Source organism: Streptomyces sp. NPDC048257, assembly GCF_043201855.1.
Classification (GTDB): Bacteria; Actinomycetota; Actinomycetes; order Streptomycetales; family Streptomycetaceae; genus Streptomyces.
Genome location: NZ_JBICZI010000017.1, coordinates 1 through 57,671, shown reverse-complemented (window position 1 = coordinate 57,671; position 57,671 = coordinate 1). Strand labels below are relative to the sequence as shown.

The following is a 57,671-nucleotide window of genomic DNA, read 5'->3' as shown; positions in this document are numbered from 1 at the left end:
GTCCGGCAGCACGTCGCCGCTGTTGTACGGGACCGGCCGCATCGACCAGCCGTCCCGCTCGGGCTCCGCCATGCTCGGCGGCGCGATGTCGATCGTCGGCACCCGGTCGGGCACCTGGTCCACGCCGTGCCGCGCCATCGTCTCGGTGAGCATCGCCACCGTCAGCTCGCGCAGCTGCGTACCCCGCGCGAAACCGAAGTTGTGCTGCACGGCCGGCACACCCAGCCGCGCCGCTGCGATCAGACCGGCCACGAAGATCTGCTCGAAGACGATCAGATCGGGCCCAAAGGCGTCGGCAGTCCGCACGATGCCGTCCGCCAGGTGGTTGTTGAGGTGGGCGAAGAGCGTCAGCCCGTCCTTGGTGTCGACACCGCCCGGACCGCGCAGGCGGGCCATCAGCTCACCGGCCGTCGACTGGAGGAAGCTCTCCAGCTGGAAACCGGGGGAGACATCCGCCACATGCAGACCGGCGTTGGCGACCTCCAGCGCGTCGCCCGCGCTGGCGAACAGCACCTCGTGCCCGGCCGAGCGCAACGCCCAGGCCAGCGGAACAGTGGGAAAAACATGGCCAATGGCCGGATACGAGACGAACAGTACGCGCATGGAAACGCGCCCTCCTTGGGTAGCTTTGTGTTTTCCAGGCCGGAGGGTCGACGATGGAATAGCATGGCTATTCTTGCAATTACCAGCCTTGTCAGCGCATCCTGATGCAGTCGCGCATACGGAGTCAAGGCGCTGTCCGCAGGCCGGGTTAGGGGTCCGTAGGGGCTTGTTAGGGGTTTCTCCCAGTTCTCCCGCATGCAAGAGTGACCCCTGGTCTTGGATTCTTTATTCGGGGGTAGTGGAGCGCGCGATGTTGAACGAGTCCGAGGATTTCACGCCCGAAATCAATGTCGCCTCCGAAGCCGGTGGAACGCAGGGCGAAAGTCCTGAAGGCACGACGTCGTGGCAGCAACGCCTGACCGGCCTCACCGAGACCGAGCAGCACGCCGCACTGCTGGAGTGGGTGTCCACGCTGGCATCCGCCGCACTGCGGAACACGGCCCCCGACAGCCTCGACCCCCACCGCCCCTTCCTGGACCTGGGCTTCGACTCGCTCGCCGCCGTCGACCTGCACGCCAGGCTCGTCGCTGGAACCGGTCTTCGACTGCCCGTCACCCTGGCCTTCGACCACCCCACCCCCGCGCACCTCGCCCGCCATCTGCACGCCGCGATCCTCGGACTGACCGGGCCCGCCGAGACGGCCGTCACGGCCGCGGTCGGCAGCGACGAACCCATCGCCATCGTCGGTATCGGCTGCCATTTCCCCGGCGACGTGCAGTCCCCCGAGGCGCTGTGGGACCTCGTCGAGACCGGAACCGACGCCATTTCTGCATTTCCCACCGGGCGCGGCTGGGATATCGACGCGCTGTACGACCCGGACCCCGACCGGGCCGGCACCAGCTACGCCCGCGAGGGCGGATTCCTGCACGACGCCGACGCATTCGACGCAGCATTCTTCGGGATATCTCCGCGCGAAGCGCTCGCCATGGACCCGCAGCAGCGACTCCTTCTCGAAACGTCCTGGGAGGCATTCGACCGCGCCGGAGTCGACCCCGCCGAACTGCGCGGCGGTCAAGTCGGCGTATTCGTCGGCGCCGAAACCCAGGAATACGGCCCCCGGCTCCAGGACGCCGCCGACGGATTCGAGGGCTACCTCGTCACCGGAAACGCGGCCAGCGTCGCCTCCGGCCGTATCGCCTACACCTTCGGATTCGAAGGCCCGACGGTCACCGTCGACACGGCCTGCTCCTCCTCGCTCGCCGCCCTCCACCTCGCCGTCCAGGCGCTGCGCACCGGCGAATGCTCCCTCGCGCTCGCCGGCGGCGTCGCGGTCATGGCGAGCCCCGGCTCGTTCCTCGCCTTCAGCCGCCAGCGCGGCCTGGCTCCCGACGGCCGCTGCAAGCCGTTCGCGGCCGCCGCCGACGGTACGGCGTGGGGCGAGGGCGCCGGCATGCTGCTGGTCGAACGGCTCTCCGACGCGCGCGCGAAGGGCCACCGGATTCTCGCGGTCGTCCGCGGCTCCGCCATCAACCAGGACGGCGCCAGCAACGGCCTCACCGCACCCAGCGGTCCGTCCCAGCAGCGCGTCATCCGCCAGGCCCTCGCCAACGCCGGCCTGTCCGCCGCCGAGGTCGACGTCGTCGAGGCGCACGGCACCGGCACCCGGCTCGGCGACCCGATCGAGGCCCAAGCGCTCCTTGCCACGTACGGCCAGGAGCACACCGATGACCGGCCGCTGTGGCTCGGCTCTCTGAAGTCGAACATCGGCCACACCCAAGCCGCCGCCGGTGTCGCCGGCATCATCAAGATGATCATGGCGATGCAGCACGGCGTACTGCCCCGGACGCTGCACGTCGACGAGCCGACCCCGCACGTCGACTGGGAGGCCGGAGCGGTCACCCTGCTGACGGAAGCGGTGGAGTGGCCGGAGTCGGACCGCCCGCGCCGTGCGGGCGTGTCCTCCTTCGGGATGAGCGGCACCAACGTCCACGCCATCATCGAAGAGCCGGCGGCCCAGGACCGCGACGGCACGCGCACGGCCGGTGCCCAGGTACCCGACTCCAGCCGCAGCCAGGCGCCGGACATGTCCGCCCAGGCGCAGGACACCTCCACAACGCCGGGTCCCCTGCCGTGGGCGCTCTCCGCCAAGACCCCCGAGGCCCTCCGCGCCCAGGCGCGCCGGCTGAGCACCATGATCGCGGCGCAGCCGCACGTCACCCCGCTCGACATCGGCCACTCCCTCGCGACCACCCGAGGCCGTTTCGATCAGCGCGCCGTAGTGCTCGGTGACGACCGCGAAACGTTCCTGAACGCACTGCACGCCCTCGCCGCGGGCACCGACACACCCTCCGTCGTCCAGGGCGCCCCCGCACCGGGCAAGCTCGCCTTCCTCTTCACCGGCCAGGGGAGCCAGCGGCTGGACATGGGCCGCGAACTGTACGAGACCTACCCGGTGTTCGCCGACGCCCTCGACGACGCCTGCTGGTACCTGGACGACCAGCTCGAAATCCCGCTCCTCGACGTGCTGTTCGCCGATGCGGGCAGCCCCGAGGCCGCACTTCTGCACCAGACCGCCTACACGCAGCCGGCGCTGTTCGCCGTCGAGGTGGCGCTGTTCCGACTGGTCGACAGCTGGGGTCTCAAGCCCGACTTCGTGGCGGGTCACTCGATCGGTGAAATCGCGGCCGCGCACGTGGCGGGGGTGTTCTCACTGGAGGACGCCTGCATGCTCGTCGCCGCACGCGGCCGCCTGATGCAGGCGCTGCCGACCGGTGGCGTGATGATCGCGCTGCAGGCCTCGGAGGACGAGGTCCTGCCCCTGCTGGGCAACCGGGTGAACATCGCCGCGATCAACGGTCCGCAAGCCGTGGTCGTCGCGGGCGACGAGGACGCGGCGGTCGCGATCGCGGAGAGCTTCGAGGCCCGGGGCCGCAAGACGAAGCGGTTGACGGTCAGCCACGCGTTCCACTCGCCCCACATGGACGGCATGCTGGAGGAGTTCCTCCGCGTCGCCCAGGTACTGGACTACGGCAGGCCCACCCTCCCCGTCGTCTCTCTCCTCACCGGCACCACCGCGACCGCCGCCGAACTGGCCACCCCCGAGTACTGGGTGCGCCACGTCCGGGACACCGTACGGTTCCTCGACGGCGTACGGACCCTCGAGCAGCGAGGCGCCCGGACCTTCCTGGAGCTCGGGCCGGACGCGGTGCTCACCGCCATGGCACAGGACTGCGTCGACCCGCAGGGCACCGCCTTCGCCTCCGCACTGCGTTCCGGCCGCCCGGAGGCGACCACTCTGCTCAACGCCGTCGCGCGCGCCCACGTCCGGGGTGCGGAGGCGGACTGGGCCGCGTTCTTCGCCGGCACCGGTGCGCGACGGGTCGAGCTTCCGACGTACGCCTTCCAGCGTCAGCGCTACTGGATGGACTCCCGCACCGTGCCCGCGGAGTCCGCCGCGCAGACGGCGCGCGGTGCCGATCAGGCCGACAGCGTGTTCTGGGACGCTGTCGAGCACGAGGACGTGGCCGTACTCGCCGCTGCCCTCGAACTGGACCTCGACAGCGAACAGCCGCTCAGCGAGGTCGTTCCTGCGCTGTCCGCTTGGCGCCGCCGACGTCGTACGGAGTCGGAGGTGGACGGTTGGCGTTATCGGGTGTCGTGGAAGCCGCTGGCTGATGTCTCGGTGGCGGGGTTGTCCGGTGTTTGGGTGGTGGTTTCGCCGGCTGGGGGTGTGGATGACTCGGCTGTGGTGGGTGCTCTTGTCGGGCGTGGTGTTGAGGTCCGTCGGGTTGTGGTGGAGGCGGGTGCGGATCGGGTTGCGCTGGCTGGGTTGCTGGCCGGCGAGGGGTCTGTCGCGGGTGTGGTTTCCCTTCTGGGGTTGGATGAGTCGCAGGGGTTGTCGGCGACTGTTGGTTTGGTGCAGGCGCTGGGCGATGCCGGGGTGGGGGCGCCTTTGTGGTGTCTGACGCGTGGTGCGGTGTCGGTGGGTCGTTCGGATCGGTTGGTGTCGCCGGTTCAGGCGCAGGTGTGGGGTCTTGGCAGGGTTGCTGCTCTGGAGGTTCCGGAGCGTTGGGGCGGGCTCGTCGATCTGCCGGAGGTGCTGGACGAGCGGGCTGTGTCTCGTCTGGTGGGTGTGCTTGCGGGTTCTGGTGAGGATCAGGTCGCGGTTCGTTCTTCTGGTGTGTTCGGTCGTCGTCTGGTGCGTGCACCACGCGGCGAAGGTGCTTCGACGTGGGCGCCGAGCGGCACGGTCCTCGTAACGGGGGGCACTGGTGCTCTGGGTGGCCGGGTGGCGCGTTGGCTGGCGGGGGCGGGGGCATCGCGTCTGGTTCTGACCAGTCGTCGTGGCCTGGATGCTCCGGGTGCGGCGGAACTCGTCCAGGAGCTCACCGGCCTGGGCGTCGAGGCTTCGGTCGTGGCGTGTGATGCGGCCGACCGCGACGCTCTGCGCAACTTGCTGACGGCTGAGGCCGGGTCTTTGACGGCTGTGGTGCACACGGCTGGTGTGCTGGACGACGGTGTGCTGGATGCGTTGACCCCGGACCGGATCGACAGCGTGCTGCGGGCCAAGGCCGTCTCCGCACTCAACCTCCACGAGCTCACGGCCGAGCTCGGTATTGAGCTTTCCGCCCTCGTCCTCTTCTCCTCTGTCACAGGGACGGTCGGTGCGGCCGGTCAGGCCAACTATGCGGCCGCCAATGCCTTCCTGGACGCTCTGGCCGAGCAGCGGCGCGCCGACGGTCTCGCGGCGACGTCCCTCGCCTGGGGTCCGTGGGCCGAGGGCGGCATGGCCGCCGACGACGCGATGGACGCACGGATGCGGCGCGAGGGCATGCCCCCCATGGCGCCCCCCTCCGCGATGGGCGCACTGGAGCGGGCCGTTGGCGCGGGCGAGGCAACACTGACCGTTGCCGACATCGACTGGGAGCGTTTCTCCTCCGTCATCGCCGCCGTCCGCCCCAACCCGCTGATCGGCGACCTCGTCGCCGGCGCGGAGGGCGCAGCAGCCGCTACCGGCCACGGAGCCGTGGTCACGGGCGCCGACGTCGCCGCCACCGTCTCGGGCCGGTTGGCGGGCCTGACCGAGGCCGAGCAGGAGCGGGAGCTGCTCAGCCTGGTCCGTATGCACGTAGCCGCGGTACTCGGGCACGACGGCTCGGACGCGGTCGGTGCCGAACGGGCGTTCAAGGAACTCGGCTTCGACTCCCTCACGGCCGTCGAGCTGCGCAACCGCCTCGGTGCCGCCACCGATCTCCGGCTCCCCACGACGCTCGTGTACGACTACCCCACGTCGGCCGCACTCGCCGAGTACCTGCGGGGCGAACTGGTCGGCAGCGCGCAGGACGCCGGCCCGCTCCTGCCCGCCGTGGTCGCCACCGATGACGATCCGATCGCGATCGTCGCGATGAGCTGCCGCTTCCCGGGTGGCGTACGGACTCCGGAGGAGCTCTGGCAGCTCCTCGCGGACGGCTCGGACGCGGTCGCCGCGTTCCCGGCCGATCGTGGCTGGGACCTGGACGGCCTCCACAGCACTGATCCGGAGCGGTCGGGGACCTCGTACGCGCGTGAGGGCGGGTTCCTCTACGACGTCGCGGACTTCGACGCGGACTTCTTCGGGATCTCGCCGCGCGAGGCGCTGGCCATGGACCCGCAGCAGCGCCTGCTGCTCGAAACCTCCTGGGAGGCCTTCGAGCGCGCCGGGATCGACCCGTCGTCGCTGCGAGGCAGCCAGGCCGGTGTCTTCGTCGGTACCAACGGCCAGGACTACCTCTCGCTGGTCGCGCGCGAAGGCGACGGACTCGAAGGACACGTCGGTACGGGCAACGCGGCCAGCGTCGTCTCCGGCCGGCTCTCGTACGTCTTCGGTCTCGAAGGCCCGGCGATCACGGTCGACACGGCCTGCTCGTCGTCGCTGGTCGCTCTGCACCTGGCTGTGCAGGCGCTGCGCCAGGGCGAGTGCACCTTGGCGCTCGCCGGTGGTGTCACGGTGATGTCCACTCCCGACGCCTTCGTGGACTTCAGCCGTCAGCGGGGGCTCGCGGAGGACGGCCGTATCAAGGCGTTCGCGGCGGCTGCGGACGGTACGGGCTGGGGCGAGGGCGTCGGCATGCTCCTGGTGGAGCGGCTGTCCGACGCACGTGCCAAGGGGCACCCGGTCCTGGCGGTCGTGCGGGGCTCGGCGATCAACCAGGACGGTGCGAGCAACGGTCTGACCGCGCCGAACGGTCCTTCCCAGCAGCGCGTCATCCGCCAGGCACTGGCCGGTGCAGGGCTGTCGGCCGCCGACGTGGACGCGGTGGAGGCGCACGGCACGGGAACGAAGCTCGGCGACCCGATCGAGGCACAAGCCCTCCTCGCCACGTACGGCCAGGGCCGCCCGGAGGACCGGCCGCTGTGGCTGGGCTCCGTGAAGTCGAACATCGGCCACACGCAGGCCGCCGCGGGTGTCGCGGGCGTGATGAAGATGGTCATGGCGATGCGGCACGGTGTGCTCCCGCGCACGCTGCACGTGGACGAGCCGACCCCGCACGTCGACTGGTCGGCGGGCGACATCGCCCTGCTCACCGAGCAGCGGGAGTGGCCGGAGACCGGCCACCCGCGGCGGGCAGGTGTGTCGTCGTTCGGCCTGAGCGGTACGAACGCCCACACCATCATCGAAGAAGCCCCTGCCGACGACGCCGAGCCGACGACCGGCGCGGGGACGGTCCCGTCCGTTCTGCCGCTGGTCATCTCTGCCAAGAACGACGTCGGCCTGCGCGCACAGGCGGAGCAACTGGCGACCCACCTGGTCGGGAACCCGGCCGTCCCCGTCGGTGACATCGCCTACTCCCTCACGACCGGCCGCTCCGGGCTGGAGACGCGTGCGATCCTGGTCGGCGACGCGGACAACCGCACAGGGCTCGCGGCCGCACTGCGAAGCCTCGCTGCCGACGAGCCGGCTCCGGGTCTGGTCCAGGGCACGGTGGCCGACGGCGGGCTCGCGTTCCTGTTCACGGGGCAGGGGAGTCAGCGGCTGGGGATGGGCCGTGAGATGTACGAGGCGTATCCGGTCTTCGCGGACGCGCTCGACGCGGTGTGCGCGCGAATGGACCTCGAAGTCCCGCTGAAGGACGTGCTGTTCGCGGGACGCGCGAGTGACCTCATCGACCGGACCGCGTACACGCAGCCGGCTCTCTTTGCCGTTGAAGTGGCGCTGTTCCGTCTGCTGGAGTCGTGGGGTCTGCGGCCGGACTTCGTGGCGGGTCATTCGATCGGTGAGATCGCGGCGGCGCATGTGGCGGGGGTGTTCTCGCTGGAGGATGCGTGCGCGCTGGTTGAGGCGCGTGGGCGGTTGATGGGTGCGCTGCCTGGTGGTGGCGTGATGATCGCGGTGCAGGCGTCGGAGGACGAGGTCCTGCCGCTGCTGACCGACCGGGTGAGCATTGCTGCGATCAATGGTCCGCAGTCGGTCGTGGTCGCTGGTGACGAGGTCGACGCTGTCGCGATCGCGGACGCCTTCCGGGCTCAGGGCCGTAAGACGCATCAGCTCGTCGTCAGTCATGCCTTCCATTCGCCGCACATGGACGGCATGTTGGAGGACTTCCGGGCTGTGGCGGAGGGCCTGTCGTACGAGACTCCGCGCATTGCGGTGGTGTCGAATCTGACGGGTGCGCTGGTCTCGGAGGAGATGGGCTCGGCCGACTTCTGGGTGCGTCATGTCCGCGAGGCGGTGCGTTTCCTCGATGGGATGCGCGCCTTGGAGGCTGCTGGGGTTACGACGTACGTCGAGCTCGGCCCGGACGGTGTGCTGTCCGCACTGGCGCAGGAGTGCGTCAGCGAGAGCGGTGCTGCCTTCGTTCCGGTCCTGCGCTCCGGCCGTCCCGAGGCCGAGACCGCGGTCACCGCGCTGGCTCGGGCGCATGTGCGGGGTGTGGACGTCGACTGGGCCGCGTTCTTCGCCGGGACCGGCGTCCAACGGGTCGACCTGCCCACCTACGCCTTCCAACGACAGCGGTTCTGGCCCGCGACGACGGCGGAGAATGCGCCGGTCGGCGGGATGGCCGACGCGGTGGACGCTCGCTTCTGGGATGTCGTCGAGCAGGAAGACGTCGAGTCTCTTGCTGCGCTGCTCGGCCTCGACGACGCGAGCGCGTGGGGGAGCGTAGTCCCCGCGCTCTCGGCCTGGCGTCGGCAGGGCCGACAGCAGGCCCAGGTCGACGGATGGCGCTATCGGACGAGCTGGAAGCCGGTGACGGCTGCGGTGTCCTCCGGCGTGGTGAGCGGGACATGGCTCGTCGCTGTACCCGCCGGACGTGAGGGGGACGACGCGCGGGTCGAGGCCGTGACCAGCGGGCTGGCCGGGCGTGGTGTTGAGGTCCGTCGGGTTGTGGTGGAGGCGGGTGCGGATCGGGTTGCACTGGCTGGGTTGCTGGCCGGCGAGGGGTCTGTCGCGGGTGTGGTTTCCCTTCTGGGGTTGGATGAGTCGCAGGGGTTGTCGGCGACTGTTGGTTTGGTGCAGGCGCTGGGCGATGCCGGGGTGGGGGCGCCTTTGTGGTGTCTGACGCGTGGTGCGGTGTCGGTGGGTCGTTCGGATCGGTTGGTGTCGCCGGTTCAGGCGCAGGTGTGGGGTCTTGGCAGGGTTGCGGCCCTCGAGGTTCCCGAGCGTTGGGGCGGGCTCGTCGATCTGCCGGAGGTGCTGGACGAGCGGGCTGTGTCCCGTCTTGTCGGTGTGCTTGCGGGTTCTGGTGAGGATCAGGTCGCGGTTCGTTCTTCTGGTGTGTTCGGTCGTCGTCTGGTGCGTGCACCACGGGCCGGGGGATCTCAGTCCTGGACGCCGAGCGGCACGGTCCTCGTAACGGGGGGCACTGGTGCTCTGGGTGGCCGGGTGGCGCGTTGGCTGGCGGGGGCGGGCGTTGAGCGTCTGGTTCTGACCAGTCGTCGTGGCCTGGATGCTCCGGGTGCGGCGGAGCTCGTCCAGGAGCTCACGAGCCTGGGCGTTGAGGCTTCGGTCGTGGCGTGTGATGCGGCCGACCGTGACGCTCTGCGTGCTCTGCTCTCTGCTGAGGCGGGGTCTTTGACGGCTGTGGTGCACACGGCCGGTGTGCTGGACGATGGTGTGCTGGATGCGTTGACTCCGGACCGGATCGACAGCGTGCTGCGGGCCAAGGCCGTCTCCGCACTCAACCTCCACGAGCTCACGGCCGAGCTCGGTATCGAGCTTTCCGCCTTCGTTCTGTTCTCGTCCATGAGCGGCACGGTGGGTTCGGCCGGTCAGGCCAACTACGCGGCCGCCAATGCCTACCTGGACGCTCTGGCCGAGCAGCGGCGCGCCGACGGTCTCGCGGCGACGTCCCTCGCGTGGGGTCCGTGGGCCGAGGGCGGCATGGCCGCCGATGAGACACTCGAAGCCCGCATGCGCCGAGACGGTGTGCCTCCGATGCCCGCGGATCAGGCGATCCGCGCCCTCCGCCAGGCCGTCGCAAGCGAGGACGCCGTTCTCACCGTTGCCGATGTCGAATGGGACCGATTCCTCCCGGGCTTCGTCGCCGCACGGAACAGCGAACTGTTCAGTGAGCTGCGTGACGTCCGTGACGCCCGCGCGACACAGGATCGCGCGCAGGCCGCCGTCGGCGCCGACCGTCCGAGCTCCCTCTCCGGGCGGCTGTCCGCCCTCGCGCCCGCCGAGCAGGAGCGAGAGCTGCTGGAGCTGGTCCGTACGCAGGTCGCCGCCGTGCTCGGCCACGCCGGTGTGGAAAACGTAGGCGCGGGACGGGCGTTCAAGGAGCTTGGCTTCGACTCCCTCACGGCCGTCGAGCTGCGCAACCGCATCGGCTCGGCCACCGAGCTTCGGCTCCCGGCCACGCTGATCTACGACCACCCCACGTCTGCCGCTCTCGCGGAGTACCTGCGGGGCGAGCTGGTCGGCAGCGTGCGCGTCGCCGACACGCTGCTGCCCGCGGTGGTCGCCACCGACGACGATCCGATCGTGATCGTGGCGATGAGCTGCCGTTTCCCCGGCGGCGTACGGACCCCGGAAGACCTGTGGCAGCTCCTCGTGGACGGCACGGATGCCGTCGGCGCGTTCCCGGCCGACCGCGGCTGGGACCTGGACAGGCTCTACAGTCCCGACCCGGATCGGCCGGGCACCTCGTACACCCGCGAAGGCGGATTCTTCGACGGGGCCGCGGACTTCGATCCTGCCTTCTTCGGGATCTCGCCGCGCGAGGCGCTCGCCATGGACCCGCAGCAGCGGCTGCTCCTGGAGACGTCCTGGGAAGCCTTCGAGCGGGCCGGGATCGACCCGTCCTCGCTGCGAGGCAGCCAGACCGGTGTCTTCGTCGGAACCAACGGCCAGGACTACCTGTCCCTCATCACCCGTGAACCGGAGGGCCTGGAAGGCCACTTGGGCACGGGCAATGCGGGCAGTGTCATGTCCGGTCGTGTCTCCTACGTGCTGGGCCTGGAAGGGCCGGCGGTCACGGTCGACACGGCGTGCTCGTCGTCGCTGGTCGCCCTGCACTGGGCGATCCAGGCCCTGCGCAACGGCGAATGCAGCATGGCGCTGGCCGGCGGCGTGACCGTCATGTCCACGCCCGAGAACTTCGTCGACTTCAGCCGTCAGCGTGGGCTCGCGGAAGACGGACGTATCAAGGCGTTCGCGTCGGCTGCGGACGGTACGGGCTGGGGTGAGGGCGTCGGCATGCTCCTGGTGGAGCGGCTGTCCGATGCCGAGCGGAACGGTCACCCGGTCCTGGCCGTGGTGCGTGGCTCGGCCGTCAACCAGGACGGTGCGAGCAACGGTCTGACCGCTCCGAACGGTCCCTCCCAGCAGCGGGTGATCCGCGCGGCGCTGGCGAGCGCGGGCCTGTCGGCGGGCGACATCGATGCGGTGGAGGCGCACGGTACGGGTACGAAGCTCGGTGATCCGATCGAGGCGCAGGCTCTCCTTGCCACGTACGGGCAGGAGCGCTCCGAGGGCCGCCCGCTGTGGCTGGGCTCGATCAAGTCGAACATCGGTCACACGCAGGCCGCGGCGGGCGCGGCGGGCATCATCAAGATGGTCCTCGCCCTGCAGCACGGCGTGCTGCCGCAGACGCTTCACGTCGACGAGCCGACCCCGCACGTCGACTGGACCGCAGGCGACGTCACTCTGCTGACCGAGCAGACGGCCTGGCCGACGGTGGACCGGCCGCGACGAGCCGCAGTGTCGTCCTTCGGGATCAGCGGCACCAACGCCCACACCATCATCGAACAGGCGCCGGCGGTCGAGCACGTGGTGGACGGTGAGGCGACGCCCACCGCTCCGGCCCTCGCGCTCCCACTGCCGTACGTCCTCTCCGCGAAGAGCCCCGAGGCCCTGCGCGCCCAGGCGGCCGTACTGCGCACGCACCTGGAGGCCACGGACAACAACGGGCTCGGCTCCGACGAGCTGGCCTTCTCGCTCGCCACGGCACGTGCACACCTCGAACACCGCGCAGTCCTGACCACTGACGACCCACAGGAATTCCGGGACGCACTGGCAGGCCTCGCGGACGGCGATCCCTCGCCCAGGATCACCACCGGGGCCGTGAGTGACGGCCGTACGGCGTTTCTGTTCACGGGGCAGGGGAGTCAGCGGCTGGGGATGGGCCGTGAGCTGTACGAGGCGTATCCCGTCTTCGCGGACGCGCTGGATGCGGTGTGTGCCCGCATGGACCTCGAAGTGCCGCTGAAGGATGTGCTGTTCGGGGCGGATGGTGCTGCGCTGGACGAGACCGTGTATACGCAGCCTGCGTTGTTCGCGGTCGAGGTGGCGTTGTTCCGGCTGGTGGAGTCGTGGGGTCTGAAGCCCGACTTCCTGGCGGGTCATTCGATCGGTGAGATCGCGGCCGCGCATGTGGCGGGGGTGCTGTCCCTCGACGATGCGTGCACGCTGGTCTCCGCCCGCGGCCGGCTCATGCAGGCGCTGCCGGCCGGCGGTGTGATGATCGCCGTTCAGGCGTCGGAGGACGAGGTCCTGCCGCTGCTCACCGACCGCGTGAGCATCGCCGCGATCAACGGTCCGCAGTCGGTCGTGATCGCGGGCGACGAGGCCGACGCCGTAGCCATCGCCGAGTCCTTCACGGGTCGCAAGTCCAAGCGACTGACCGTCAGCCACGCCTTCCATTCGCCGCACATGGACGGCATGCTCGACGCCTTCCGTGAGATCGCCGAGAGCCTCACCTACGAGACTCCGAGCATCCCCGTGGTCTCGAACCTCACCGGCACCCTGGTCTCCGACGAGATGGGCTCGGCCGAGTTCTGGGTCCGGCACGTCCGCGAGGCCGTCCGTTTCCTGGACGGCATCCGCGTCCTGGAGGCTGCGGGTGTCACCAAGTACGTCGAGCTGGGTCCCGACGGTGTTCTGTCCGCCCTGGCCCAGGAGTGCGTGAGCGGCGAGGACTCCGTCTTCATCCCCGTACTCCGCAAGGCACGCCCCGAAGCCGAGACGGTCACCACCGCCCTCGCCACGGCCCACGCCCACGGCATTCCCGTCGACTGGCAGACGTACTTCTCCGGGACCGGCGCCCAGCGCGTCGACCTCCCCACCTACCCCTTCCAGCGCCAGCGCTACTGGCCCAGCGCTGCCGCGTTCGCCACCGGCGACCCGACGGCGATCGGGCTCGGGGATGCCGGGCACCCGCTGCTGGGTGCGGCGGTGGCGCTCGCCGACTCCGAGGGCGTGCTCTTCACCGGCCGCCTGTCGCTCGACACCCACCCCTGGCTCGCCGACCACACCATCCTCGGCAGCGTCCTGCTGCCGGGCACGGCCTTCGTCGACCTGGCGATCCGGGCCGGTGACCAGGTCGGATGCGATGTGGTGGAGGAGCTGACCCTCGAAGCGCCCCTCGTCGTCCCCGAGCGGGGCGGTGTGCAGCTCCAGCTCGTCGTCGAGGCGCCGAGCGGGCCCGGGCAGCGACCGTTCAGTGTGCACTCCCGCCGGCAGGACGCCTTCGCGGAGGAGCCGTGGACGCGTCACGCCTCCGGCGTGCTGACCGCCGGTTCCTCCCGCCGGGAACTGCCGGAAGGAACCGGGGAGTTCGCGGAGCTGGCCACGTGGCCTCCGGTCGGAGCCGTACCCGTGGACGTGCGCGGTCTGTACGCGGAGCTCGCCGAGGTCGGTGTGGCCTACGGCCCGCTGTTCCAGGGGCTCAAGGCGGCCTGGCGGCGGGACGGCGAACTGTTCACCGAAGTGGCGCTCCCGGGCGAAGCCCGCCGTGAGGCGGCACGGTTCGGGCTGCACCCGGCCCTGCTGGACGCCGGTCTGCACGCCATCGGCCACGACGATCGCCCCGAACCGGCGACGACCGGCGCGCTGTTGCCCTTCTCCTGGTCCGGAGTCTCGCTGTACGCGGTGGGCGCCTCCTCCCTCAGGATGCGGTTGACTCCGCACACGCCCGACGACGCCCACACCGTGGCGTTGCTCGTGGCGGACGAGACCGGGCGTCCGGTGGCGGCCGTGGAGTCGCTGACCCTGCGTACCGCGTCGGCCGAACAGGTACGCGCGGCCGACGGCGGTCACTTCGACTCACTCTTCAAGGTGGAGTGGCTGCCCGCGGCCGGAGTTGCCGCGCCGCACGGCGACTCCACCGGACGGCGATGGGCTGTCCTGGGCCGCGACGGACTCGATCTGGCGGCCACCGGCGCGCAGGTGACCGAGTACGACGATGCCCCCGCCCTCGGTGCGGCGCTCGCGGCCGGCGAGCCGGTGCCGGACGCCGTGTTCGTACCCCCGACGGCCCGTCCGGCGCAGGACGCCACGGCGGCCTCCGTGCACGCGGCCGTGACGGACACGCTGTCCTTCGTGCAGGACTGGCTGGCGGACGAGCGGTTCGCCGCCACGCGCCTGGTGTGGTTGACCTCCGGCGCGGTGGCGGCCGAGCCCGGCGCGGGCGTTCAGGACCTGGCGGGCAGCGCCGTACGCGGCCTGCTGCGCTCGGCGCAGTCCGAGAACCCCGGCCAGCTGCTGATGCTCGACCTCGACCAGGACGCGGCCTCGGTCGCGGCGGTACCCGCCGCGCTGGCCGCGGGTGAGCCGGAACTGGCGATACGGCGCGGAGAACTCCGCACGCCGCGCCTGGCGCGCGTCCCGTCGGCGGACGCCGCGGCAGAGCCGCTCAGCACCCTCGGCGCCCCATCCGGCACGGTGCTTGTGACCGGGGCCACCGGCACCCTGGGCGGACTCTTCGCCCGCCATCTGGTGACGGCGTACGGGGCGGAGCGACTGCTGCTCACCAGCCGCCGCGGGCCCGAGGCCGAGGGTGCGGCCGAACTGGTCGCCGAACTTGCACGGTTGGGGGCGCACGCCGAGCTCGTCGCCTGCGACGCCGCCGACCGTGACGCGCTCGCCGCGCTCATCGAGTCCGTACCGTCCGAGCACCCGCTGACCGCGGTGGTGCACACGGCAGGCGTACTGGACGACGGCATCCTCTCCTCGCTCACCCCCGAGCGCGTGGCCGCCGTCCTGCGTCCGAAGGTGGACGCTGCCTGGAACCTGCACGAGCTGACACGGGACCTCGACCTCTCGGCGTTCGTTCTCTTCTCGGGCGCGGCCGCCGCATTCGGCGCGGCCGGGCAGGCGAACTACGCGGCCGCCAACGCCTTCCTGGAAGCCCTGGCGGAGCAGCGCCGAGCCGAAGGTCTGTCCGCCACCTCGCTCGCGTGGGGCCTGTGGGCTCCGCATGCGGGCGGCATGGCCCAGCAGCTGGACGAGGTCGACCTGCGGCGCATCGCCAGGGACGGCGTCGGCGGGCTCTCCGGCGACGAGGGCCTTGCCCTCTTCGACACCGCGATGACGGTCGATGCGGCGGTCCTGCTGCCCATGCGGCTCGACCTCGCGGTGGCGCGGGCGCAGGCCGTCTCCACGGGCGAGACACCGGCGCTGCTGCGCGCCCTCGTACGGGTGCCCTCGCGGCGAGCGGTCGAGCAGCGCGCGGCGGCGGACGGGGCATCGCCCCTGACGGCCCGGCTGTTCGCCCTGCCGGACGCGGACCGCGAGGACATGCTGCTGGACCTGGTGTGCGGGCGGGTGGCCGAAGTCCTCGGCCACACCGACGCCCGCGCGGTCGACGCGGACCGCGCCTTCAAGGAGCTCGGATTCGACTCCCTCACGGCCGTGGAGCTGCGCAATGTCCTGAAGGCCGAGACCGGCCTCAGGCTCTCGCCGACCCTCGTCTTCGACTACCCGACTCCGGTGGCGCTGGCCCGGCACCTGCTCGCCGAGCTGGCGGGAACTGCCGATCACCAGGACGCCGTAAGCGGTCGGAAGGCACCCGCACGGCCCGCCACGGTCACGGCCGCGACCGGCGAGGACCCGATCGTCATCGTCGGCATGGGCTGCCGCTTCCCCGGCGGCGTACGGTCGCCGGAGGACCTGTGGCAGCTCGTCGCCACCGGCGGCGACGGCATCAGCGCCTTCCCGTCCGACCGTGGCTGGAACGTCGAGGCCCTCTACCACCCCGACCCCGACCACGCGGGCACCTCGTACACCCGCGAAGGCGGCTTCCTGCACGACGCGGCCGACTTTGATCCCGGGTTCTTCGGGATCTCGCCGCGCGAGGCCCTCGCCATGGACCCGCAGCAGCGCCTGCTGCTGGAAACCTCGTGGGAGGCGTTCGAGCGGGCCGGAATCGACCCGGCGACGCTGCGCGGAAGCCGTACGGGCGTATTCGCCGGTGTGATGTACCACGACTACGTGACCGGCATCGGCGACGGCGGCAGCGGCGTCGAACTGCCCGAGGGGGTCGAGGGCTACCTCGGCACCGGCAACGCCGGCAGCATCGCCTCCGGCCGGATCGCCTACACCTTCGGCCTCGAAGGCCCGGCGGTCACCGTCGACACGGCCTGCTCGTCGTCTCTCGTCGCCCTGCACTGGGCGATCCAGGCGCTGCGCACCGGCGAGTGCACGATGGCACTGGCCGGCGGTGTCGCCGTCATGGCCACCCCCGAGACCTTCGTCGACTTCAGCCGGCAGCGCGGCCTCTCGGTCGACGGCCGGTGCAAGTCCTTCGCCGCGGCAGCGGACGGTACGGGTTGGGCCGAAGGCGCGGGGATGCTCCTGGTGGAGCGCCTCTCCGACGCCGAGCGCAACGGGCACCCGGTCCTGGCCGTGGTCCGGGGCTCGGCGATCAACCAGGACGGTGCGAGCAACGGTCTGACCGCTCCGAACGGGCCGTCCCAGCAGCGGGTCATCCGCGAGGCGCTGGCCGGCGCCGGTCTGTCGGCCGCCGACGTCGATGCGGTGGAGGCCCACGGTACGGGCACCCGGCTCGGCGACCCGATCGAGGCGCAGGCACTCCTGGCCACGTACGGCCGTGAGCGTGAGGCGGGCCGCCCGCTGTGGCTCGGCTCGATCAAGTCGAACATCGGTCACACGCAGGCGGCTGCCGGTGTCGCGGGCATCATCAAGATGGTCATGGCGATGCGGCACGGCGTGCTGCCGCAGACGCTGCACGTCGACGAGCCGACCCCGCAGGTCGACTGGGAGGCCGGTGAGGTCTCCCTGCTGACCGGGGCGATGCCATGGCCGCAGACGGGCCGTCCGCGCCGTGCGGGCGTGTCCTCGTTCGGCATCAGCGGCACCAACGCCCACACGATCATCGAGCAGCCGCCGGCCCGTGAAGCGACCCCGGTGTCAGGGGTTGTTGAGGCGCCGAGCGCGCCGACGGTTCCGGTGGTGCCGTGGGTGCTCTCGGGCAAGGGCCGGGACGCGCTGCGAGCGCAGGCACGTCAGCTCCGGTCGTACGTGCTCCGCACACCGGAACTGCGTCCGGTCGACATCGCCCGGTCGCTGGCGGTAGGACGGGCGTCCTTCGAGGACCGTGCGGCCGTGGTCGCCGCCGACCGTGAGGGGCTGATGGCCGGCCTTGAGGCGCTGGCGGACGGCGGTTCGGCGGCGGGGGTTGTGGAGGGTTCGTCGGTGGGCGGGAAGCTGGCGTTCCTGTTCACGGGGCAGGGGAGTCAGCGGCTGGGGATGGGCCGTGAGCTGTACGAGGCGTATCCGGTGTTCGCGGACGCGCTGGACGCGGTCTGCGCCCGAATGGAGCTCGAAGTCCCGCTGAAGGACGTGCTGTTCGCGGGGGCCGAAAGTGGCCTCATCGACCAGACCGCGTATACGCAGCCTGCGTTGTTCGCGGTTGAGGTGGGCCTGTTCCGGCTCGTGGAGAGCTGGGGTCTGAAGCCCGACTTCCTGGCGGGTCATTCGATCGGTGAGATCGCGGCTGCGCATGTGGCGGGGGTGTTCTCGCTGGAGGACGCCTGTGCTCTGGTGTCTGCGCGTGGGCGGTTGATGCAGGCGCTGGCGACCGGCGGTGTGATGATCGCCGTTCAGGCGTCGGAGGACGAGGTGCTGCCGCTGCTGACCGACCGGGTGAGTATTGCCGCGATCAATGGTCCGCGGTCGGTTGTGATCGCGGGCGACGAAGCCGACGCGGTGGCGGTCGCCGAGTCTTTCGCCGGCCGCAAGTCCAAGCGGCTCACGGTCAGTCATGCCTTCCATTCGCCGCACATGGACGGCATGTTGGAGGACTTCCGGGCTGTGGCGGAGGGGCTGTCGTACGAGACTCCGCGCATTGCGGTGGTGTCGAATCTGACGGGTGCGCTGGCCTCGGAGGAGATGGGCTCGGCCGAGTTCTGGGTGCGTCATGTCCGCGAGGCGGTGCGTTTCCTGGACGGCATCCGCGCTCTGGAGGCTGCTGGGGTTACGACGTACGTCGAGCTCGGTCCCGACGGCGTCCTGTCGGCCATGGCCCAGGACTGCCTCAGCAAGGACGGCGCCACCTTCGCGCCCGCCCTCCGCAAGGGCCGTCCCGAGGCCGAGACCGCGGTCGCCGCCGTGGCTCGGGCGCATGTGCGGGGTGTGGACGTCGACTGGGCCGCGTTCTTCGCCGGGACCGGCGCTGAGCGGATTGATCTGCCGACGTACGCCTTCCAACGGCAGCGCTACTGGCTGCAGATCCCCGGCGCCGCGCAGAGCGGCGTCGCCGACGCGGTGGACGCTCGCTTCTGGGATGCCGTGGAGCGCGAGGATCTGGAGTCGCTGGCCGCCACCCTTGAGGTCGACGACGAGAGCGCGTGGAACAGCGTCCTCCCCGCCCTGTCCGCTTGGCGCCGCCGACGTCGTACGGAGTCGGAGGTGGACGGTTGGCGTTATCGGGTGTCGTGGAAGCCGCTGGCTGATGTCTCGGTGGCGGGGTTGTCCGGTTCCTGGGTGGTGGTTTCGCCGGCTGGGGGTGTGGATGACTCGGCTGTGGTGGGTGCGCTCGTCGGGCGTGGTGTTGAGGTCCGTCGGGTTGTGGTGGAGGCGGGTGCGGATCGGGTTGCACTGGCTGGGTTGCTGGCCGGCGAGGGGTCTGTCGCGGGTGTGGTTTCCCTTCTGGGGTTGGATGAGTCGCAGGGGTTGTCGGCGACTGTTGGTTTGGTGCAGGCGCTGGGTGATGCCGGGGTGGGGGCGCCGTTGTGGTGTCTGACGCGTGGTGCGGTGTCGGTGGGTCGTTCGGATCGGTTGGTGTCGCCGGTTCAGGCGCAGGTGTGGGGTCTTGGCAGGGTTGCTGCTCTGGAGGTTCCCGAGCGTTGGGGTGGACTCGTCGATCTGCCGGAGGTGCTGGACGAGCGGGCTGTGTCTCGTCTGGTGGGTGTGCTGGCGGGTTCTGGTGAGGATCAGGTCGCGGTTCGTTCTTCTGGTGTGTTCGGTCGTCGTCTGGTGCGTGCACCACGCGGCGAAGGTGCTGCGGCGTGGGCCCCGACTGGCACGGTTGTGGTGACGGGGGGTACGGGTGTTCTGGGTGGTCGGGTGGCGCGTTGGCTGGCGGGGGCGGGCGTTGAGCGTCTGGTTCTGACCAGTCGTCGTGGCCTGGATGCTCCGGGTGCGGCGGAGCTCGTCCAGGAGCTCATGAGCCTGGGCGTTGAGGCTTCGGTCGTGGCGTGTGATGCGGCCGACCGCGACGCTCTGCGGAACTTGCTGACGGCTGAGGCGGGGTCTTTGACGGCTGTGGTGCACACGGCTGGTGTGCTGGACGATGGTGTGCTGGATGCGTTGACTCCGGACCGGATCGACAGCGTGCTGCGGGCCAAGGCCGTCTCCGCACTCAACCTCCACGAGCTGACGGCCGAGCTGGGTATCGAGCTCTCTGCCTTCGTTCTGTTCTCGTCCATGAGTGGCACGGTGGGTGCTGCGGGCCAGGCCAACTACGCGGCTGCCAATGCCTTCCTGGATGCTCTGGCCGAGCAGCGGCGTGCGGATGGTCTCGCGGCGACGTCCCTCGCGTGGGGTCCGTGGGCCGAGGGCGGCATGGCCGCCGACGACGCGATGGACGCACGGATGCGCCGCGAGGGACTGCCCCCGATGGCGCCGGACGCGGCACTGACCGTTCTGCGTCAGAGCGTCGGGTCCGCCGATGCGGCGCTGACGGTGGTCGACGTGGACTGGCAGCGGTTCGCCCCTGCCCTGACCGTCGTGCGCCCCAGCAACCTCCTTGCCGAGTTGCCCGAGGCTCGCCCCGCCGGAACGGATTCCCGTACAGGCGGCGCAACGCCCTCCGAGGGCGCCGGCTCGTTCGTCGAGCGGCTGGCCGCGCTCGGTGGGGCCGAGCAGGAGCGGGAGCTTCTGAACCTGGTCCGTACACATGTCGCCGCCGTACTCGGACATGGCGGCGCGGACGCCGTGGGTGCCGAACGGGCCTTCAAGGAACTCGGTTTCGACTCCCTGACCGCCGTCGAGCTGCGCAACAGGCTCGGGGCCGCGACCGGCGTACGCCTGCCGGCCACACTGATCTTCGACTACCCGACCGCCACGGCTCTCGCTGCGTACCTGCGCGGCGAGTTGCTCGGCACTCAGGTCGTGGTGTCCGGTCCGGTGTCCAACGTCGTCGTCGACGACGATCCGATCGCGATCGTCGCGATGAGCTGCCGCTTCCCCGGTGGTGTACGGACCCCGGAAGACCTGTGGCGGCTGCTGTCGACCGGTGGTGACGCGATCGGTGAGTTCCCCGCCGATCGCGGCTGGGATCTGAGCCGGCTCTACAGCCCCGACCCCGACAAGCAGGGCACCTTCTATGCCCGTGAAGGCGGGTTCCTCTACGACGTTGCCGACTTCGACGCGGACTTCTTCGGGATCTCGCCGCGCGAGGCGCTCGCCATGGACCCCCAGCAGCGACTGCTCCTGGAGACGACCTGGGAGGCCTTCGAGCGGGCCGGGATCGACCCGTCGTCGCTGCGGGGCAGCCAGGCCGGTGTCTTCGTCGGCACCAACGGCCAGGACTACGGAGCAATGCTCCAGAACGTCCCGGACGGCATCGAAGGTTTCCTCGGTACCGGCAATGCGGCGAGCGTCGTCTCCGGCCGACTGTCCTACGCCTTCGGGTTGGAGGGCCCGGCCGTCACGGTGGACACCGCGTGCTCAGCCTCGCTGGTCGCCCTTCACTGGGCGGTCCAGGCGCTGCGCAGCGGCGAGTGCTCGCTCGCACTGGCCGGTGGCGTGACCGTCATGTCGTCGCCGGGTGCCTATATCGACTTCAGCCGTCAGCGTGGCCTGGCGGAGGACGGCCGTATCAAGGCGTTCGCGGCGGCCGCGGACGGTACGGGCTGGGGCGAAGGCGTCGGCATGCTCCTGGTGGAGCGGCTCTCGGACGCCCGCAGGAACGGTCACCCGGTCCTGGCCCTGGTCCGTGGCTCGGCCATCAACCAGGACGGTGCGAGCAACGGCCTGACCGCGCCGAACGGTCCCTCGCAGCAGCGCGTCATCCGCCAGGCCCTTGCCAACGCGGGCTTGTCCGCCGCAGAAGTGGACGCGGTCGAGGCGCACGGGACCGGCACGAGGCTCGGCGACCCGATCGAGGTGCAGGCACTCCTCGCCACGTACGGCCGCGAGCGCGAGGCCGACCAGCCGCTGTGGCTCGGCTCGATCAAGTCGAACATCGGCCACACGCAGGCAGCCGCCGGTGTCGCGGGCGTCATCAAGATGGTCCTCGCCATGCAGCACGGGGTGCTCCCACAGACCCTGCACGTGGACGAGCCGACCCCGCACGTCGACTGGTCGGCCGGCGACATCGCCCTGCTGACCGACGCCGTCGAGTGGCCCGAGACCGGTCGCCCGCGTCGCGCAGGTGTGTCGTCGTTCGGCTTCAGCGGCACCAACGCTCACACGGTTCTGGAACAGGCACCGAAGCCTGAGGAGGCGAACCCGCCCGCCCGACCGCATCAGCCCGGTGTCATGTCGTGGGCGCTCTCGGCGAAGAGCGAGGCGGCGCTGCGCGTCCAGGCCGAGCGGCTGCGGACGCGCATCGCCTCCGACCCGCTCCTCCAGCCCGCCGACGTGGCCTATTCCCTCGCGACATCGAGGGCGGCCCTTGAGCGGCGCGCCGTGGTCGTCGCGACGGAGCGTGACGAGTTCCTGGCCGCTCTCAAGGCGCTGGCCTCCGGACAGGCTGCTCCGGGCCTGGTGCAGGGCAGGGTGACCGAGGGCGGGCTGGCGTTCCTGTTCACGGGGCAGGGAAGTCAGCGGCTGGGGATGGGCCGGGAGCTGTACGAGGCGTATCCCGTCTTCGCGGATGCGTTGGATGCGGTGTGTGCTCGTCTGGAACTGCGCTTGAAGGACGTTCTGTTCGGAACCGAGCACGACTTGCTGGACCAGACCGCGTACACGCAGCCGGCTCTCTTCGCCGTTGAGGTGGCGTTGTTCCGTCTGGTGGAGAGCTGGGGCGTGAAGCCCGACTTCCTGGCCGGGCACTCGATCGGTGAGATTGCGGCCGCGCATGTGGCGGGGGTGTTCTCGCTGGAGGACGCCTGTGCTCTGGTTGAGGCTCGTGGTCGCCTGATGCAGGCACTGCCCACTGGCGGCGTGATGGTCGCCGTCCAGGCGTCGGAGGACGAGGTGCTGCCGCTGCTGACCGATCGGGTGAGCATTGCCGCGATCAACGGCCCCCAGGCCGTGGTCATTGCGGGTGACGAGGCCGAGGCGGTGGCGATCGCCGAGTCCTTCACCGGCCGCAAGACGAAGCGGCTCACGGTCAGCCATGCGTTCCATTCGCCGCACATGGACGGCATGCTCGCCGACTTCCGCAAGGTGGCGGAGGGGCTGTCGTACGGGGCTCCGCGGATCCCGGTCGTCTCGAACCTCACCGGGGCGCTGGTCACCGATGAGATGGGCTCGGCGGACTTCTGGGTCCGGCACGTCCGTGAGGCCGTCCGTTTCCTGGACGGCATCCGCACGCTGGAGGCCGCGGGCGTCACGACGTACATCGAACTCGGCCCCGACGGCATCCTCTCGGCCATGGCCCAGGACTGCCTGACGGGCGACGAAGCGCTGTTCGCGCCCGCTCTTCGCAAGAGCCGCCCCGAGGCGGAGACCGTCACCACGGCCCTCGCCCACGCGCACACCCACGGCATCGCCGTCGACTGGCACGCGTACTACTCCGGCTCCGGCACCGGGATCGGCGTCCAGCGCGTCGACCTCCCCACCTACGCCTTCCAGCGCCAGCGCTACTGGCTGGAGGAGGCGCCCGCCGCGGCGGCCGTCGAGCCCCTGCCCGGCTCGCTCGGGGCCGTGGACGCGCAGTTCTGGGCGGCCGTGGACAACGCGGATCTCCCCGCGCTCACCGCCACCCTGGACATCGACGCCGACCAGCCGCTGAGCGCCCTGCTGCCCGCACTGTCCGCCTGGCGGCGGAAGCGCAAGGAGCAGTCGGTCGTCGACGGCTGGCGCTACTCGGTCACCTGGAAGCCGATGGCCGATCCGGCCATCGCCCGGCCGGCCGGGACCTGGCTCGTCGTGACCCCCGCCACCGGCCCCGTCGACCTGCCCGCGGTCTCCGCCGCGCTGGCAGCACAGGGAGTGGACGTACGGGAAGTAGCCCTGGAGACATCCGAGTTGGATCGCGAAGGCCTGGCAGGCCGGATGCGTGAGGTGCTCGCGGGCGATCGGGCCGATGGCGTGCTGTCCCTGCTGGCGCTCGCCGAACACCCCCACCCGGCCCACCCGGCGGTGCCCACCGGGCTGCTCCTGACCGGGACGCTCGTACAGGCACTCGGCGACGCCGGAGTCGACGCCCCGCTGTGGTGCCTCACCACCGGCGCCGTGGCGACCGCACCCTCCGACCGGATCAGGAGCGCGGCACAGGCACAGGTCTGGGGCCTCGGCCGGGTCGTCGCCCTGGAACACCCCGAGCGCTGGGGCGGACTCGTCGACCTGCCCGTACCGGCGGACGGGCGGGCACTCGACCGGCTGCTCGCCGTCCTCGCGGGTGCCGGGGACGAGGACCAGATCGCTGTACGGTCCGCGGGCCTGCTCGCCCGCCGTATCGGGCACGCCGTGCCTCCCGCCGCCGGGCAGCCCGCCGACAGCGGGACACCGGGCGACGGCGCGTCGGCCGGCTCCGCCTGGCGGCCGCGCGGCACTGTCCTGGTCACCGGAGGCACGGGCGCGCTCGGCGGGCACGTCGCCCGCTGGCTCGCGGCACACGGCGCGGAGCACCTGGTCCTGCTCAGCAGGAGGGGCCCGCAGGCGCCCGGCGCCGAGGCCCTGGTCGCCGAGATCGCCGCTCTGGGGGCAGGGGCCACGGCCGTCGCCTGCGACGTGACCGACCGGGCCGCCGTGTCGGAGCTGCTCGCCAGGCTCGCCGACGGCATGTACGGTCCCGGCCTCACCGCCGTCTTCCACACGGCGGGTGCCGGGCAGTTCGCGCCGCTCGCCGAGACCGGCCCCGGCGAGGTCGCGGACGTCGTCGCCGCCAAGGTCGCGGGCGCCGCACACCTCGACGAACTGCTCGGCGACACGGAGCTGGACGCCTTCGTCCTCTTCTCCTCCATCGCCGGCGTCTGGGGCAGCGGAGGCCAGAGCGCCTACGCCGCGGCCAACGCCCACCTCGACGCCCTGGCTCAGCAGCGCCGGGCCCGCGGGCTGACAGCCACGTCCGTGGCCTGGGGTCCGTGGGGCGAGGGTGGGCTGGTCGCCGACGAGGAGGCGGCCGAGCAACTGCGCCGCCGCGGCCTGTCCGTCATGGCGCCGGAGTTGTCGATCGCCGCCCTTCAGCAGGCACTGGACGGGGACGAGACGGCAGTGACGGTGGCCGATGTCGACTGGGACCTGTTCGTGCCGGCGTTCACCGCCGCCCGGCCGCGTCCGCTGATCACCGACCTCCCCGAGGTGCGCCGCGCTCTGGCGGCAGAGCAGGACGGAGCCGCCACCGCGGCCGAGGAAGCGGCGGGCCTCGAAGCCGAGCTGCGTGGGATGAGCGGAACCGAGGCCGAGGGTGTCGTCCTGAACCTGGTCCGTGCGCAGGTCGCCGTCGTCCTCGGACACGAGGGAGCGACGACGGTCGAGGCGGCCCGTGCCTTCAAGGAGTTGGGCTTCGACTCGCTCACCGCGGTCGAGCTGCGCAACCGCCTCACCACCGCCACCGGACTGCGGCTGCCCGCAAGCCTGGTCTTCGACTACCCGACCCCGGCCGCACTGGCCGCGCACATCAGGGCGGAACTCCTCGGCGAGGACACCACGCCCGAACTCCCCGCACTCGCGGAGATCGACAAGCTGGAATTCCTCCTCTCGTCGGTTCCCGAGGACACCACCGAACGCGCTCGCGTCACCGCACGGCTCGAATCGCTCCTGTCGAACTGGAACAGGGCAGAACGAGCGGTCATCGGAGAGGACGAAGAAATAGCCATCGAATCGGCATCCGCCGACGACCTCTTCGACATCATCAACAACGAATTCGGAAAATCCTGATCTGATGACCGATCCGATGTCCGTATGCATTCTGCAATTCCCCAGGGGGTGACGTTCCAGTGGCCAGCGCGAACGAAGAAAAGCTTCTCGAAAACCTGAAGTGGATGACCACTGAGCTGCGTCGGGCCCGCCGCCGCCTCCAGGAGGTCGAGGCGGACGCCCAGGAACCGATTGCCATTGTCGCGATGAGCTGCCGGTTCCCCAACGGGGTAAGGTCCCCGGAGGATCTGTGGCGCCTGGTCGACGAGGGCGGCGACGCCATCACCGGATTCCCCGCCGACCGTGGCTGGGACATCGAGTCGCTCGCCGACCCGGACCCCGACCGCAAGGGCACCTTCTACAACACCGGCGGCGGATTCCTCGACGAGGCCACCGCATTCGATCCGGGATTCTTCGGCATATCGCCGCGCGAGGCGCTCGCCATGGACCCGCAGCAGCGCCAGCTCCTGGAGACCTCGTGGGAGGTCTTCGAGCGCGCGGGCATCGACCCCTCGGCGGTACGCGGCAGCCGCACCGGCGTGTACGTCGGCGCGGGCGCCATGGGGTACGGAGCCGACCTCAAGGAAGCACCGGAAGGGCTGGAGGGACTGCTGCTGACCGGCGCCGCCACCAGCGTCCTGTCGGGACGGGTCAGCTACGTGTTCGGGCTGGAAGGCCCTGCGGCCACCGTCGACACGGCCTGCTCCTCCTCGCTCGTCGCCCTGCACCTCGCCACCCAGGCCCTGCGCCAGCGCGAGTGCTCGCTCGCGCTGGTCGGCGGCGTGTGCGTGATGCCCAGCCCCGACGTGTTCGTCGAGTTCAGCCGCCAGCGCGGCCTGGCCGCCGACGGCCGCTGCAAGTCCTTCGCCGCGGCCGCCGACGGCACCGGGTGGTCCGAAGGCGTCGGCGTCCTCCTGGTGGAGCGCCTCTCCGACGCCCGCCGCAACGGCCATCCCGTCCTCGCCGTGGTCCGTGGCTCCGCTGTCAATCAGGACGGTGCGAGCAACGGCCTGACCGCCCCCAACGGGCCCGCCCAGCAGCGAGTCATCCGCCAGGCCCTGGAGAACGCCCGACTGTCGGCGGCCGAGGTCGACGCCGTCGAGGCCCACGGCACGGGGACCACGCTCGGCGACCCCATCGAGGCACAGGCCCTCCTTGCGACCTACGGGCAGGACCGCCCCGATGGCCGCCCCCTGCGCCTGGGCTCCCTCAAGTCCAACATCGGTCACACGCAGGCCGCCGCCGGTGTCGCGGGCATCATCAAGATGGTCATGGCGATGCGGCACGGTGTGCTGCCGAAGACCCTGCACGTGGACGAGCCGACCCCGAACGTCGACTGGACCGAAGGCGCCGTCTCGCTGCTCACCGAGCCGATGCCCTGGCCCGAGACCGGCGCGCCCCGGCGCGCGGCCGTTTCCGCGTTCGGCGTGAGCGGCACCAATGCGCACACCATCATCGAACAGGCCCCCGAGACGGACGCCGAGTCCGAGGCCGAGCCCGACGCCGGCTCCGGGCCCGCGGCGGGTCCCGCCGTCCCGGCCACGGTCCCGGCGGTGCTGCCCTGGACACTCTCCGGCAGGGGCGCCGCAGCGCTGCGCGCCCAGGCCGCCAGGCTTCTCACGACCTATGGCCAGGACGGTTCGGCCGAACGTTCCCTCGACATCGGCTACTCGCTGGCCACCACCCGCGCAGCCCTGGAGCACCGCGCCGTGCTTCTCGGGCGTACGGAGGAGGACTTCGGAACCGCACTCTCCGCGCTCGCCGAGGGTGCGGAGTCCGCAGGCCTGGTGCAGGGCAGGGTGACCGAGGGCAAGGTCGCGTTCCTGTTCACGGGGCAGGGGAGTCAGCGGCTGGGGATGGGGCGTGAGCTCTATGAGACGTATCCCGTCTTCGCGGACGCGCTTGACGCGGTCTGTGAGCGGCTGGATCTTGAAGTGCCGCTGAAGGACGTCCTGTTCGGGACGGAGGCGGATCTGCTGGACGAGACCGCGTATACGCAGCCTGCGTTGTTCGCGGTCGAGGTGGCGTTGTTCCGGCTGGTGGAGTCGTGGGGCCTGAAGCCGGACTTCCTGGCGGGTCATTCGATCGGTGAGATTACGGCCGCGCATGTGGCGGGGGTGTTCTCGCTGGAGGACGCCTGTGCTCTGGTGTCTGCGCGTGGGCGGTTGATGCAGGCGCTGCCGGGCGGTGGCGTGATGATCGCGCTGCAGGCGTCGGAGGACGAGGTCCTGCCGCTGCTCACCGACCGGGTGAGCATCGCCGCGATCAACGGTCCGCAGTCGGTCGTGATCGCGGGTGACGAGGCCGATGCGGTGGCGATCGCCGAATCCTTCACCGACCGTAAATTCAAGCGACTGACCGTCAGCCACGCCTTCCATTCGCCGCACATGGACGGCATGCTCGACGCCTTCCGCAAGGTGGCGAAGGGGCTCTCGTACGAGGCTCCGCGCATCCCCGTGGTCTCGAACCTCACCGGCACCCTGATCTCCGACGAGATGGGCTCGGCCGAGTTCTGGGTCCGGCACGTCCGTGAGGCCGTCCGTTTCCTCGATGGCATCCGCGCGCTGGAGGCTGCGGGTGTCACCAAGTACGTCGAGCTGGGTCCCGACGGTGTTCTGTCCGCCCTGGCCCAGGAGTGCGTGAGCGGCGAGGACTCCGTCTTCATCCCCGTACTCCGCAAGGCACGTCCCGAAGCCGAGACGGTCACCACTGCCCTCGCCACGGCTCACGCCCATGGCATTCCCGTCGACTGGCAGACGTATTTCTCCGGGACCGGCGCCCAGCGCGTCGACCTCCCCACCTACCCCTTCCAGCACGAGCGCTACTGGCTGGAGCCCGCCACCGCCGGAGCCGGTGATGTGAGCGGAGCGGGGCTCGACCCGGCCGCGCACCCCCTGCTCGGCGCGGCCGTCACCCTGGCCGGCTCGGACAGTGTGCTGTTCACCGGTCGGCTCTCGCTCCGCACGCAGCCCTGGCTCGCCGACCACACCGTGTCCGGCACCATCGTGCTGCCGGGTGCCGCGTTCGTCGAACTCGCCGTGCGTGCCGGCGATCAGGCCGGTTGCGAGCGTGTCGAGGCGCTGATGCTCGATGTGCCGCTCGCCCTGCCCGCGGAGGGCGCTGTACGCATCCAGGTGCTCGTCGAGACGCCCGACGAGCAGGGGCGCCGTCCCTTCACCGTTTCCTCCCGGCCGGAGACCGCTTCGGCCGATACCCCCTGGGAGCGCCACGCCCGGGGCGTGCTCGCGCCCACCGGCCCTGCCCCGTCGTTCGATCTGGCACAGTGGCCCCCCGCCGGGGCCGAGGCCGTGGACATCACGGACCTCTACGCGTCCCACGACCCCGCGTCCCACGATTCCGAGTCGGACGCCATCGTGTCCAACGACGCCCAGGGCGCGCACGGGCCCGAGCGCGGTGGGCTGTTCCGTGCCGTGGAGGCCGTCTGGCGCCGCGACCGTGACCTCTTCGCCGAGGTGCGTCTGCCCGAAGGCGGCCCGGACGCACAGGCCTTCGGCCTGCACCCGGTGCTGCTCGACGCCGCCGCGCACGCGGCCTTCGCACTGGACGAGCAGCGCGGAACGGGAGCCGGGCTGGGCACATGGTCCGACGTGACCCTGCACGCCGTGGGCGCCGGTGCCCTGCGCGTACGGATACGGCGGGCTGACGACGGCGCTGTCGGCCTGGACCTCGCGGACGACCTGGGCGCACCAGTGGCGACCGTGGGCGGTTTGACTCCGCGACCCTTCGCGGCGGGTGAGTCCGGTGCTCTGCAAGCGGGTTCAGGCGGACAGGTTGTCCGGCATGACGCGCTGTTCCAGCTCGACTGGGTGCGGCTGCCCCTCGCCGACCGCACGTCCGCTCCCGCCGAGGAGTGCGCCGTACTCGGCTCTGCCGACGGGTTCGTGGGCGCGGCCACCGGTTACGCAGATCTGGCGGCGCTGGGCGCAGCGGTCGACGCGGGCGCTCCCGTACCGCCGTACGTCGTCGTCCCCCTTGAGCGGCAGGCGACCGGCAACGGGTCGGATGCCCTGCACGAGGCCATGCACCACGCGCTCGCCCTGGTGCAGTCCTGGCTGGATGACCAGCGCTTCGCGACCTCGCGCCTCGTCGTCCTGACCCGAGGCGCGGTCGCGGGGCCCGGCGAAGGCGTCGACGACCTGCCGCACGCCGCGGTGTGGGGTCTGGTGCGTTCGGCGGAGACGGAGAACCCCGGCCGTTTCGTTCTCGCCGACCTCGACGCGGAGGTGGATGCCGGCCCCGCCGGCCAGGACCGGGTGCCTGCTGCCGACCGAGCCTCCCTGCTCTCCGCGACCCTGCTCTCCGCCGTGCTCGCCTTCGGTGAGCCGGAGTTGCTGCTGCGGGACGGAGTCGTACACGTCCCCCGCCTGAACCGGAGCCGTACCGCCTTCCGCTCCGATGTCACCGGCATCGATCCGACCGGAACCGTCCTGATCACCGGCGGTTCCGGCACGCTCGCCGGTATCGTCGCGCGGCACCTGGCCACCGCCCACGGTGTGCGGCGTCTGCTGCTGCTGAGCCGCCGGGGTGCCGATGCGCCGGGCGCCGGTGAACTCACCGCTGAGCTGGCCGGCTTGGGTGCGCAGGTGTCGTGGGCGGCGTGTGACGCGGGGGACCGGGACGCGCTCGCGGCCGTCCTGTCCGCTGTTCCTGCCGCGCACCCGCTCACCGCGGTCGTCCACACGGCCGGTGTTCTCGACGACGGTGTGATCGGCTCGCTCACCCCGCAGCGCCTCGACACGGTCCTCCGTCCGAAGGCCGATGCCGCCCTCCACCTCCACGAACTGACCCGCGACCTGCCCCTGTCCGCCTTCGTTCTCTTCTCCGCGATCGCCGGCACCCTCGGCAGCGCGGGACAGGCCAACTACGCGGCCGCCAACGTCTTCCTGGACGCTCTGGCCCAGCACCGCCACGACCAGGGCCTGCCGGCCACCTCGCTCGCCTGGGGCCTGTGGGCCGACGCCAGCGGGATGACCGGCGGACTCGGCGAGGCCCACCTGCGGCGCATGGAACAGCAGGGCATGGGCGCGCTCTCCGCCACCGAAGGCATGGCTCTGCTCGACGCGGCCCTCGCCGCCGGCCGGCCGGCCCTGGTCCCGGCCCGTCTGAACATCCCTGGCCTGCGCAATGCCGCCGGCCCCGGCCCGGTCGCTCCGGTGTTCCGGTCGCTCCTCGGCACGTCGGGCCGGCGGACCGCGCAGACCCGCACCGACGGCGGCACCCCGCTTGCCGAGCGGCTGACCCGCCTCACCGGTCCCGAACAGGACCGGGCGCTGCTCGATCTCGTACGGGCACAGGTCGCCTCCACACTCGGCCACGCCTCGGCCGAACAGGTCGACCCCGCACGCGCGTTCAAGGACCTGGGCTTCGACTCCCTGACCGCCGTCGAGCTGCGCAACCGCCTCGGCGCCGCCACCGGCCTACGTCTGCCGACCACGCTCGTCTTCGACCATCCGACGCCCACCGCGCTCGTCCGGCAGCTGCGGACCGACCTTCTCGGCGCCCCGCAGGAGCCTGGAACCGACGCGCCGGGCCTCCCCCCGCGTGTCGGCCTCGCCGACGACCCCATCGCCATCGTGGCCATGAGCTGCCGCTACCCCGGCGGTGTCCGCACCCCCGAGGAGCTGTGGCGGCTCGTCGAGACCGGTGGCGACGCGATCGCCGGACTCCCGGGCAACCGGGGGTGGGACACCGACGAGTTGTACGCCGACGAGGACGGCCGGACCTTCGCGGGCGGCTTCCTGTACGACGCCGACGCGTTCGACGCCGACTTCTTCGGCATCTCGCCGCGCGAGGCGCTCGCCATGGACCCGCAGCAGCGTCTGCTGCTCGAAACCTCCTGGGAGGCGATCGAGCGAGCGGGCATCGACCCGTCGTCGCTGCGCGGCAGCCGGGCCGGCGTCTTCGTCGGCGCCGCCTACAGTGGCTACGACGCACAACTGGAGCAGTCCGGCGCGGACGGCGTCCTCGGCCATGTGATGACGGGCAATGCGGGCAGTGTCATGTCCGGTCGTGTCTCCTACGCGCTGGGCCTGGAGGGGCCGGCGGTCACGGTCGACACGGCGTGCTCGTCGTCGCTGGTCGCTCTGCACTGGGCGATCCAGGCCCTGCGCAACGGCGAATGCTCGCTGGCGCTCGCCGGTGGCGTGACGGTGATGTCGACCCCCGGCACCTTCAGCGAGTTCAGCCGGCAGGGCGGCCTGTCGCCAGACGGCCGGTGCAGGGCGTTCGCGTCGGCTGCGGACGGTACGGGCTGGGGTGAGGGCGTCGGCATGCTCCTGGTGGAGCGGCTGTCCGATGCCGAGCGGAACGGTCACCCGGTCCTGGCCGTGGTGCGTGGCTCGGCCGTCAACCAGGACGGTGCGAGCAACGGTCTGACCGCTCCGAACGGTCCCTCCCAGCAGCGGGTGATCCGCGCGGCGCTGGCGAGCGCGGGCCTGTCGGCCGGCGACATCGATGCGGTGGAGGCGCACGGTACGGGTACGAAGCTCGGTGATCCGATCGAGGCGCAGGCTCTCCTTGCCACGTACGGGCAGGAGCGCTCCGAGGGCCGCCCGCTGTGGCTGGGCTCCATCAAGTCGAACATCGGCCATACGCAGGCCGCCGCCGGTGTCGCGGGCATCATCAAGATGGTCCTCGCCCTGCAGCACGGCGTGCTGCCGCAGACGCTTCACGTCGACGAGCCGACCCCGCACGTCGACTGGACCGCAGGCGACGTCACTCTGCTGACCGAGCAGACGGCCTGGCCGACGGTGGACCGGCCGCGACGAGCCGCAGTGTCGTCCTTCGGGATCAGCGGCACCAACGCCCACACCATCATCGAACAGGCTCCGGAGACCGGGACCGCGACCGAGTCGAAGCCGTCGGCGGGGACCGTCACGCGCGGGGCCCTGCCGTACGTCCTCTCGGCCAGGAGCTCGGACGCTCTCCGCGCCCAAGCGCGGCAATTGCTGTCCGTGGTGGAGGCCGCCGACCGTCCCCGAGTCACCGATCTGGCCTACTCCTTGGCCACCGGCCGGGCCGACCTCGATCACCGCGCGGCGCTCGTCGCCGACCACCGGGAGGACCTGACGCGGGCGCTCGCGGCCCTGGCGGCGGGCGAGCAGGTGCCTGGTCTGGTGCAGGGCACGGCTTCCGGGGGCAGGCTCGCCTTCCTGTTCACGGGGCAGGGGAGCCAGCGGCTGGGGATGGGGCGAGGGCTGTACGAGGCGTACCCCGTCTTCGCGCGGGCCCTGGACGCGGTGTGTGAGCGGATGGAACTGCCGCTCAAGGACGTGCTGTTCGGGACCGACGGCGCCGCGCTGGACGAGACCGCGTACACGCAGCCGGCTCTCTTCGCGGTTGAGGTGGCGTTGTTCCGGCTGGTGGAGAGCTGGGGTCTGAAGCCGGACTTCCTGGCGGGCCATTCGATCGGTGAGATTACGGCCGCGCACGTGGCCGGAGTGCTCTCGCTGGAGGACGCCTGCACCCTGGTCGAGGCTCGTGGGCGGCTGATGCAGGCACTGCCGACCGGCGGCGTGATGATCGCCGTCCAGGCATCGGAGGACGAGGTCCTGCCGCTGCTCACCGACCGCGTGAGCATTGCTGCCATCAACGGTCCGCAGTCGGTCGTGATCGCGGGTGACGAGGCCGACGCGGTGGCGGTCGTGGAGTCCTTTGCCGGCCGCAAGTCCAAGCGGCTCACGGTCAGCCACGCCTTCCACTCGCCCCACATGGACGGCATGCTCGCCGACTTCCGGAAGGTCGCCGAGGGTCTGACGTACGAGACGCCTCGCATCCCCATCGTCTCCAACCTCACCGGCGCTCTCGTCACCGACGAGATGGCTTCGGCCGACTTCTGGGTCCGCCACGTCCGCGAGGCCGTCCGTTTCCTCGACGGCATCCGCACCCTGGAGAGCCGCGGGGTCACCACCTACATCGAACTCGGCCCCGACGGCGTCCTTTCCGCCCTCGCCCAGGACTGCGTCACCGACGGGGCCGCGGTCCTCGCTCCCGTACTCCGCGCGGCGCGTCCCGAGCCCGAGACCGTCACCACCACCCTCGCCACGGCCCATGCCCACGGCATCGCCGTCGACTGGCAGGCGTACTTCTCCGGCACCGGCGCCCGGCGCGTCGACCTCCCCACCTACCCCTTCCAGCGCCAGCGCTACTGGCCCGAAGCCGCCGCCCCGAGCGGTTCGGCGGCCGGACTCGCGGACAAGGACGTCGACGCACGCTTCTGGGACGCGGTCGAGCGGGCGGACCTGGGCTCCCTCGTCGGTGGGCCGGAGATCGACGGGGACCAGCCGCTCAGCGTCGTACTGCCCGCCCTCTCCGACTGGCGGCGCAACCAGCAGGCGCAGTCGCAGGCGGACGCCCGGCTCTATCGCATCGCGTGGCAGCCGTGGTCCGGGGCCGACCGGGGCACACCCGCAGGCACCTGGCTGGTGGCCGTGCCGGCGCCGTACGCGGACGATCCGTGGGTCCGCGCGCTGACCGACCGTATGGCCGACGGTGGCGCGGGGGTCGTACCGTTCACGCTCGACGTCGCCGACAGTGACCCGGCGTCGCTTCGCGCCCGGCTGGACGAGCGGCTGCGCGAGGCGGTCGCCGGCGGCCCGGTGGCCGGTGTCCTGTCCCTTCTTGCGCTGGACGAGCGGCCCCACCCCGAACACCCCGGCGTGCCTGTCGGACTGGCCCTCACCTCCGCCCTCACCTCGGTGCTCACCGAACCGGCCCGGGAAGGCGACGCGACCGGAGGCGTCGAAGCACCCCTGTGGTGTGTCACGCGTGACGCCGTCGCGGCCGCCGGGACCGACGAACTCGGTGGTGCCGCCCAGGCGCAGGTCTGGGGCCTCGGCCGAGTCGTCGCCCTGGAGCACCCCGAACGCTGGGGCGGTCTCGTCGACCTCCCGGCGGCATGCGACGACCACGTCCTGTCGCGGCTGATGGCGGTGCTCGCAGGACCGGGCGACGAGGACCAGGTGGCGGTCCGTACCTCCGGCACCCTCGTACGACGGCTGGTGCGCGCCGCCTCGACGAGCGCGCGGTCCGCGGCCTGGACCCCGCGCGGCACGGTGCTCGTCACCGGCGGCACGGGCGCCCTCGGCCGCCACGTGGCGCGACACCTCGCCGAGCGGGGTGCCGAACGGCTCGTGCTCGTCAGCCGCCGGGGCGCCGACGCGCCCGGTGCGGCCGAGATCGAGGCGGAGCTCTCCGCGTTCGGCGCGGCCGTGACCCTCGCGGCCTGCGACGTCGCCGACCGCGACGCGCTCGAAGCGCTCGTCGCGCGGCTCGCTGCCGACGGCACTCCGGTACGTGCCGTGGTGCACGCCGCCGGCGTCTCGCAGCCGCCCGGCACGGGAACGGACCTCCCCGGCTTCGCCCATGTCGTGGCCGCGAAGACGGCGGGAGCCGTCCATCTCGACGCGCTGTTCGACGCGCCGGACTCCCTCGACGCGTTCGTCCTCTTCTCCTCCATCGCCGGTGTCTGGGGCAGTGGCGGCCAGGGAGCGTACGCGGCCGCCAACACCTTCCTCGACGCGCTCGCAGAACGGCGCAGGGCCCGCGGTCTCGCCGCCACGGCGATCGCCTGGGGACCGTGGGCCGACGGCGGCATGGCGACCGAGGGCGACGCGGAGGAGCAGCTGAGCCGACGCGGCCTGCCGCCCATGGACCCGGCGACGAATCTGCTGGCGCTTGAGCGTGCCGTCGCGGGCCGGGAGCCCGCGGTGACCGTCGCCGACGTCGACTGGGCGCGCTTCGCGCCCGTGTTCGCCGCGGCCCGCCCCCGCCCGCTCATCGGCGACCTGCCCGAGGTACGGGACGCACTGCGCGGGGACACCCCCGCCGGGGGAGGACCGGCGGAGACTGCTTCTCCCGCCGCACTCCAGAGGCTGACGGAACTCACCGGGGAGGACAGGGAAGCGGCCCTCCTCGACCTCGTACGCGAGCACGCGGCAACGGCCCTGGGCCACGCGTCCGCCGACGCGGTCGCAGCCGAACGGGCCTTCAAGGACCTCGGCTTCGACTCGCTCACCGCCGTCGAACTGCGCAACCGCCTCGGCGCCGCGTGCGGCCTGCGGCTGCCGTCCAGCCTCGTCTTCGACTACCCCAACCCGCAGGCGCTCACCCGCCATCTGCTGCACACCCTCTTCCCCGAGGGCGCAGGCGGGCCGACCGGACCGGCTCTGGACACCGACCCGCAGGAGGCGGAGCTGCGCCGGACGCTGGCCGCCATCCCGCTGGGCCGGATCCGCGAGGCAGGGCTCCTGGACACGCTGCTCCGGCTCGCCGGACCCGACACCCCCGCCCCTGCCACGAGCCCCGCCGACGAGAGCGAGTCCATCGACACGATGGATCTCCAGGCCCTCCTCGACCTGGCGCTCGACGGCGGCGGTGATCCCGACGGCCTCGACGGGCCCGACGGCCCCGGCGGCAACGCCAACGACAGCAACCGATTCTGACGTGCCCGAAGTGCGGAGTAAGTGATGACAACCCCCAACGAAAAAGTCGTTGAAGCGCTGCGGGCCTCCCTCAAGGAAACCGAGCGGCTGCGTCGCCGGAACCAGGAGCTCACCGACGCCTCGCGCGAGCCGATCGCGATCGTCGGCATGAGCTGCCGCTTCCCGGGCGGAGTCAGCTCGCCCGAGGAGCTGTGGAGACTCGTCGAGAGCGGTGGCGACGCCATTTCGGGCTTCCCCGTCAACCGCGGCTGGGACATCGAGTCGCTGTACGACCCCGATCCGGACCACGAGGGCACCACCTACGCCCGCGACGGCGGGTTCCTGCACGACGCCGCCGACTTCGACCCCGCGTTCTTCGGGATCTCCCCGCGCGAGGCCCTCGCCATGGACCCGCAGCAGCGCCTGCTCCTGGAGACCACCTGGGAGGTCTTCGAACGAGCCGGAATCGACCCCGCGTCGCTGCGCGGCAGCCGGGCCGGCGTCTTCGTCGGCGCGTCCGCCAACGCCTACGGAGCCGGCTCACACGACCTCCCCGACGGCGTGGAGGGTCACCTCCTCACCGGCACCGCGTCCAGTGTCATCTCCGGCCGACTCGCCTACGTCTTCGGCCTGGAGGGCCCCGCCGCCACCATCGACACGGCGTGCTCGTCCTCCTCCGTCGCCCTGCACATGGCCGTCCAGGCGCTGCGCCAGGGCGAGTGCTCGCTCGCGCTGGCCGCGGGCGTCACCGTCCTCGCGGGCCCGGACGTCTTCGTCGAGTTCAGCCGCCAGCGCGGCCTGTCGCCCGACGGCCGCTGCAAGTCCTTCGCCGAGGCGGCCGACGGCACCGGCTGGTCGGAGGGCGTCGGCGTCCTCCTGGTGGAGCGCCTCTCCGACGCCCGCCGCAACGGCCACCGCATCCTCGCCGTGGTCCGGGGCTCAGCCGTCAACCAGGACGGCGCCAGCAACGGCCTGACCGCCCCCAACGGGCCCGCCCAGCAGAAGGTCATCCGCCAGGCCCTGGAGAGCGCCCGGCTGACCCCCGCGGACATCGACGCGGTCGAGGCTCACGGCACCGGCACGACCCTCGGCGACCCCATCGAGGCGCAGGCACTCCTCGCCACCTACGGCCAAGGGCGCACGGACGACCGGCCGCTGTGGCTCGGCTCCTTGAAGTCGAACCTCGGCCACACCCAGAACGCCGCCGGCGTCGCCGGCATCATCAAGATGGTCATGGCGATGCAGCACGGGCTGCTGCCGAAGACCCTGCACGTCGACGAGCCGACCTCGCACGTCGACTGGTCGACGGGCGGAGTGGCGCTGCTGACCGAGCCGGTGGAGTGGCCGGAGACCGGGCGCCCGCGCCGGGTCGGCGTCTCCGCCTTCGGCGTCAGCGGCACGAATGTGCACACGATCATCGAGCAGGCCCCTGCCGCGGACGAGACATCGGAACCGGAGCCCGCCGCGCCGCCGAAGGCGCTGCCCTGGCTCCTCTCGGCGAAGGGCCGGGACGCTCTGCGCGACCAGGCCGGGCACCTGCTCGCCTACGCCGAAAAGCACCCCGGCCTGCGTCCGGTCGACATCGCCAGGTCGCTGGCGGTGGGACGGGCGTCCTTCGAGGACCGCGCGGCCGTGGTCGCCGCCGACCGTGAGGGGCTGCTGGCCGGCCTTGCGGCACTTGCGGAGGGCGGCTCGACGTCGGGTCTCGTCAAGGGTACGCAGCTCGCCGGAAAGCTGGCGTTCCTGTTCACGGGGCAGGGGAGTCAGCGGCTGGGGATGGGCCGTGAGCTGTACGAGGCGTATCCCGTCTTCGCGGACGCGCTGGATGCGGTGTGTGCCCGCATGGACCTCGAAGTGCCGCTGAAGGATGTGCTGTTCGGGGCGGATGGTGCTGCGCTGGACGAGACCGCGTATACGCAGCCTGCGTTGTTCGCGGTCGAGGTGGCGTTGTTCCGGCTGGTGGAGTCGTGGGGCCTAAAGCCCGACTTCCTGGCCGGGCACTCGATCGGTGAGATCGCGGCCGCGCATGTGGCCGGGGTGCTGTCCCTCGACGATGCGTGCACGCTGGTCTCCGCCCGCGGCCGGCTCATGCAGGCGCTGCCCACCGGCGGAGCCATGGTCGCCGTCCAGGCGTCGGAGGACGAGGTCCTGCCGCTGCTCACCGACCGTGTGAGCATCGCCGCGATCAACGGTCCGCAGTCGGTCGTGATCGCGGGTGACGAGGCCGACGCGGTGGCGATCGCCGAGTCCTTCACCGGCCGCAAGACGAAGCGGCTCACGGTCAGCCACGCCTTCCATTCGCCGCACATGGACGGCATGCTCGACGCCTTCCGTGAGATCGCCGAGAGCCTCACCTACGAGACTCCGAGCATCCCCGTGGTCTCGAACCTCACCGGCACCCTGATCTCCGACGAGATGGGCTCGGCCGAGTTCTGGGTCCGGCACGTCCGCGAGGCCGTCCGTTTCCTGGACGGCATCCGCGCCCTGGAAGCTGCGGGCGTCACCAAGTACGTCGAGCTGGGCCCCGACGGTGTGCTCTCCGCCATGGCCCAGGACTGCGTGACCGGCGAGGACTCCGTCTTCATCCCCGTACTCCGCAAGGCACGTCCCGAAGCCGAGACGGTCACCACCGCCCTCGCCACGGCTCACGCCCATGGCATTCCCGTCGACTGGCAGACGTACTTCGCCGGGACCGGCGCCCAGCGCGTCGACCTCCCCACCTACCCCTTCCAGCGCCAGCGCTACTGGATCGAGCCGGGCAGCCGTACCGGAGACGTGGGCGCAGCCGGGCTGGAGGATGCCGGGCATCCGCTGCTGGGTGCGGCGGTGGCGCTCGCCGACTCCGAAGGCTTCCTCTTCACCGGGCGGCTCGGTCTCGCCTCGCACCCCTGGCTGGCCGATCACGCGGTCATGGACACCGTTCTGCTTCCGGGCACGGCCTTCGTCGAGCTCGCGGTGCGCGCCGGTGACCAGGTCGGATGCGATGTCGTCGAGGAGCTGACGCTGGAAGCGCCGCTGGTGCTGCCCGAGCGCGGTGGCGTCCAGGTACAGATGCACGTCGGCGCGCCCGACGCGGACGGCACGGGACGGCGGACGTTCACCCTGTCCTCGCGTACGCAGGACAGCGCGGCCGACGAGCCGTGGACGCGGCACGCCGGCGGCGTACTCGCTCACGGCGCGGCGCAGCCGGCCTTCGCGCCGGTCCAGTGGCCCCCGGCGGGTGCCGAGGCGATCCCGACGGAGAGCCTGTACGCGGACCTGGCCGAGGTCGGTATGGGATACGGACCCGCGTTCCGCGGCCTCACGGGCGCGTGGCGCCACGGAGAGAGCGTCTACGTCGAGGTCGCGCTCCCCGAGGAAACCGCCTCCACGGCACGGGACTTCGGCCTGCACCCAGCCCTGCTGGACGCGGCGCTGCACGCGCTGGGCCTCGGTGTGCTGGGAGGCACCGAGGGCGAGGGGCGGCTCCCGTTCGCGTGGAGCGGTGTGACCCTGCACGCGGCCGGAGCGGACGCGCTGCGCGTGCACCTCACTCCGGCGGGCGCCAACGGCGTACGCCTGGAGATCGCGGACGCCGCCGGCGCACCCGTCGCGACCGTCGACTCGCTCGTCCTGCGGACCGTATCGGAGGAGCAGGTACGAGCCGCGCGCACCGCGTACCACGAGTCGGTGTTCCGGGCGGAGTGGACGGCCCTGCCGGCCGCCGCCGGATCCGCGGCGACACCCGGCCGCTGGGCCGTACTGGGAGCGGCGGACGCGGGCGATTCCCCGCGCGACGCACTGGTGCACGCGCTGCGCAGCCACCTGCCCGGTGAGGTCGCGCTCTACACCGACCTGGCCGAGCTGGCCGCGGCCGTCGAGGCCGGAGCGGCCGCACCGGACGCCGTGTTCGCCGCGTACGCGCAGTCCGGTGCCGACGGACCGGCTGTGCCGGACCTGTCCTCGCAGGCCGTGCACTCGGCCACCCACGACGCCCTTGCACTCGTCCAGACGTGGTTCGGTGAGGAGCCCTTCGCCGGGGAGCGGTTCGCCGCCACCCGCCTGGCCGTGCTCACCCGGGGCGCGGTCGCGGCGGGCGACGGCGACACGGTCACCGACCCCGTACACGCGGCCGTCTGGGGGCTGCTGCGCTCCGCGCAGTCCGAGAACCCCGACCGCCTGCTGCTGATCGACACCGACGGAGTCGAGGACTCCGTACACGCCCTGCCCGCCGCGCTCGCCGCCGGCGAGCCGCAACTCGCCCTGCGGGCAGGCTCCGTACACGCACTTCGGCTCGCCCGTGTGGCCGCAACGCAGGAGCACGCCGCAGCGACGGAGTACGCGCCCGGATCGACGGTGCTGATCACCGGCGCGGGCGGCATGCTCGGCGGTCTGATCGCCCGCCGCCTCGTCGCCGAGCACGGCGTACGGCATCTCCTGCTGGTGGGCCGCCGCGGTGGCACCACCCCCGAAGCGGAACAGCTGAGCGCCGAACTGGCCGAGGCGGGCGCCTCGGTGACCTGGGCTGCGTGCGACGTCGCCGACCGGGACGCCCTCGCAGCCGTACTGCACGCCATACCCGCCGAGCACCCGCTCGGCGCGGTCGTCCACACCGCCGGTGTGCTGGACGACGGTGTGATCGCCTCACTGACCCCCGAGCGGCTCTCGGCCGTGCTGCGCCCCAAGGTCGATGCCGCCTGCAACCTCCACGAGCTGACCCGGCACCTCGACCTCACGGCGTTCGTGCTCTTCTCCTCCATCGGCGGCGTCTTCGGTGGCCCGGGACAGGGCAACTACGCGGCGGCGAACGTGTTCCTCGACGCCCTCGCCCAGCACCGCCGGTCCCGGGGACTCGCCGCCACCTCCCTGGCCTGGGCCCTGTGGGCCGACAGCGCGGGCATGGCCGGCAGCCTCGACGAGGCCGACATCAGCCGCATGCGGCGCAACGGCCTGCCCCCGCTGACCACGGCCGAGGGCCTGGAGCTGTTCGACCTCGCCCACCGCATCGACGAGGCCGCACCGGTCCTGATGCGCGCCGACCTGTCCGCCCTGCGCACGCAGGCCCAGGCCGGCACGATGTCGCCGCTGCTGCGCGGTCTCGTACGGGTCCCCGCGCGCCGTACCGTCAGTGGCGCGGCCGGAACGGATGGCGAGTCCGGACTGCGGCAGCGCCTCGCCGGGCTCTCGGCCGCCGAACAGGACCGTACGCTGCTCGACCTCGTTCGCAAGCAGGTCGCCGCGGCTCTCGGCTACCCCGGACCCTCCGCCGTCGAGCCCGGCCGCTCCTTCAAGGAGCTCGGATTCGACTCCCTCACCGCCGTCGAACTGCGCAACCTGCTCGGCGACGCCACGGGCCGCCGCCTCCCCGCCACCCTCGTCTTCGACTACCCGACGGCGACCGCCCTTGCCGGGTATCTCCGCGAGGAGATCATCGGCGACCTGACGGACGCTGTCACCGCCACGGCCCTCGTGCCGTCCGCGGCCGCAGCGGGCGCGGACGACGACGATCCGATCGCGATCGTTGCCATGAGCTGCCGATTCCCCGGCGGGATCGAATCCCCCGAGGACCTGTGGCAGCTGCTCGCCAGCGGCGGCGACGGCATCACCGGCTTCCCGGCGGACCGTGGCTGGGACCTCGACACCCTCTACAGCGACGACCCCGATCGCGAGGGTACGAGCTACGCCCGCGAGGGCGGATTCCTGCACGAGGCCGCCGAGTTCGACGCCTCCTTCTTCGGGATCTCGCCGCGCGAGGCCCTCGCCATGGACCCGCAGCAGAGGCTGCTCCTGGAGACGACCTGGGAGACGTTCGAACGCGCCGGCATCGACCCGACCAGTGTGCGCGGCAGCCGAACCGGCGTGTTCGTCGGCTCCAACGCCCAGGACTACCTCCAGCTCTGGCTGAACGACTCGGACGGCCTCGAAGGACACCTCGGCACGGGCAACGCGGCCAGCGTCGTCTCCGGCCGCCTCTCCTACACCTTCGGCCTGGAGGGCCCGGCCGTCACGGTCGACACGGCCTGCTCGTCCTCCCTCGTCACCCTGCACCTGGCCGCCCAGGCCCTGCGGCGCGGCGAGTGCTCCATGGCGCTCGCCGGCGCGGTCACCATCATGTCCACTCCTGGCGCGTTCACCGAGTTCAGCCGCCAGCGCGGGCTCGCCGCCGACGGCCGCATCAAGGCGTTCGCCGCCGCCGCCGACGGTACGAGCTGGTCCGAGGGCGTCGGTCTGCTGCTCGTCGAGCGACTCTCGGACGCACAGCGCAACGGTCACCCGGTCCTTGCGGTGGTTCGGGGCACCGCCGTCAACCAGGACGGCGCGAGCAACGGCCTGACCGCGCCGAACGGCCCGTCCCAGCAGCGCGTCATCCGCGAGGCGCTGGCCGACGCGGGCCTGTCGGCCGCCGAGGTGGACGCGGTCGAGGCACACGGCACCGGCACCACCCTCGGCGACCCCATCGAGGCGCAGGCACTCCTCGCGACGTACGGCCAGGGCCGCCCGGACGACCAGCCGCTGTGGCTCGGCTCCGTGAAGTCCAACATCGGCCACACCCAGGCCGTGGCCGGAGCGGCCGGCATCATCAAGATGGTCATGGCGATGCGACACGGTGTACTGCCGCAGACCCTGCACGTCGACGAGCCGACGCCGTACGTGGACTGGTCGGCGGGCGACATCGCCCTGCTGACCGAGCAGCGGGAGTGGCCGGAGACCGGCCGCCCGCGCCGAGCGGGCATCTCCTCGTTCGGCTACAGCGGCACCAACGCGCACGCCGTCATCGAACAGGCACCCCAGAACACGACCGAGCGGACCCCGCACGGCGACAACCCGCCGGCGCGCACACCCGCGACGCGGACCCTCCCGATGCTGCCGTTGCTCGTCTCCGGCCGCACGACGACGGCGCTGCGGGCCCAGGCGGAACGCCTGCGACCGGCCGCGACCGCCATCGTGACGGGCTCCGGAGCCCTGGGAGCACTCGACCTCGGTTACTCCCTGGCCACGAGCCGGGCGGCACTGGAGCACCGGGCGGTACTGATCGGCGCCCCGTCGGACGGCCAGGCGCTGACCTCGCGGCTCGCGGCCCTGGCGGCGGGCGAGCAGGTGCCTGGTCTGGTGCAGGGCACGGTTTCCGGTGGAGGTCTCGCCTTCCTGTTCACGGGGCAGGGGAGTCAGCGGCTGGGGATGGGGCGTGAGCTGTACGAGGCGTATCCGGTGTTTGCGGATGCGTTGGATGCGGTGTGCGCTCGGCTGGAACTGCCGTTGAAGGATGTGCTGTTCGGTACTGATGCGGGTCTGCTGAACGAGACCGCGTACACGCAGCCGGCTCTCTTCGCGGTTGAGGTGGCGTTGTTCCGACTGGTCGAGTCGTGGGGTGTGAAGCCGGACTTCCTGGCGGGTCATTCGATCGGTGAGATCGCGGCTGCGCATGTGGCGGGGGTGTTCTCGCTGGAGGACGCCTGTGCTCTGGTCGAGGCTCGTGGGCGTCTGATGCAGGCGCTGCCGACGGGCGGTGTGATGATCGCCGTTCAGGCGTCGGAGGACGAGGTCCTGCCGCTGCTCACCGACCGGGTGAGCTTGGCTGCGATCAACGGTCCGCAGTCGGTCGTGATCGCGGGTGACGAGGCCGACGCGGTGGCCATCGCCGAGTCCTTCACCGACCGTAAGTCCAAGCGACTGTCCGTCAGTCATGCGTTCCATTCGCCGCACATGGACGGCATGCTCGACGCGTTCCGTGAGATCGCCGAGGGCCTCTCGTACGGGGCTCCGCGGATCCCCGTGGTCTCGAACCTCACCGGGACCGTGGTCTCGGATGAGATGGGCTCGGCCGAGTTCTGGGTCCGGCACGTCCGCGAGGCCGTCCGTTTCCTGGACGGCATCCGGACTCTGGAGGCTGCTGGGGTTACGACGTACGTCGAGCTCGGCCCGGACGGTGTGCTGTCCGCACTGGCCCAGGAGTGCGTCAGGGAGGACGCTGCTGCTTTCGTGCCGGTCCTGCGCTCCGGCCGTCCCGAGGCCGAGACCGCGGTCGCCGCGGTGGCTCGGGCGCATGTGCGGGGTGTGGACGTCGACTGGGCGGCGTTCTTCGCCGGTACGGGCGCTGAGCGGATTGATCTGCCGACGTACGCCTTCCAACGGCAGCGCTACTGGCCCGAGACCGTCCTGTCGACCGGCGGTCCGATCGTTGCCGAGGCTGCCGATGCGGTGGACGCCCGGTTCTGGGATGCGGTGGAGCGGGAGGATCTCGCATCGCTGGTGGCAGAGCTGGACCTGGACGACGACGCCGCCTTCAGCGAACTGGTCCCCGCGCTTTCGGCCTGGCGTCGGCAGGGCCGACAGCAGGACCAGGTGGATGGTTGGCGTTATCGGGTGTCGTGGAAGCCGCTGGCTGATGTCTCGGTGGCGGGGTTGTCCGGTGTTTGGGTGGTGGTTTCGCCGGCTGGGGGTGTGGATGACTCGGCTGTGGTGGGTGCGCTTGTCGGGCGTGGTGTTGAGGTCCGTCGGGTTGTGGTGGAGGCGGGTGCGGATCGGGCGGTGCTGGCTGGGTTGCTGGCCGGGGTGGGTTCGCCTGCCGGTGTGGTTTCGCTTCTCGGGTTGGATGAGTCGCAGGGGTTGTCGGCGACGGTTGGTTTGGTGCAGGCGTTGGGTGATGCCGGGGTGGGGGCGCCGTTGTGGTGTCTGACGCGTGGTGCGGTGTCGGTGGGTCGTTCGGATCGGTTGGTGTCGCCGGTTCAGGCGCAGGTGTGGGGTCTTGGCAGGGTTGCTGCTCTGGAGGTTCCGGAGCGTTGGGGTGGACTCGTCGATCTGCCGGAGGTGCTGGACGAGCGGGCTGTGTCTCGTCTGGTGGGTGTGCTTGCGGGTTCTGGTGAGGATCAGGTCGCGGTTCGTTCTTCTGGTGTGTTCGGTCGTCGTCTGGTGCGTGCACCACGCGGCGAAGGTGCTGCGGCGTGGGCCCCGACTGGCACGGTTGTGGTGACGGGGGGTACGGGTGTTCTGGGTGGCCGGGTGGCGCGGTGGCTGGCGGGGGCGGGCGTTGAGCGTCTGGTTCTGACCAGTCGTCGTGGCCTGGATGCTCCGGGTGCGGCGGAGCTCGTCCAGGAGCTCGCCAGCCTGGGCGTTGAGGCTTCGGTTGTGGCGTGTGATGCGGCCGACCGTGACGCTCTGCGTGCTCTGCTGTCTGCTGAGGCGGGGTCTTTGACGGCTGTGGTGCACACGGCCGGTGTGCTGGACGATGGTGTGCTGGATGCGTTGACCCCGGACCGGATCGACAGCGTGCTGCGGGCCAAGGCCGTCTCCGCACTCAACCTCCACGAGCTCACGGCCGAGCTCGGTATCGAGCTCTCCGCCTTCGTTCTGTTCTCGTCCATGAGCGGCACGGTGGGTTCGGCCGGTCAGGCCAACTACGCGGCTGCCAATGCCTTCCTGGATGCTCTGGCCGAGCAGCGGCGTGCGGATGGTCTCGCGGCGACGTCCCTCGCGTGGGGTCCGTGGGCCGAGGGCGGCATGGCCGCCGATGAGGCACTCGAAGCCCACATGCGCCGCGGCGGAGTACCGCCCATGGACGCGGAGCTTGCCGTCACGGCTCTTCGGCAGGCCATTGGTTCCGCCGATGCCGCTCTGACCATCGTGGATTTCGACTGGGCACGGTTCGCGCCCGGCTTCACCGCCGTGCGAGCCGGCAACCTGCTCGCCGAACTGCCTGAGGCGGCAGCTGTCATGCGCGGCCCGGAGAACGCGGACAACCGCCCGGAGCACGCCGACTCGTCGCTCGCCCTGAGGCTTCAGGGCATGGCCGAGGCCGACCGTGACCCGTTCCTCCTGGGGCTCGTCCGCGCCCAGGTCGCCGAGGTGCTGGGCCACTCCGGCGCCGAGGACATCGAGGCGGGACGCGCGTTCAGGGAGATCGGCTTCGACTCGCTGACCGCTGTCGAGCTGCGCAACCGCCTCGGAGCGGCTGCCGAGCTGCCGCTCCCGGCCACGCTCGTCTACGACTACCCGACACCGATGGCGCTCGCCGCCCACCTCCGTGCCGAACTGCTCGGCAAGCAAGCCGTGGTGTCCGGTCCGGTGGCCAAGGCCGTTGACGACGATCCGATTGCGATCGTTGCCATGAGCTGCCGCTTCCCCGGTGGCGTACGGACCCCGGAAGACCTGTGGCAACTGCTGTCCACCGGCAGCGACGCCATCTCGGATCTTCCCCTGGACCGTGGCTGGGACATCGATGCGCTGTACGACGCTGATCCCGGCGCACAGGGCACTTCGTACGCCCGCGCGGGCGGGTTCCTCTACGACGCTGCCGACTTCGACGCGGACTTCTTCGGGATCTCGCCGCGCGAGGCCCTCGCCATGGACCCGCAGCAGCGACTGCTCCTGGAGACGTCCTGGGAAGCCTTCGAGCGGGCGGGGATCGACCCCGAGACGCTTCGGGGCAGCCAGGCCGGTGTCTTCGTCGGCACCAACGGTCAGGACTACCTCTCCGTACTGCTGGAAGAGCCCGATGGCCTTGAAGGCCACTTGGGCACCGGCAACGCGGCGAGCGTCGTCTCCGGCCGGCTCTCGTACGTGTTCGGCCTGGAGGGTCCGGCGGTCACGGTCGACACGGCGTGCTCGTCGTCGCTGGTCGCTCTGCACTGGGCGATCCAGTCCCTGCGCAACGGCGAGTGCTCGCTGGCGCTCGCCGGTGGTGTGACGGTGATGTCGACGCCGGGTACGTTCATCGAGTTCAGCCGTCAGCGTGGGCTCGCGGAGGACGGCCGTATCAAGGCGTTCGCGGCAGCTGCGGACGGTACCGGCTGGGGCGAAGGCGTCGGCATGCTCCTGGTGGAGCGGCTGTCCGACGCCGAGCGGAACGGTCACCCGGTCCTGGCGGTCGTGCGGGGCTCGGCGATCAACCAGGACGGCGCCAGCAACGGCCTCACCGCCCCCAACGGCCCCTCGCAGCAGCGCGTCATCCGTGCCGCTCTCGCGAGCGCCGGTCTCTCCGCCGCCGACGTGGACGCGGTCGAGGCGCATGGCACCGGTACGACGCTGGGCGACCCGATCGAGGCGCAGGCTCTGCTCGCTACGTACGGGCAGGACCGCCCCGCCGATCGGCCCCTGCAGCTCGGCTCCATCAAGTCCAACATCGGGCACACCCAAGCTGCGGCCGGTGTCGCCGGAGTGATCAAGATGGTGCTGGCCATGGAGCACGGCGTGCTTCCGCAGAGCCTCCACATCGACGCACCGTCGCCGCAGGTCGATTGGGAAGCGGGTGACATCGCGCTGCTGACCGAGCAGAGGCAGTGGCCGGAGACCGGGCGTCCCCGCCGGGCAGGTGTCTCGTCGTTCGGCTTCAGTGGCACCAACGCTCACACCATCATCGAGCAGGCCCCGGCGCGGACGGAGACCGACCAGGCCGAATCCGGCTCAGTGGAACCGGACTTCGTTCCCCTGGTGCTCTCGGCGAAGAATGACCTCGCACTCCGGGCCCAGGCCGCAAGCCTGCACGCTCGGCTGATCGCCGCTCCCGACATGCGTCTGTCCGACGTCGGCTCCACGCTGACGACCGGCCGCTCGGCGTTCGAGCGCCGAGCGGCGGTGGTGGCAGGGGGCCGCGAGGGACTGCTTGCAGGACTTGAGGCGCTGGCGGACGGCGGTTCGGCCGCAGGGCTGGTGGAAGGATCGCCGGTGGGCGGGAAGCTGGCGTTCCTGTTCACGGGGCAGGGGAGTCAGCGGCTGGGGATGGGGCGTGAGCTGTACGAGGCGTATCCGGTGTTTGCGGATGCGTTGGATGCGGTGTGTGCTCGTCTGGAATTGCCCTTGAAGGAGGCTCTGTTCGGAACCGAGCACCACTTGCTGGACCAGACTGCGTACACGCAGCCGGCTCTCTTCGCGGTTGAGGTGGCGTTGTTCCGGCTCGTCGAGTCGTGGGGTGTGAAGCCGGACTTCCTGGCGGGTCATTCGATCGGTGAGATCGCGGCCGCGCATGTGGCGGGGGTGCTGTCCCTGGACGATGCCTGTGCTCTGGTTGAGGCTCGCGGGAGGTTGATGGGTGCGCTGCCGGGCGGTGGCGTGATGATCGCCGTCCAGGCGTCGGAGGACGAGGTCCTGCCGCTGCTGACCGACCGGGTGAGTATTGCCGCGATCAATGGTCCGCGGTCGGTTGTGATCGCGGGTGACGAGGCGGACGCGGTGACGGTCGCCGAGTCTTTCGCCGGCCGCAAGTCCAAGCGGCTCACGGTCAGCCATGCGTTCCATTCGCCGCACATGGACGGCATGCTCGACGCCTTCCGTGAGATCGCCGAGGGGCTCTCGTACGAGACTCCGCGCATTCCGGTCGTCTCGAACCTCACCGGGACCGTGGTCTCGGACGAGATGGGCTCGGCCGACTTCTGGGTCCGGCACGTCCGCGAGGCCGTCCGTTTCCTGGACGGCATCCGCGCCCTGGAGGCCGCGGGCGTCACCACGTACATCGAACTCGGCCCCGACGGAATCCTGTCCGCGCTCGCTCAGGAGTGTGTCACCGAAGGCGGAGCGGCGTTCGTTCCCGTCCTGCGGAAGGGGCGGCCCGAGGCCGAGACGGTGATGGCCACCCTTGCCCAGGCACACGTCAGGGGCGTCGCGGTCGACTGGCAATCGGTCTATGGGACCGGTGCCCAGCGGGTCGATCTGCCGACCTACCCCTTCCAGCGACAGCGGTACTGGCCGGAGGCGTCGCCGACGGCAGGTGCTTCGGTCGACGGGAGCGTCGATGCGGTGGACGCCCGGTTCTGGGATGCGGTGGAGCGGGAGGATCTCGCATCGCTGGTCGCAGAGCTGGACGTGGACGAGATGCCCCTCGGCGAGGTCGTTCCTGCGCTGTCCGCTTGGCGCCGCCGACGTCGTACGGAGTCGGAGGTGGACGGTTGGCGTTATCGGGTGTCGTGGAAGCCGCTGGCTGATGTCTCGGTGGCGGGGTTGTCCGGTGTTTGGGTGGTGGTTTCGCCGGCTGGGGGTGTGGATGACTCGCCTGTGGTGGGTGCGCTTGTCGGGCGTGGTGTTGAGGTCCGTCGGGTTGTGGTGGAGGCGGGTGCGGATCGGGTTGCGCTGGCTGGGTTGCTGGCCGGCGAGGGGTCTGTCGCGGGTGTGGTTTCCCTTCTGGGGTTGGATGAGTCGGAGGGGTTGTCGGCGACGGTTGGTTTGGTGCAGGCGCTGGGCGATGCCGGGGCGGGGGCGCCGTTGTGGTGTCTGACGCGTGGTGCGGTGTCGGTGGGTCGTTCGGATCGGTTGGTGTCGCCGGTTCAGGCGCAGGTGTGGGGCCTTGGCAGGGTTGCTGCTCTGGAGGTTCCCGAGCGTTGGGGCGGGCTCGTCGATCTGCCGGAGGTGCTGGACGAGCGGGCTGTGTCCCGTCTTGTCGGTGTGCTTGCGGGTTCTGGTGAGGATCAGGTCGCGGTTCGTTCTTCTGGTGTGTTCGGTCGTCGTCTGGTGCGTGCACCACGCGGCGAAGGTGCTTCGACGTGGGCGCCGAGCGGCACGGTCCTCGTAACGGGGGGCACTGGTGCTCTGGGTGGCCGGGTGGCGCGTTGGCTGGCGGGGGCGGGCGTTGAGCGTCTGGTTCTGACCAGTCGTCGTGGCCTGGATGCTCCGGGTGCGGCGGAGCTCGTCCAGGAGCTCGCCAGCCTTGGTGTCGAGGCTTCGGTCGTGGCGTGTGATGCGGCTGACCGTGACGCTCTGCGTGCTCTGCTGTCTGCTGAGGCGGGGTCTTTGACGGCTGTGGTGCACACGGCCGGTGTGCTGGACGATGGTGTGCTGGATGCGTTGACTCCGGACCGGATCGACAGCGTGCTGCGGGCCAAGGCCGTCTCCGCACTCAACCTCCACGAGCTCACGGCCGAGCTGGGTATCGAGCTGTCCGCCTTCGTTCTGTTCTCGTCCATGAGCGGCACGGTGGGTTCGGCTGGTCAGGCCAACTACGCGGCTGCCAATGCCTTCCTGGACGCTCTGGCCGAGCAGCGGCGCGCCGACGGTCTCGCGGCGACGTCCCTCGCGTGGGGTCCGTGGGCCGAGGGCGGCATGGCCGCCGATGAGGCACTCGAAGCCCGCATGCGCCGCGGCGGAGTACCGCCCATGGACGGTGAGGCGGCCGTCAACGCCCTTCAGCGGGCGCTGAACGCGAACGACACGGTCGTCACCGTCATGGACGTGGAATGGGAGCGGTTCGCGCCCGGTTTCACCGCCGCACGGGCAAGTGCACTCCTCGCCGAACTGCCCGAGGCTCAGCGGGCGCTTGCTACGCAAGAGGGCGGCGAGGGCCAGGACGGCGGCGCTGTCCACGGTCGCCACTCGCTTGCGGAGCGGCTCGCGGAGCTGTCGGCCGCCGAGCGCGACCGGCTGCTGCTCGATCTCGTACGCAAGGAAGTCGCCGCGGTACTCGGTCACGCCGGCGTGGAGAGCGTCGGTGCGGCACGCGCGTTCAAGGAGCTCGGCTTCGACTCGCTCACGGCCGTCGAACTGCGCAACCGGCTCGGCGCGGCCACCGAGCTTCGGCTCCCGGCCACGCTGATCTACGACTACCCCACGTCCACGGCCCTGGCGGAGTACCTGCGGGGCGAACTGCTCGGTACACGAGTCGCGGCAGTGGTCGATGGCCCGGTGTCCAACGTCGTCGACGACGATCCGATCGCGATCGTTGCCATGAGCTGCCGCTTCCCCGGCGGCGTACGGACCCCGGAAGACCTGTGGCAACTGCTGGCGACGGGCAGCGACGCCATCGGCGAGTTCCCGGAAGACCGTGGCTGGGACGCGGAGTCGCTGTTCGGGCCTCAGTCCGAGCAGGACGCCCCCTACGCGCGTGAGGGCGGGTTCCTCTACGACGTTGCCGACTTCGATCCTGCCTTCTTCGGGATCTCGCCGCGCGAGGCGCTGGCCATGGACCCGCAGCAGCGGCTGCTCCTGGAGACGTCTTGGGAAGCCTTCGAGCGGGCCGGGATCGACCCGTCCTCGATGCGCGGCAGCCAGGCCGGTGTCTTCGTCGGCACCAACGGCCAGGACTACCTCTCGCTCGTGCTGAACTCCGCAGACGCCGGTGACGGCTTCATGAGCACCGGAAACTCGGCGAGTGTCGTTTCCGGGCGGCTCTCCTACGTGTTCGGCCTGGAAGGCCCCGCGGTCACCGTCGACACCGCGTGCTCGGCGTCCCTGGTAGCGCTCCATCTCGCGGTGCAGGCACTGCGCAACGGCGACTGCTCGCTGGCGCTCGCAGGCGGTGTGACGGTGATGTCCACGCCCGGTGCCTTCGTCGAGTTCAGCCGTCAGCGTGGGCTCGCGGAGGACGGCCGTATCAAGGCGTTCGCGGCGGCCGCGGACGGTACGGGCTGGGGTGAGGGCGTCGGCATGCTCCTGGTGGAGCGACTCTCCGACGCCCGCAGGAACGGTCACCCGGTCCTGGCCCTGGTCCGTGGCTCCGCCGTCAACCAGGACGGCGCGAGCAACGGCCTGACCGCGCCGAACGGCCCCTCGCAGCAGCGCGTCATCCGTGCCGCTCTCGCGAGCGCCGGCCTGACAGCCGCCGACATCGACGCGGTCGAGGCGCATGGGACCGGCACCAAGCTCGGAGACCCGATCGAGGCGCAGGCTCTGCTCGCTACGTACGGGCAGGACCGCCCGGCCGATCGGCCCCTGCAGCTCGGTTCCATCAAGTCCAACATCGGGCACACCCAGGCTGCGGCCGGTGTCGCCGGTCTGATGAAGATGGTGCTGGCGATGCAGCACGGGGTGCTGCCGCAGACCCTGCACGTGGACGAGCCGACCCCGCACGTCGACTGGTCGGCCGGAGACATCGCGCTGCTGACCGAGCAGCGGGAGTGGCCGGAGACCGGGCGTCCGCGCCGGGCAGGCATCTCGTCGTTCGGTGTGAGCGGTACGAACGCGCACACCATCCTGGAGCAGGCACCGCCGCTCACGCAGGAGGACGAGGCCGACGTCGCGATGCCGGAGACCGGCTCCGCCGTCGCGGCGTGGACCCTCGCGGGCAAGACCGAAGCTGCCCTGCGTGAGCAAGCGGAACGGCTGCTCGCGCACGTCGACGCCCACTCCGACCTGCGGCCGGTGGACGTCGGACACTCGCTCGCCACTGGTCGGGCGGCGTTCGACCACCGTGCCGTGCTGGTGGCGGGAGACCGGGCGGAGTTCCGCCACGCACTGACGGCGCTGGCGTCGGGCGACTCCGCCACGCAGGTGGTACAGGGCCTCGCGCGTCCGGATCAGCAGGTGGCGTTCTTGTTCACGGGGCAGGGGAGTCAGCGGCTGGGGATGGGGCGGGAGCTGTACGAGGCGTATCCGGTGTTTGCGGATGCGTTGGACGCGGTGTGTGCTCGTCTGGAACTGCCGCTGAGGGATGTGCTGTTCGGTACCGATGCACGCCTCCTGAACGAGACCGCGTACACGCAGCCGGCTCTCTTCGCCGTTGAGGTGGCGTTGTTCCGCCTGGTTGAGTCGTGGGGCCTGAAGCCGGACTTCCTGGCCGGGCACTCGATCGGTGAGATCGCGGCCGCGCATGTGGCGGGGGTGCTGTCCCTCGACGATGCGTGCACGCTGGTCTCCGCCCGCGGCCGGCTCATGCAGGCGCTGCCCACCGGCGGTGCGATGATCGCCGTTCAGGCGTCGGAGGACGAGGTCCTGCCGCTGCTCACCGACCGCGTGAGCATCGCTGCGATCAACGGTCCGCAGTCGGTCGTGATCGCGGGCGACGAGGCCGAGGCGGTGGCGATCGCCGAGTCCTTCACCGGCCGCAAGACGAAGCGGCTCACGGTCAGCCATGCGTTCCATTCGCCGCACATGGACGGCATGCTCGCCGACTTCCGCAAGGTGGCGGAGGGGCTTTCGTACGGGACTCCGCGGATCCCGGTCGTCTCGAACCTCACCGGGGCGCTGGTCACCGATGAGATGGGCTCGGCGGACTTCTGGGTCCGGCACGTCCGTGAGGCCGTCCGTTTCCTGGACGGCATCCGCACGCTGGAGGCCGCGGGCGTCACCACGTACATCGAACTCGGCCCCGACGGCATCCTCTCGGCCATGGCCCAGGACTGCGTGACCAGCGACGAAGCGCTGTTCGTACCCACCCTCCGCAAGGGCCGTCCCGAGGCCGAGACCATCACCACAGCCCTCGCCCACGCGCACACCCATGGCATCGCCGTCGACTGGCACGCGTACTACTCCGGCTCCGGCACCGGGATCGGTGTCCAGCGCGTCGACCTCCCCACCTACGCCTTCCAGCGCCAGCGCTACTGGGTGGATTCCTTCGCCGAGTTCGAGGATGTCGCCTCGGCCGGGATCGGATCGGCCGGCCATCCATTGCTGGGTGCGGCCGTCGAGCTGCCGGACTCGGACGGGTTCCTGTTCACCGGGCGGCTCTCCCTCCGTACGCACCCCTGGCTCGCCGACCATGTGGTGGCGGACACCGTTGTGGTGCCCGGCTCGGCGTTCGTCGAGCTGGCCGTGCGCGCCGGGGACGAGGCCGGATGCGAGGAAGTGGAGGAGCTGACGCTCGAGGCGCCGCTCGTACTGCCCGAGAAGGGGGCCGTGCAGCTGCGGCTCAGCGTGGGCGGGGCCGACGACCAGGGGCGCCGATCTGTACAGGTGCACAGCCGCGTCGAGGCGGCCGATGGGGGCGTGATCTCCGGCGGGGCGTGGTCCCGCAACGCCACGGGTCTCCTCTCCACCGGCGGCAGCGGAAGCGGCGCCGACTCCAGCACGGGTACCGGCGAGTGGCCGCCCAGCGGAGCCGAGCAGGTTGCCGTGGCTGCGGTACGCGAACGACTGACGGCCGCAGGGCTCTACCACGGGCCGGCCTTCCGGACGCTGACCCAGGTGTGGGTGCGGGGCGAGGAGGTCTTCGCCGAGGCGAGGCTCTCCGACGAACTGAGTCCTTCGGCAGGCCGGTTCGGCCTGCATCCGACGCTGCTCGACGTCGCCTCGCAGGCCCTGGCGGCCGGCGCGGCCGGCGCGGCCGGTACGACCGCCGGATCCGGCGTCGGTGGTACGGGGCGGATGTCTCACGTCTGGCGCGGGGTGCGGCTGCACGCGGGCGGAGCGGACGCTCTGCGCCTGCGGATCACTGCGGGGGGTCAGGACACCGTCTCCGTCGTCCTGACCGACACGCAGGGTGCGCCGGTCGCAACGGTCGAGTCACTGGTCACGGAGGCGGTCGACGCCGAGCGGCACGCGGCGGTCCCGGACGGAAGCCACGAGTCGCTGTTCCGCCTCGACTGGGTGCGGACGACGGCTCCGGGGCGGCCGACCTCCGCGGACTTCGCGGTGCTCGGTACCCCCGGCAGTGGCACCAGCGGCGACGAGGGGTTCCTCGGCGCGTTGGAGCGTGTGGGGCTGACCGCCGAGGCGTACGGCGATCTCGCGGCGCTCGACTCGGCCGTCTCGGCCGGGCTGGCGATGCCCGAAACGGTGGTGGTGCCGTTCACCGCGGCCCCGGACGCGGTTGCCTCCGTCGACTCGGCGGAGGAGGTCGCGCGGCTCGCCCAGGCGGTGCGCGAGGCGACGCACCGGGCGCTCGCGACCGTGCAGAGCTGGCTGGACAACGGCCGGTTCGCCGGCGCACGCCTGGTCGTCGTCACCCGCGGAGCGGTGGCCACGGGCGGGGACACCGAGGTGGAGGACCTCGCCCACGCTCCGGTGTGGGGTCTGCTGCGTGCCGCACAGACCGAGCACCCGGACCGGTTCGTCCTCGTGGACCTCGACGGGGCGGACGCCTCCTTCCGGGCCCTGCCGGGCGCCATCGCCTCCCAGGAACCCGAACTGGCGCTACGGGGTGGCGTGTTGTACGCGCCGCGCCTGGCCAGGGTCGGCACGGAGGCGGTCACGGGTGACACCGGCAGTCGCCGCCGCATCGATCCGCAGGGCACGGTCCTGATCACCGGGGCGAGCGGCGGACTCGCCGGGCTCTTCGCCCGCCATCTGGTGGCGGAGCACGGTGTACGGCATCTGCTGCTCACCAGCCGCAGGGGTGGCGCCGCGGACGGCGCCCCGCAACTCACCGAGGAACTGTGCGCTCTGGGTGCGCAGGTCACCTGGGCGGCGTGCGACGTGGCCGACCGGGACGCGCTGGCCGAGCTGCTGGAGTCCGTACCGGCCGAGCAGCCGCTGACGGCCGTCGTGCACACCGCGGCCGTCCTGGACGACGGCGTCGTGGACCTGCTCACCCCCGAGCGGGTGGACCGGGTGCTGCGGCCCAAGGCGGAGGCGGCGCTCCACCTCCACGAGCTGACCAGGGACCTCGATCTGTCGGCGTTCGTCCTCTTCTCCGCCGCCGCCGGCACGCTCGGCGGCGCAGGGCAGGCCAACTACGCGGCGGCGAACGTCTTCCTCGACGCCCTCGCCCGGCACCGTACGGCCCGCGGTCTCACCGCGCTGTCCCTCGTCTGGGGCATGTGGGCCGAGGAGCGGGGCATGGCGGGCCGGCTGACGGAGGCAGAACGGGGCCGGGCGGGGCGCGGCGGTGTCGCACCGCTGTCGGCGACGGAGGGGCTCGCCCTCTTCGACGCGGCCCTCGCGGCGGACGAGGCCGTGCTCGTACCGGTCCGGATCGACGTCCCGACCCTGCGGGCCCGAGCAGCGGACGGCGGGATCCTGCCGATGTTCCGCGGACTGGTACGGACTCCGGTGCGCAGGTCGGCGCAGAGCGCGGGCCGCGCGGCGGACGCCGTGCCCACGGACGGTGCCGGGGAGCGGACGCTCGCCCGGCAACTGGCCGAGCTGTCCGTCGCCGAGCGGGAGCGGACCGTACTGGACCTGGTACGTGGCCAGGTGGCTGCCGTGCTCGGGTACAGGTCGGCCGAGCACATCGGTGGCGAGCAGGCGTTCAAGGAGCTCGGCTTCGACTCGCTGACCGCGGTCGAGCTGCGCAACCGGCTCGGTGCGGCCGGCGGTCTGAGGCTGCCGGCCACGCTGATCTACGACTATCCGAACCCGGCCGCTCTCGCCCAGCACCTGCTGAGCGAGGTGGCCCCGGATGCGGCGGAGCGCAAGCTCTCCGTACTGGAGGAACTCGACCGGCTGGAGAGCACCTTCTCCTCGCTGGCTCCGGCAGAGCTGTCCGCGGCTGCCGGTGACGAGGCGGCCCACGCGCGGGTCGCGGTACGCCTTCAGACCCTGCTGGCCCAGTGGAACGACGCCCGCCAGGCGGAGGGCGAGACCGGAACCAACGAGATCGAAGAGGCGAGCGACGACGAGCTGTTCGCTCTCATCGACAAGAAGTTCGGCCAGGGCTGAACCTCGCCCACGGGGCGTACCGCCGGGGCCGTCCCCGGCGGTACGCCCATCCCTGAAACGAGACCCGAGACATTCCGAGTACGTGCGATTACCTCCACGATCTCGGCCACGCGAATAGGTGAAGTGCCAGTGGCGAACGAAGCAAAGCTCCGCGAGTACCTCAAGAAAGTCACGACAGATCTCGACGAGGCATACGGACGCCTGCGGGACATCGAGAGCCAAGCCCATGAGCCCATTGCCATCACGGCGATGAGCTGCCGATTCCCGGGAGGCGTACGGTCTCCCGAAGAGCTGTGGGAATTGCTCCGCACCGGCGGGGACGCGCTCACCGCATTTCCCACGGACCGCGGCTGGGACCTCGACAACCTGTTTTCGGACGACCCCGACGACCACGGCACGTCGGTCACCCGCGAGGGCGGTTTCCTCGGGGAGGCGTCCTCGTTCGACGCCGCGTTCTTCGGGATCTCGCCGCGCGAAGCCATGGCGATGGACCCGCAGCAGCGGCTGCTGCTGGAGACCTCGTGGGAGGCGTTCGAGCGGGCCGGGATCGACCCTCAGTCCCTGCGTGGCAGCCAGTCCGGTGTGTTCGTCGGGATCAACGGCTCGGACTACCTGACCCCGCTGCTGGAAGCGGCCGAGGACTACGCGGGGCACCTGGGGACGGGCAACGCCTCCAGCGTGATGTCGGGCAGGCTGTCGTACACCTTCGGTCTGGAGGGCCCGGCGGTCACGGTCGACACGGCATGCTCCGCGTCGCTGGTCGCCCTGCACCTGGCCGTGCAGGCGCTGCGGGCCGGGGAGTGCTCGCTGGCCGTTGCCGGTGGGGTGCACGTGATGTCCACGCCCGGACTCTTCGTCGAGTTCAGCAAGCAGCGCGGGCTGTCCACGGACGGCCGCTGCAAGGCCTTCGCGGCAGGCGCCGACGGATTCGGCCCGGCGGAGGGCGTGGGCGTCCTGTTGCTGGAGCGGCTCTCCGACGCCCGGAAGAACGGGCATCCGGTGCTTGCGGTGGTGCGTGGGTCGGCGATCAACCAGGACGGTGCGAGCAACGGTCTGACGGCTCCGAACGGTCCGTCGCAGCAGCGCGTCATCCGCCAGGCCCTCGCCAACGCACGGCTCTCCACCGACCAGGTCGATGTCGTCGAGGCACACGGCACCGGCACCAGCCTCGGCGACCCGATCGAAGCACAGGCGCTCATCGCTACCTACGGCCAGGACCGCCCGGCCGATCAGCCGCTGCTGCTCGGGTCGGTCAAGTCCAACATCGGTCACACGCAGGCGGCCGCCGGTGTGGCCGGCGTGATCAAGATGGTGCTGGCGATGCAGCACGGCGTGCTGCCGCGGAGCCTTCACATCGACGAGCCGTCGCCCCACGTGAACTGGGAGTCCGGCGCGGTCTCGCTGCTCACGGAGCAGACGGCATGGCCCGAGACGACGCATCCGCGTCGTGCGGGTGTGTCGTCGTTCGGGTTCAGTGGGACGAATGCGCATGTGATTGTGGAGCAGGCTCCGGTGGTTGAGGGGGTTGTGGGGGATTCGGCGGTGCTTGAGGGTTCGGGTCCCGGGGTGGTGCCGTGGGTGTTGTCGGGTAAGAGTGCGGGGGCGTTGCGGGCGCAGGCGGAGCGGTTGTCGGGGTGGCTTGCGGGTGCTTCGGCTGGTGGTGTGTCGGCGGTTGATGTGGGGTGGTCGTTGGCGTCGTCGCGGGCGGGGTTGGATCACCGGGCTGTGGTGTTGGGTGATCATGTGGCTGGTGTGGCGGCGGTGGCGTCGGGTGCGAT

General features: G+C 71.3%; 5 protein-coding genes (1 of these 5 running past the window's edge). 4 read left to right on the top strand and 1 reads right to left on the bottom strand.

The window, feature by feature from the left end:
• Positions 1 to 603: the 5' portion of a nucleotide disphospho-sugar-binding domain-containing protein gene (locus ACGFZK_RS26690; protein ID WP_393851389.1), read on the bottom strand. Its footprint begins 516 nt before the window's first position; the window shows 603 of its 1,119 coding nt (coding positions 1-603); its start codon is at positions 601 to 603; its stop codon lies off the left edge, out of view.
• A 250-nt stretch (positions 604 to 853) separates the two neighbouring features.
• On the opposite strand from ACGFZK_RS26690, the gene ACGFZK_RS26685 reads away from it, so the two are divergent.
• The 4 genes from ACGFZK_RS26685 to ACGFZK_RS26670 form a co-directional block, all read left to right on the top strand.
• Positions 854 to 25,258: a type I polyketide synthase gene (locus ACGFZK_RS26685; RefSeq protein ID WP_393851388.1), complete on the top strand. Its 24,405-nt coding sequence runs from the start codon at positions 854 to 856 to the stop codon at positions 25,256 to 25,258.
• A 59-nt stretch (positions 25,259 to 25,317) separates the two neighbouring features.
• Entirely contained in the window at positions 25,318 to 35,700 is a 10,383-nt protein-coding gene (locus ACGFZK_RS26680; RefSeq protein ID WP_393851387.1) for a type I polyketide synthase, read from the top strand.
• 24 nt (positions 35,701 to 35,724) lie between these two features.
• Complete coding sequence (locus tag ACGFZK_RS26675) at positions 35,725 to 55,893, top strand: type I polyketide synthase (RefSeq protein ID WP_393851386.1); 20,169 nt, start codon at positions 35,725 to 35,727, stop codon at positions 55,891 to 55,893.
• Positions 55,894 to 56,022: 129 nt separating this feature from the next.
• Positions 56,023 to 57,671, top strand: a 1,649-nt coding sequence (locus ACGFZK_RS26670; protein WP_393851385.1) for a type I polyketide synthase, incomplete at its 3' end; no start/stop codon positions are given.

Bases quoted from the DNA above. Each gene is read 5' to 3' on its own strand.
- ACGFZK_RS26675 (WP_393851386.1), top strand. From the start codon at position 35,725: ATGACAACCCCCAACGAAAAAGTCGTTGAAGCGCTGCGGGCCTCCCTC.
- ACGFZK_RS26685 (WP_393851388.1), top strand. From the start codon at position 854: ATGTTGAACGAGTCCGAGGATTTCACGCCCGAAATCAATGTCGCCTCC.